The sequence below is a fragment of the Micromonospora sp. NPDC051543 genome (assembly GCF_044454415.1).
In the GTDB taxonomy this organism is placed as follows: domain Bacteria; phylum Actinomycetota; class Actinomycetes; order Mycobacteriales; family Micromonosporaceae; genus Micromonospora.
In genome coordinates this window covers 284,458-341,292 of sequence record NZ_JBITDT010000006.1, presented here as the reverse complement: position 1 = coordinate 341,292, position 56,835 = coordinate 284,458, and the positions used below count along the sequence as shown (strand labels likewise).

Here is a 56,835-nt window from a genome sequence, read left to right as displayed (position 1 = left end):
CCTGGTCGGGGAAGGGCACCTCCCGGCCGTCGCGCAGTTCGACCACGCCGGCCGGCGGGTCGTCACCCCACTGCGGGAAGTTGACGAAGATCCGCCCCTGGTGCGAGACGCTCACCCCGGTCGGCATCGGGCCGGTGAAGGTGTGCACCAGTTCCAACTCGCCAACCGGCTCGTCGCCGACCGGCCCGTTCATGACGAACGCTCCACGGTGCTCATCGTTCGGCTCCCTGTCGGTCGACCCGCTGCCGCTTCCGGCGTGGCTATTCCCGCCCCGGCGTCCGATATGCCTCTACCGTGTCGCGCGGCGGGGACGGCCTCGGGTCAGACCGGCTGGGCGGGGGAGATGGGCAGGCCGGGAACACCGACGTCGACCGCGAGCAGCGCGCCGTCCGCCGGGCCGGCCGCCGTGAGGCCGACCGAGGCGGTGCCGATGAAGAGACGCCGCAGGTCGGTGCCGCCCAGGCAGATGCCGGCCGGCTGGGTCGCCGGTAGCCGGACCTCCCGGTCCAGGCTGCCGTCCGGCCGGTAGCGGCGGACGGCGGAGCCGCCCCACAGCGCGACCCAGAGGTGGTCCGCCGCGTCGAGGGTCATCCCGTCTGGGCTGCCCTCGTCCGGGGACAGCCGCACGAACGGCGTCCGCCCGTGCAGGTCGCCGGTGGCCGGGTCGACGGTGAACCGGTCGATCTCGCCACGCGGCGTGTCCGCGAGGTACATGGTGGTGCCGGCGGCGTCGAACGCCGGCCCGTTCGGGATGGACATGCCGGTCACGGCGGACACCGGCGCGGCGCCCGGGGTCAGCCGGAACAGCGTGCCGCCGCCGGGCGTCTGCGCGTACGTCATGCTGCCGGCCCAGAAGCGGCCGTGCGGGTCGGCGACCGCATCGTTCATGCGGGTGGGCTCGGGCGCGTCGGCAACCAGTTCGGCGACCGGCCGGGGAGCGCCGGCAGCGGGCAGAACGGCGACGCCGGTGCCGGCGGCGGCGAGCCACTCGCCGGGCCGGTCGGCAACCGGGGCGACCGCGCCGAGCGGAACGTCGAGCCGGCGCAGCTCCTTCAGCGGGGCGGGCCGGTCACCGTCGGTCTCCAGCAGACGCCCGGCCAGCAGGTCGACCAGGACCAGCCGGTCGTCGACCCAGCGCAACCCCTCGCCCAGCTCCAACCGCTCCGCGTTCCAGACGGTCGGTTCGGTCAGCTCCATCTCGTTCCTCCTGCGGTCTCCCGGCGGTGGCAGGGGTCCGTGCCGTTGCGCGGACCGTACCGCGCCCGCCACTCGCCGCGGTGCCGCAGGTGACTGCCCGGTCGGGCAGTCACGGTCGGCGGATCAGGCCCGGCCCCGCGGTGATGTCGATCTCGCCGTCCTCGACGTCGTGTCCGGCGGCGCAGCGGAGCACCGCGCGGACCGGCTCGCCGCAGTCGTGGTGGGTGGCGCGGATGCCGGGGCCGGCCTCGTCGGCGCTCCAGGTGTCGCCCCAGTTCCGCAGCGCGGTGATGACGGGCAGCAGGTCGTGGCCCTTGCGGGTGAGTTGGTACTCGTGGCGGGTGCGCTGGCCCGGCTCCCGGTAGGGGATCCGTTCGAGGAGGCCGGCGGCGACCATCTCCTTGAGTCGGGCCGCCATGGCGGGCTCGCCGACTCCGACGCGGCGGACGAAGTCGTCGAACCGCCGGGTGCCGAGCAGAGCCTCACGCATGATCAGGATGGTCGAGCGGCTGCCCACGATGTCCATCGCTCGTGCGACGGAGCAGTTCTCCATCGACCAGGATTCGCGGTCGTCCCGTAGGTCCTCCATGTGGTCCAGCTTACCTGGCTTGCGTTGAAGCTAGCCAGGCAGATCATCGGGCGGTACCCTGGCTTAGCTATGCGTAAGTCAGCTAACCTCCGACCCGAGGACGTCCAGTGACCACCAGCAACACGGCCCCGAGCGGACCTGCCGTCAGCACCCGCGCGGCCGTACGCGGTTCCCGCCCGGTGACCCTGATCGCCATGTGCCTGGGCGCGATGATCACGTTCCTCCAGATCACCGCCACGGTCTCCGCCCTGACCACCATCCAGGCCGACCTCCGGGTCGACCCCACCACCGTGATCTGGATCCCCAGCGCCTACACCCTGGTCGTGGCGAGCCTGGTGCTGTCCGCCGCCACCCTGGGCAACCGCTACGGACGCCGGCGCATGTTCGGCGCCGGCATCCTCGCGATGATCGCCGGCGGCGTCGCCGTGGCCAGCGCGCCCACCGTGGCCTGGGTGATCGTCGGGCAGTTGGTCGCCGGCCTCGGCGGCGCCCTGATCCTGCCGAACAGCCTGGCGATCCTCGGCGCGACGTTCACCGACCCGCACCGCCGTACCGAGGTCATCACCGCCTGGTCGGCCGCCTCCGGCATCGGTCTGGCGATCGGCCCGCTCATCGCCGGTGCGCTGCTGCGTCAGCACTCCTGGCACAGCGTCTACGTGTCGACGATCGTCCTCGGCGTGATCACCCTTGTCGTCACCGCGATCGGGGTGGCCGAGTCGCGGCCCAGCGCGGGCCGACTCGACCTGCCCGGTCTGCTGCTGGGCACCGTCGCCATCGCCGCCGCCGTCTACGCCATGATCCAGGGCGGACGGGACGGCTACACCAGCGGAGTCGTGACGACCGCCTGGATCGTCTCGGCCGTCGCGCTCGTCGCGTTCGTGCTGATCGAGTTGCGCACCAGCGCGCCGATGCTCGACGTACGGCTGTTCCGTTCGGCGTCGTTCAGCGCCGTCATGGTCGTCGCCGCGGTGTCGCTGTTCGGCTTCACCGGTGTGGCGATCCTGCTCGTCCTCTTCCACGAACGTGCCCAGGCGCTCAGCCCGCTGGACACCGGCTGGCGGATGCTGGTGCTCTTCGGCGCGTACGTCCTCGTGGCCTTCGCCGCCGGTCGGACCATCCGGCGTACCGGATTCAAGGCGCCGCTCACCCTCGGCCTGGTGCTCGGCGCGGTGGCCGCCTTCGGACTGGCGGCCCAGGGTCCGACCACGACGTTCGACCACCGCTGGGCGCTGTTCGTGCTGTTCGGCGCGGCCAGCGGTCTGGTGGTGGCGCCGGCGACGGCGGCTGCGCTGGCCAGCGTGGCTCCCGCGCAGGCCGGTATGGCCTCCGGCGCGGTCAACGCCTCCCGCCAGGTCGGCTCGGTGCTCGGCTCGTCCCTGCTGGGCACGCTGCTCACCACCACCATGGCGGCCGACCTGCCGGACCGCCTCGCCGCCCACCAGGTGGGCGAACCCACCCGGAGCGCCGTGCAGGCGGCGGTCGCCGCCGGCGCGACCGGCGACCAGCCGCTGCCCGAACCGGTCCGCTCGGCGCTCGCGGAGGCCATGACCTCCGGAGTCCAGGCCGGTCTGCGGGTGAGCGGCATCGTCTTCCTCGTCACCGCCGTCCTCGCGCTCACCCTCATCCGCAACCGCCCCCACCAGCACTGACGCGAGCCGCGCCAGCGCCGGGCGGCCGCTGGCATCAACGCCGGCCGGCCGGTCCGGTGCCGGGCGCGGGCCGCGTGCGCACCGGCTTGACGGCCAGCGGCGGGCCGCCGCCCCACAGGCACGAGCCGGGGGTACGCGCCAGCGCCCGGTTCCGCGATCAGTCGCCGATCGTGTTCAGATCCTCGATCGCGTCGGCCGGCAGCGTCAGGTCGGCCGCGGCGAGGTTCTCCCGCAGGTGTGCCAGCGTCGACGTGCCGGGGATCAGCGCCATGGTGGGGGAGCGCTGCAGCAGCCAGGCCAGGGCGACCTGCTGCGCCGAGGCGCCCACCCGGTCGGCCACGGCGTTGAGTGTGTCGGACTGCAACGGCGTGAACCCGCCGAGGGGGAAGAAGGCGGCGAAGGCGATGTTCTCGGCCGCGCACCGGTCGACAAGCGGGTCGGCCTGCCGGTTCGCGAGGTTGTAGAGGTTCTGCACGGTGACCACCGGGGCGATGGCCTGGGCCTCGTCGAGTTGGGCGAGCGTGACGTTGCTGAGCCCCAGGTGTCGGATCAGCCCCTCCTGTCGCAGCTCGGCCAGGGCGCCGAACTGCTCGGATAGGGGATCGTCGCCGGTGCCCTCGGCCACGCCGACCCGCAGGTTGACCACGTCGAGGACGTCCAGGCCGAGGTGCCGGAGGTTGTCGTGGACCTGGGCCTTCAGCTCGTCCGGTCGGAGCGCGGGAAGCCAGGATGCGTCGTCGCCGCGCCGCGCGCCGACCTTGGTGACCAGGTGCAGATCGTCGGGGTACGGATGCAGCGCCTCGCGGATCAGCTCGTTGACCACCACCGGGCCGTAGAAGTCGCTGGTGTCGATGTGGCGTACGCCCCGGTCGACCGCCTCGCGGAGCACGGCGAGAGCCTGCGCGTGGTCGCGCGGGGGGCCGAAGACGTGCGGGCCGGCGAGCTGCATCGCGCCGTAACCCATCCGGCTCAGGGTGAGGCCGGCGGCGGGAGTCAGTGCGCCGCCAGGAAGGTTGTCGCTCATGTCGTCCCTCTATCCGTTGTCGTAGCGGTTATGCGCACGACGACTCTCCTTCGGTCTCCGCCCGACTGCCAGGGCCAGGGTGTGCCTGGGAGTGACGCAGCCCGGGAGACGGCTTGACGGGCGTTGTTTGTGAGTGCACACTTACAAACATGCGATCCACCGCTGAGGCCCGTCGGGCCGTCGTTCTGAACGCCGCCGTGTCGGCCTTCGCGCGTACCGGCTTTCACGCCACGCCGGTCACCGCGGTCGCGGCCGCCGCCGGCATCTCCGAGGCGTACGTCTTCCGGCTCTTCGCCGGAAAGCTCGGGTTGTTCGTGGCGGCGGCCGAGGCGTGCTTCGAGCGGATCGTCGCGGCGCTGGAGATGGGTGCGGAGCGCGCCGGGGATGCCGGCCCGGACGAGATCCTGGACGCGATGGGCCGCGCCTACGCCGAGTTGATCGCCGACCGCGACCTCCTGCTGCTCCAGGTGCAGGCGCAGGCCGTCACGGACGTCCCCGAGATCGCCGCGGCGGTGCGAGCCGGCTACAAGCGCGTCGCCACCTTCGTGCAGAACCGGTCCGGCGCGGGCGATGCCCAGGTGCAGCAGTTCTTCGCGTACGGCCAGCTCTGCCACCTGATCGTGACGGCCGGCCTGGAGCAGGTGCCCGAGCCGTGGGCCCGGGCGTTGACCGCCGGCATCCAGCACCCCTGATTCCACGTCCCACCACGGGCCGCTACGGCGGCCCACCTTTTCCGCCCAGCATATGAGTGAGTGCACACTCACAAACAAGAGGAGAGAAGCGATGAACAGCAGCGAGATGATCACCGAAGTGGTGCTGCCCGGCGTGGTGGAGCCGGACGGGCTCCAGCTCAACCGACGCTCCATGCCCGTACCCGCCGCCGGGCAGGCGCTCGTCGAGGTCGAGGCCACCGGCATCTCGTACGCCGAGCAGAGCATGCGCCGGGACCTCTACCCCGGTCAGCCGGCGTTTCCGTTCGTACCCGGCTACGACCTCGTCGGCACCGTCCGCGCGGTGGGACCGGGAGGGGACGCCTCGCTGGTCGGCACCCGGGTCGCGGTGGTCACCAAGACCGGTGCCTGGACCACGCACGCCGTGGTGGCCGTCGACGACCTCACGCCCGTACCGCCCGGCCTGGATCCGGCCGCGGTCGAGACCGTCGTCGTGAACGGGGTGACCGCCTGGCAGATGCTGGACCGTGCCCGGCTGCGGGCCGGGCAGACGATCCTCGTGCACGGCGCGAACGGCGGCGTGGGGACGGTCCTCGTCCAACTCGCACGCCACCTCGGGCTGCGGGTCATCGGCACCGCCGCCCCGCGACACCACGAGGCGCTACGGGCGCTCGGCGTCGAACCGCTCGACTACCGCGCCCCGGACCTGGCCGCACGTGTCCGCGAGTTGTCTCCCGACGGTGTCGATGCCGTCTTCGATCCGGTGGCCGGACCGGGCGTACGCACCTCGTACCGGCTGCTCGCCCCCGGTGGCACGCTCGTCGTCTATGGCAACGCGTCGGCCAACGGTGCCGCACGGTCGATCGTCTGGGTCTTCGTGAAGCTGCTGGCCCGCCTCTACACCTGGAACGCCCTGCCGAACGGCCACCGGGTCGGCTTCTACAACTTCTGGGCCGGCAGCCGCACGCGCGGCGCGGCGTTCCGGCGGCGGCTGCGTGCCGACCTCGGCAGCGTGCTCGACCTGCTTCGGCAGGGCGTGCTCGTGCCGCAGATCGCCGCCCGCTACCCCCTGACCGAGGTCTCTGCCGCGCTGGCCTTCGCCGAGGCCCGTACCCGGCCGGGCAAGGTGGTGCTGGAGCCCTAGCCGGCGTCCTCGGCGAGGTGTCCGCGCAGGGTGACCAGCGCCCGGGTGAGCAGCCGGGAGACGTGCATCTGGGAGACGCCGATCCGCTCGGCGATCTGGGCCTGGGTCAGGTTGCCGTGGAACCGCAGGCTCAGGATCCGACGCTCGCGTTCGGGCAGCGTGGCGAGCGCCGGGCCGAGGGCGACGCGGAGGTCGACGAGGTCCAGTTCGTGGTCGTCCACCCCGAGGGTGTCGCCGAGTTCCAGGGTTCCGTCGGCACCCACGGGCGAGGACAGGGACGTCGTCCGGTACGCCCGGGCCCCCTCCAGCCCTTCCAGCACGGCCTCCTCGGAGACGTCGAGGTAGGTGGCGATGTCGGCGACCGTCGGCGAGCGGCCCAGAGTGTGGGTCAACGTGCCGTTGGCGGCGCTGATCGACAGCCGGAGTTCCTGGAGGCGGCGAGGAACCCCTACGGCCCAGGTGCGGTCCCGGAAGTATCGCTTGATCTCGCCGGCGATGGTGGGGATGGCGTACCCACTGAAGTCGACGCCGCGGGCGGCGTCGAAGTGGTCGACGGCCTTGACGAGACCGACCATGGCGGTCTGCGTCAGGTCCTCGTCGGGCACGCCGCGCCCGGAGTAACGGCGGGCCAGGTGGCGGGCGAGCGGCATCCACGCCTCGATGGCACGGTCCCGCAGGGCCGGTCGGCGCGGATCGTCGGCCGGGGTGGTGACCAGTTCGACGATGAGTTGTTCCGTGCTGGCGTTGCTCCGACGGGTGGTGCCGGTGCCGGTCGTGTGCTCCACAGTGGTGACCATGGGACTGGTCCTCTCCACGGGTGCCCATCAACGAGGTCGACCGGAGAGAGATCCGAACCGGCTGCCGCCGGAGCGCATGGACGGACGGATGCGCTGTCGAGGAGGGTCCACAACCCGGGCCTCGCCACCGCGTCATGTCGTTCACATGTCGGCCCCGACGCTACCCGAAAGTGCGAGTTATTACTAGCCGAAAGTATGAAGGGCCGAAGGTCGGGCGAGGTCAGGCGCACATTGGCAGTTCGCTGCCGGGCTTCTAGGGTGGTCAGGACACGGGGAGGTGGAGCGTGGTCGACGCTGGCGACGCGGCGCGTTGGCTACAGCTCAACGCACCCCGAGGTGGGCCGGACGAGCTGTCGCTCCTCGTCACCCGGGCGGCGCCGGCGATCGGCGCCACCGAGATCGTGATCTACCTGGCGGACTACACGCAGTCCTGCCTCGTGCCCATGCTCGGTGCCGGTCTGACCCGGGACGAGTTGACGATCGAGACGACCCTGGCCGGACGGGCGTTCACGACCCTCGACGTGCAGCGAGCCGCCGAAGCCCCGGACCGGTTCTGGGTGCCTCTGCTGCTCGGCTGTGAGCGCCTCGGTGTCCTGGAGGTCGTCTCGCCGGCCGCCGGTGACCCGGAGTTGGACGGGCCCGCCTGGGAGTTGGCGGTCAACGTCGCCCAGGTCCTGGTGAACCGCCGGCGCTACGGCGACGTCGTCGAGCGGATGCGCCGCCGCCTGCCGATGCAGGTCGCCGCCGAGATCGTGTGGGGACTGCTGCCGCCGCTGACCTTCGCGACCGACGATCTGGTGGTCACCGCGATCCTCGAACCGTGCTACGACGTCGGCGGGGACATCTTCGACTACGCGCTGAACGGCGACGTGCTCAGCATCGGGCTCTTCGACACCTGTGGGCACGGCATCAGGGCGAGCAGCCTGGCGTCGTTGGTGGTCAGCGCGTACCGCAACGCTCGCCGAACCGGCCTCGACCTCGTCGACACGGCCATCAGCATCGACCGGTGGGTGCGCTCGGAGCACCCGAGCTACTTCGCGACCGCGCTGCTCGCCGAACTGGACCGGCGGACCGGCCGGCTCAGGCTCATCAACGCCGGGCACCCCGGCGCCATGCTGCTGCGCGACGGCAAGGCGATCCGGGAGCTGCCGGGGCCGACCGCGCTGCCGCTCGGTCTCGGTCACCTGTCGGAGAAGAGGCCCCGGGTGTACGAGGAGGAGCTGCACCCGGGTGATCGCCTCCTCGCCTACACCGACGGCATCACCGAAGCGCGCAGTGCCGACGGGGAGCGGTTCGGGCTGGACCGGCTCGTCGACTTCGTCAACCGTGCCCTCAACGACCGGCTGCCCAGCCCGGAGACGATGCGCCGCCTGGTGCGTGCCGTCCTCGCGTACCAGGACGAGCAGCTCGACGACGACGCCACGGCCCTGATCCTGGAGTGGCAGCCGCCGCACCTGCCGCTGGGGCACCTGCGCCACGTCACCGCGCCCCACCTCTGACCGCCGAGTGGGATTTTGCACTCCCAGTGCACTTGTCTGAGATTCGGAGGCTGTCTAGCGTCACACCATGGCTGATTCGTGGACCTTCGCCGTGGCCCGTGACGATCTCTCCCGGACCACGCTCGCCGACGGCGACGTGCCCGAGCTGCCCGATGGCGCGGCGCTGCTGCGCGTCGACCGGGTCGGCCTCACCGCCAACAACGTGACCTACGCGGTGCTGGGCGAGGCGATGCGCTACTGGGAGTTCTTCCCGCCCGGCCCGCGCGGGCTCGACGCACAGTGGGGGCTCGTGCCGCTGTGGGGATTCGCCGAGGTGGTCGCGTCGACGGTCGCCGACGTCGAGGTGGGCCAACGGGTCTACGGCTACCTACCGTCCGCCGCCCACCTGGTGGTCCGGCCGGACCGGGTGGACGCGTCCGGGTTCCGCGACGCGAGCCCGCACCGCGCCGATCTGCCCTCGCCGTACAACGCGTACCGGGCGACCAGCGGCGACCCGGCCTACCAGGCCGAGCAGGAGGATCTGCTGATCCTGTTCCGGCCGCTCTTCTTCACCTCCTTCATGCTGGCCGACCAGGTCGTCGACAACGACTTCTACGGCGCGCGGTCGCTGGTGCTGTCGTCGGCGTCGAGCAAGACGGCGTACGCCGCCGCGTGCGAACTGCACGACCGCGGCGCGCGCCTGATCGGGCTCACCTCGCCCGGCAACGTCGCGTTCACGCGGTCACTGGGCTGCTACGACGAGGTCGTCCCGTACGACGCGATCGACACCCTGGACGTGGTCGACACCGCGTACCTCGACCTGTCCGGCGCGCCCACGACCCGGGCCGCGCTCCGCGCACACCTCGGCGACCGGCTCGTCCGGGACATCGCCGTCGGGCTCACCACCCAGACGCCCAACGCCGACGCTGCCGGGGAGGTCTTCTTCGCGCCCGTGCAGATGCGCAAGCGCAGTAGGGACTGGGGGCGCGACGGGCTCGACGCGCGGTTCACCGACGCCTGGCAGCGGTTCGTCCCGAAGGTGAGCGGATGGCTCGACGTGCGGGTCGGCCACGGTCCGGAGGCGCTGCGGGACGCCTGGCTCGACGTCCTCGCCGGTCGTACGCCCCCACGGGTGGGCCACGTCGTCCAGTTCTGAGCGTCCGGCAGCCGTTACGGCACGATGGCGTCGACGTAGCCGCCGTCGACCCGGACCGCCGCGCCCGTCGTCGCGGAGGCGAGCGGAGAGGCGAGGTACGTGACCATGTTGGCGATCTCCTCCGGCTCGATGAGCCGCTGGAGCAGCGACTGCGGCCGGTGCAGCCGCATGAACTCCCGCTGGGCCTCCTCCCACGGGAGGCTGTCGCCCACGAGATCGGCGACGAGGTCCTCCACGCCGCCGGTATGGGTCGGCCCGGCGAGCACCGAGTTGACGGTCACGCCGGTGCCGGCCGCGGCCTTCGCGAACCCGCGCGAGACGCCGAGCAGGGCGGTCTTCGAGACGCCGTAGTGGATCATCTCGGCGGGGATGACGACGGCCGAGTCGCTGGCGATGTACTGCACCCGTCCCCAACCGCGGTCCATCATCGCCGGCAGGTAGGCGCGGGTCAGCCGGACACCGGCCAGCACGTTCACCTCGAAGTAGCGACGCCACTCGTCGTCCGAGATCTCCAACGGCTCGGTCGGGCCGAAGATGCCGAGGTTGTTGACCAGGATGTCGACGCTGGGCAGCAGGTCGAGGGTGCGAGCCGTACCCTCGTCGGTCGACACGTCCGCGTCCACCTCGACGACCTCCGCGCCGGGGACCTCGTCGCGCAGGGCCTTCACCGCCCGCTCCACGCTGGCGGCGGTACGGCCATTCACGGCCACCCGCGCCCCCGCCCGGGCGAGCCCGACCGTGATGGCCGCGCCGATGCCCTGGGTCGAGCCGGTGACCAGCGCGGTCCTACCGGCGAGATCGATCTGAACCGTCATGCCCCATCCCCGTCCTTGCGCACCGCACCCGCTTACCGCAGCCTCGACCGTAACGGTGTCGGCCGGACCCGGCAGGGTGAGTCGGACAGATCACGCCCGACGCCCGCGGCCGGTGTCCGGTCCGAGCAGAAAACCGTAATGTGACCTGCCACCGCTCGTCTCCGATCAGGAGGCGGTCAGCGCGCACAGGCGCTGTTCGGACCGAGCGCACAAGGAGTGGAACCCATGTCGTCAGCCGGTCGGGCAGTTGCCGATCCCGGGTTGGTCGTCGCGGCGCGACAGGGCGACCGGCGCGCCCTCGACGACCTCGTGGCGGCCTCGCTTCCGCTGGTCTACAACATCGTCGGGCGTGCGCTGCGCGGTCACGCCGACGTCGACGACATCGTCCAGGAGACCCTGGTACGGGTGATCCGGCACCTGCCCACCCTCAACGACCCGGCGGCGTACCGGTCCTGGCTGGTGGCGATCACCATCCGACAGGTACGCGACTGGGACCAGCGCCGACGGCTCGCCCTCAACCGGGACGCCGGGCTGGACGCGATCCACAACGTGCCCGACCCCGCCTCCGACTTCGCCGGGATGACGATCCTCCGGCTCGGCCTCACCGACCAGCGACGTGAGGTCGCCGAGGCCACCCGGTGGCTCGATCCCGACGACCAGGAACTGCTGTCGCTGTGGTGGTTGGAGGAGACCGGCGAGCTGACGCGTACCGAGATCGCCGAGGCGGCGAATCTGTCGCCGGGGCACGTCGCGGTCCGCATCCACCGGATGAAGGAGCAGATCCAGAGCGCCCGTGGGGTCGTCCGCGCGCTGCACGAACGACCCGGGTGTCCGGACCTGCACGCCGTGACGGCCGAGTGGGACGGCAACCCGAGCCCGCTGTGGCGCAAGCGGTTGGGCCGACACGTCCGTGACTGTGCGTTCTGCGGTCACCTGGGCGCCGCCTTCCTGCCGATCGACCGGCTGCTCGCGGGGATGTCGCTGCTGCCGTTGCCGGCCGGTCTCAGCGCCCACATCCCGCAGGCGACCGCGCCCATGACCGTCGCACCGACCGTCGGGTCGTCGGCGAAGGTCGCCGGCCTGGCGGCGCACGCGCCCAGTGGCCTGCTGCCGTCCCTCGCGGCTTCGGTGGCGGTGGCGGTCACCGCGGTCACCGCGTTGGTGGTGCTCCTGCCGGCTGATCCGGCCGCCGCGCCACCGGCCGCGCCCTCCTGGGCCGCAGCGCCGCCCGCCTCGCCCACTGTCGTCGCCTCGCCGAGCAAGGCGCCGTCACCGAGCGTTCGTCCGTCGCCCTCGAAGGCGCCGGTGGTGCCGGCGGTCAGCTCCGCGCGCAAGGGCGTCGGGGTGTGGAACTTCGCGGGCGCGAGTCAGGCGTTGGCCAACTCGAAGGCCGGTTGGTACTACACCTGGGGTACCCAGCATCCCGGCATCACCACTCCCAAGGGGGCGGCGTTCGTTCCCATGATCCGCAGCGCGGAGAACGTCAACGCCGGAGAGCTGGCCCGGGCCCGGGCCGCCGGACCGTACCTGCTCGGCTTCAACGAGCCGGACCTGCCCGAGCAGGCCAACATGACCGTCGACCAGGCGCTGGACCTGTGGCCGCAACTGATGGCGACCGGCAGCAAACTGAGCAGTCCGGCGGTCGCCTGGGGCGGCGCGGATCCGCAGGGTTGGCTGGGCAGGTTCATGGCCGGCGCCCAGGCCCGGGGTCACCGCGTCGACTTCATCGCCCTGCACTGGTACGGCGGTGACTTCACGACGGCCGCGGCCGTGGACCAGCTCCGGCAGTACCTGCAAGCCGTCTACCAGCGGTACAAGAAGCCGATCTGGCTGACCGAGTTCGCGCTGATCCGCTACGACGGCGGGGGGCAGGTGTTCCCCACTCAGGAGCAGCAGGCCGCCTTCCTCACCGCAGCCACCAGCATGCTCGGCCAACTCTCCTACGTGCAGCGGTACGCCTGGTTCGGCCTGCCCGCGACCGACAAGGACAAGTCCGGGTTGTTCAGCGACGGTTCCAAGGCGACGGCTGTCGGCCGCGCGTTCCAGGCCGCGCGCTGATGACCGGTTCCGCGCTCAAGACCCCCGCCTGGCGGATCGCCGGCGTCGCCGTGACCCTGGCCGCGACGACGCTGGCCGTCGGTCTGACCTGGAACGCGAGCCGCACCGACCAACCCGCCGCTCCCGCGTCGGCAGCTCCCGCACCGACCGCGTCGGTGCTGCTCAACGGCACCGACGACGCCTTCATCCAACTGCTGCTCCCGATGGACGAGGGTGTCCTCGCGCTGATCGACCACGTCGACACCCGTCCGTCGGCCACCGACCCCGCGCTGCGCGCCATCCTCGGTGACATCCGGACGGCGCACCGGGCCGAGGCGTCGGAGCTGCGGCGTCTGCTGGCCGCCGGCAACGTCCCCGAACAGAACATCCACGAGGGGCACCAGATGCCCGGCATGGTGACGGACGACCGTCTCGCCGAGCTGCGCGCCGCCCCCGACACCGAGGTGCCGTCCCGGGCGGTGGGTCTGCTCCGGGCGCATCTCGAGCAGACGGTGGTGCTGTGCCGGGGCGAGCAGAACGCCGGGGGCAGCCCGGAGGCGCGGGCGCTCGCCGGCCGGATCCAGGCGACGCGGGCCGCCGAGCTGAGCGCTCTGGCCGGTCGCCCCGGTTCGACCGGCGATGCGGACCACTGACCTGTACGACACCGTCGGCGGTCCGGCGCGAGTGTCGCGGGCTGCCCATCGTGCCGGGACGACCGGGTACGCGGACAGCGTCCGGAGAGGCCGTACCGGTGGGGCAGGGTCACCCCGCCGGGGTGCCGCGACCACACCGACGGCGGGCTGGCGCGGTGGGCACCGCCGGGCCACGGGTAACGCCACCCTGGTCCGGGCGAGTGCGTTGGTGGGCCTGGGGTGGCTGCTCGCGATCCTCGCCGCGCCGCACGTCACCCTCTCCCCGGGCGGGCGGATGCTCGCCCTCTTCTGCCACCTGACCTGCCTGGTGGTGGGCTTCGGCGCGGTGTTGACGGTGGACTGGTTCAGCCTGCGCTGGCTGCTGCGTCGCGAACCGCTCGAGGCCGTGCTGAACGCGGCACGGGCGGCTCACCCGCTCATCTGGCTGGGCCTCGTCGGCCTCGTGGTGAGCGGCGCGGCGTTGGGACCGGACACGTCCTCCGCGCTGGTGTGGGTCAAGCTGGTCGCGGTGCTCGTGGTCGGCGTCAACGGGCTCTTCCTCGGCCGGGTACGGGATCGACTCGTCGCCGTTCAGGACGGCCCGCGCTGGTCCGCTCTGCTGCCCGGCGTCGCCGCCGCACTCACCTCTCAGCTCGGCTGGTGGGCCGCGACACTGATCGGCTTCCTCAGCGCGAATCGCTGATCCGGTGGTCAGGCGGTCGGGTGGTCGGCCTCGAAGCGGGACCGGGTGAGGAACGCGAGCTGGGCGCGCTTGTCCGGCAGGTCGATCTCGGCGTCGAAGGTGAACCCCTCGATCTCCAGGCGGCGCAGCGCGAGGTGGTTCCGGATGTCCGGCTCGACGACGATCCGCCGCGCGGCCGGATCGCGGAACAGGAACCGCGCCAGGGCTGGACCGACCGCGTCGGTGAGGCCACGGGCGAGGTGCCGGGCCGGGCTGAGCAGCAGGTGCATCCCGACGTCGCCGGGCTGTACGACGTACCGCTCGCCGACCGGGTCCGCCTCGGGCTGGTAGGTCTGGAACAGGCCGACCGGCTCCCCGTCGACGCGGATCAGGTACGCGTGGTGCGTGGGCAGGCCGTCGACGAAGGTGTAGATCTCGCGAACCTGGTCGAGGGTGTGTGTCCCCATGCCCCAGAACGAGTTCCGGGGCAGCGTGACCCAGCGGTGCAGGAGCGCCGCGTCCCGGTCGGGTGCCACGGGTGTCAGCGTGAACTCGCCGAGGCCGGTGATCTTCTCCTGGTATGTCATGTCGTGCTCCTTTACTACTGCGGGCTGGGGTGGCGCGAGGGGGACACGCGTTCCGCCTGCGGCGAAGGTAGGTTAGCCTGCCCTAACGAAGGTTCGCCTTACCTGGAGGGGTGCGTGAAGCGGAACTGGGAAGCCCTGGTCCTCAAGGCCATGGGAGGCCGGGACTTTGAGTTGACGGTGCGGGCCACCGAGTCGGTGGACGGGCACTACCAGCGGCTGCTCCTGGACGACGGCGGCCTGCTGGCGGCGTGCGGCGTCCACCCCACGATGTGGGTCCGACTGTGGTTCGACAACGACGGGCGGGCGCACCAGCGGGCGTACACGCTTGTCGACCCCGACCCGGCCACCGGCCGGTTCAGTCTCGAATTCGCCATCCACGACGGCTGCGCCGCCCGCTGGGCGACCTCGGCGCGGGTGGGCGACACCATCGTCGCCACCGTGCAGGGCAGCGCCTTCGCGCTGCCCGACCCCGCGCCGGAGCACCTCTACCTCGTCGGCGACGCGGCCTCCCTGCCGGCGGTCAACAGCCTGCTCGACGCCGGCGCCGACATTCCGGCGACGATCTGGCTCGAGTACGCCCACGAGGGCGAGAAGGCCCTCGCGCCGCGCGCCCGGGCACACCACGACGTGACCTGGGTGCCCCGGGACCCCGACGGCCAACACCTCGTCGACACCGTCCGCTCCGATCTGCCGGCCAACGACGCGGCCCACTACTGGGTCGCCTGCGAGGCGGCCACCACCCGGGGCATAACCCGGCACATCCGCCGGACGTTGGGCGTGGACAAGGACCGGCTGACCTCGCTCGGCTACTGGAGAGCCCCGTGAGAGGCCGGCTCGGCACCCTCACCGCGCTGTACGTCACCCAGTACCTCGGCATCGGCTTCATCACCGTCGGACTGACCGCCATCCTGCGCGACGGCGGCACCTCGCTGGACACCCTCGCGCTGCTCCAGGTCGTCGGCGTGATCTGGCCCGTCAAGTTCCTCTGGGCGCCGATCCTCGACCGGTACGGCTCCCGTCGCCACGGCCACTACCGGTCCTGGTTGCTCGTCCTCCAGAGCGCCCTGGTGCTGGCCCTGTTGGCCCTGCTGCCATTTCCCCGTCCGGCCGACGCGCTCGGTCCGGTCATCGCCATCTGCGCCGCGTACGTCTTCTTCTCCGCCACCCAGGACATCGCCGTGGACGCCGTCGCCGTGCGGATGCTCCACGACGCGGACCGGGGGACCGGCAACGGCATCCAGGTGGCGGCGAGCTACCTCGGCAACCTGCTCGGCGGCGGCGCCTGCGTACTGGTCTACGACCGGTTCGGCTGGGTGCCGGCGGTCGGCCTGCTGGCCGCGATGACCGCGGTCGGGCTGCTGGTGGTGTGGCGGTTCTCCGAGCCGACCCGTACCGATCGGGTCGACCGCGTCGGTACCGCCTACCGGGCGCTGCTGTCGGTGTTCGGCCAGCCCGGCTGCCGGCGGTGGACCTTCGGCGTCGTGCCACTGGTCTACGTCGGCGCGGGCATGGCGTACGCGCTGGTCACGCCCGCCCTGGTGGACGCGGGATGGTCGTTGGGCCGGATCGGGGTGGTGACCGGTGTGGTGACCAGCGCGCCGGCCATCGTGGCCGGGCTGGTCGCCGGGTTCGGCGTCGGTCGGTTCGGTCGCGGCACCATGCTCGTGGTCGGCGGGGTGGCCCTCGTGGTGTCGACGACCATGCTGCTGCCGTTGCTCAACGGCCGTGCCCCACTGGGCGGGACCGTCACCGCGCTCTGCTGCTTCATGGTGGCCTACACGATCGCCAACGTCGTGCTCTACACGGTGAACATGGACTACTCGCGGCCGGGAACCGGTGGCACCGACTTCACCGTCCTGTCGTCGTTCGGCCTGGTGTGCTCGTTCGTGGCCTCCTCGGTGGGGCTGGCGGCCGCGGACCGGGTCGGCTATCCGCCGGTGGCGGTCGCCGCCGTCGTGCTGGTGGCCGCCGGGGTCGCCCTCGGTCTGGCGCACCAGCGTCGGTTCCCGCGCGCACCCCACGCCGCCGCCGAGCCGGCGACCGGGCGCGGTTCGACCGGCGTACGGGCGGCGGTGTGACGCTCACCCAGCCGGTCGCCGTACCCACGGCGTCGGTACGACCACCACACCGCTGGCTCGTCCTGGCCGTGCTCTGCGTCGCCCAACTCGTCGTGGTGCTGGACAACACGGTGCTGACCGTGGCGGTGCCCGTGCTCACCAGCGAGCTGGGCGCCAGCACCGCCGACGCGCAGTGGATGATCAACGCGTACGCCCTGGCCCTGTCGGGGCTGCTGCTCACGGCCGGCGCGGCCGCGGACCGGTACGGCCGACGCCGGATGCTGCTCGCCGGGCTCGTCCTGTTCGGACTCGGCTCGCTGGCGGCGGGCCTCGCGAGCAGCAGCGGTCAGTTGATCGCCGCACGGGCGGGGATGGGCGTCGGCGGGGCGCTGCTGGTCACGTCGACGCTCGCGGTGGCGATGCAGGTCTTCGACGGTCCCGAACGCTCCCGGGCCATCGGCATCTGGGCCGCCACCAGCGCGTTCGGCTTCGCGGTCGGCCCGCCGATCGGTGGCACCATCCTGGCCCACCTGCCGTGGGGCGCCATCTTCCTGCTGAACGTCCCCATCGTGCTGGTCTGCCTGCTGGTCGGGCGGGCACTCGTCCCCGAGTCCCGCGGCACGGCCGGAGGCCGTCTCGACGGGTGGGGTGCCGCGCTCTCCACCGCGGGGCTGACCGCGGTCGTCTTCGCGATCATCGCCGGGCCGGAACGGGGCTGGGCCTCGACCGAGGTGGTCGGCACGGCCGTTGTCGGCGTACTCCTGCTCGGCTGGTTCGTCCGCTGGGAGCGGCGGATCGCCCACCCCATGCTGGACATGCACTTCTTCCGCAACCGGCAGTTCGTCGGCGCGGTGTCCGGGGTCGTCCTGGTCACCTTCGGGGCGACCGGCGCGCTGTTCCTGCTGACCCAGCACCTCCAGTTCGTTCGTGGCTATCCGGCCTGGGAGGCGGGCCTTCGGATGGCTCCCTTCGCACTGTCCATCGTGCTGCTCAACGTCAGTGGGGTGGCGGCCGCCGTGATCCGCCGTCTCGGGCTGGCCGCCGCCATCGCCGTCGGCATGACCCTGCTCGCGGCCGGCCTCGCGGCGGTGACCCTGCTGTCCGACGCCGGGTACGGGGTGCTGCTCGCCGGCCTGCTCGTCATGGGCGTCGGCTGCGCACTGGCCAACCCGGCCATCGTGGAGGCGGTGATGAGCGCGATCCCGGCCGAGAAGGCCGGCGCCGGCGCCGGCGTGGACGGGACCATGACCGAGGTCGGCAGCAGCCTCGGCATCGCCGTACTCGGCGCGGTTCTGAACGCTCGGTTCGCGGCGCTGCTGCCCGCCGCGCTGGCCGGCGCGGACTCGTTCCCGGCGGCGCTCGCCGCCGCCCGGGAGGGACCGCAGCGGGCCGCCGTGACCAGCGCCTTCGCCTCCGCGCTGGAGACCGGGCAACTGGTCGGCGCCGCCGCGGTACTGGCCGGTGGTCTGCTCGCCGCCGCGCTGCTGCGCCGCGCGCACACCGCACGGACGTCGACGGCCGGCAGCTAGGCCGGCGGCTCGACCGCCTCGGCGAGCACCTCCAGCACGTGCCGGTACGGCTGCCCGGTGGCCCGACTCATGCCCATCTCGCAGGTGCGGTTGCAGGACGCGTACGCGTCGTGCTGGCGCTCGTTGACCTCGGCGGCCTGGGCGGCGGTCGCGCCGGCAGTGACCTCGGGGTGCAGCAGTCCCCGGTCACCCGCGAAGGCGCAACAGCCCCAACTGTCCGGCACGGTCACCGTGTCGGCGACCGCCCGGGCCACCGTGTGCAGGTCGTCGACGCCGTCGAGGTGCACGGTCGAGCAGGTGGGGTGCAGCGCGAGCGAACCGAGTCGCCGGGCCTCGGGCAGCGCCGGCAGCAGGTGCTGCGCGGTGAAGGTGACGCTGTCGACGAAGCGCAGCCCGGCGTACCGCGCCCGGTCCTTCACGGCGAGCGCGGCGGTCAACTGGGTGAGGCCGTGGGTGCAGGACGACGCGTCGCAGACGACGGGCAGCCGGCCCTGGTCGCTGGCGGCCCAGAGCACGGCCAGGGTGCGCTCGGCCATCTCGCGGTGCCCGGCCGGGTAGCCCTTGGACTGCCACGGCGTCCCGCAGCACAGACCCGCCGTGCCCGCCGGTACGACCACCGGCATCCCGGCCAGCTCGCACAGGCGCAGGAACGCCGCCGCCGAGCCGCCGGACGGACCGTCCTGGGCCGCGAAGACGCTGCCGATGCACGCCGCGAAGAACACCGCCTGGGCGTGCGGCGCGCTGCGCGGCGTCGGACGGGACGCTCCCGCCCGGGGGATGTCGTCGCTCCACTGTGGTACGAGTTCGGTGCCGCCGAGGGACCGGATCATCCCGGTGGCGGCGCGGACCACCGGTGTCGGGGTGACGTGCGCGGCGTTCAGCCCGACCCGGACGCCGGTCACGGCGGCCTTCCAGTGCCGCGCGACACCGGCTGCGGTGCGCTGGGCGCGGGGGCTGTGCCGCTCGGCGCGCAGCCGCTTCATGGCCGCCCCGGTGTCGATGCCGACCGGGCAGGCGGTGACGCAGAGGCTGTCGGCGGCGCAGGAGTCCACCGCCGCGTACGCGTAGTCGTCGATCAACTCCCGGCGGCGCTCCTCGTCACCGGCGGCGGTGGCGAGGGCGATCTGCCGTTGCAGCACGATGCGCTGCCGGGGCGTGGTGGTGACGTCGGCGGTGGGGCAGACCGGCTCGCAGTAGCCGCACTCCACGCAGGCGTCCAACTCCTCGTCGACCGTCGGGACGGCCTTGAGCTGCCGCAGGTGCACGCTCGGGTCGTCGTTGAGCAGCACACCCGGGTTGAGCAGGCCGGTCGGGTCGCACAGCCGCTTGAGTTCGCGCATGACGTCGTACAGCTCGTCGCCGTACTGCCGGCGGACGAAGGGCGCCATGGCCCGGCCGGTGCCGTGTTCGGCCTTGAGGGTGCCGCCCTCGGCAAGCACGAGATCGACCATGTCGTCGGTGAACCGCGCGTAGCGCTCGACCTCGGCCGGCGTGTCGAAGGACTGGGTGAGCATGAAGTGCAGGTTGCCGTCGCGGGCGTGTCCGAAGATCACCGCGTCGGCGTACCCGTGCCGCTCGAACAGGTCGATCAGGCCGTCGCAGGTGCCGGTGAGGCGGGGCATCGGCACCGCGATGTCCTCCAGCAGGGCCGTGGTACCGGGTGGGCGGGCCCCGGCGACCGCCGTGTAGAGGCCCTTGCGCAGGTGCCAGAGCTTGGCCCGCTCGCGCGGGTCACGGGTCAGCTCGGTGCCGGTGACGGCGGGCAGCCGGTCGAGCACTGCCCGGGCGTCGGCGAGCGTCGTGGCCAGGTGCTCCGCGCTGTCCTCGGCGAACTCCACCAGCAGCGCCGCGTGACCGGTGACGGCCAGCCCGCGCAGGGTCGCGCTCGCGCCGGGGTCGCGCTGGCTGACCCGCAGCGCAGCCGCGTCCAGCAGCTCGGCGGTACGCGCGCCGGCGGCGAGCAGGGCGGGCAGCGCGTCGGTGGCGTCGGTGAGACCGGGCAGGATGAGCAGCCCGGTGGCGGCATGCGGGTGGATCTCGACGGTGCGGAAGACCGCCTCGGCCACGAAGCCGAGCGTGCCCTCGCTGCCGATCATCAGGTGGGCGAGCATGTCGACCGGGCTGCTGTGGTCGAGCAGCGAGTTCAGCCCGTACCCCATGGTGTTCTTCATCGCGAACAGCCGCTCGACGGTGGCCCGCGAGCCGGGGTCGGACCGCACCCGGTCGCGCAGCCGCAGCAGCCCGGCGTGCAGCTCGGGTTCGGCGGCCCGCAGCCGCTCGTCGGCGTCGCGGGCGGCGGAGTCGACGACCGTGCCGGACGGCAGCACGAAACGCAGCGACTCCATCGTGCGGTACGCGTTGTCGGTGGTGCCGCAGGTCATCCCGCTGGAGTTGTTGGCCACCATGCCGCCCACCGTGCAGGCGGCCTCGCTGGCCGGGTCCGGGCCGAGCCGACGGCCGTAGCGGGCCAGCCGGGCGTTGGCCTGCCGGATCGTCAGCCCCGGTTGGAGCCGGATGCGCCGCCCGTCGTCGAGCACCTCGGCGTCGCGCCAGTCGGTGCGCACGTCGACCAGGACGCCTGCGCCGCCGGCCTGCCCGGCGAGGCTGGTGCCGCCGCCGCGCAGGGTCAGCGGCACCCCGGCCTCCCGCGCGCCGGCCATCAGCGCGCCCACCTCGGCCGCTGAGGCGGCGCGGACCACCGCCTGCGGCTCGAACAGGTATGGCGAGGCATCGTGCGCCGCCGCGAGCCGCCGGGGCAGCTCGGCGCTGGCCCGGCTCGGATCGTCGAGGCGGGAGCGCAGCAGGTCGGCGACCTCGCGGGCGCGGACGCCGGCGGCGGTCGGCGCGGGTACGACGGTGCTCATTGGACGGCTCCTCCCGGAAAGGGCGGTCAGTCGGACGCGACGATCAGCAGCCTGGTCGGGGCGGTGCCGCCGGGCGCGGGCAGCCGCAGCGGCTCGCGGCCGGGGGTGATGCTGCCGAGCACCGAGGCGTGCCGCGCGCCGGTGCCCGAGGGCAGGGTGCCCGGCAGCCCGTGCACGGTCAGGTAGCCCAGCAGCGCGAACGCCAGCGCCTCCTTGGCGTCCGACGGGACACCCACCTCGTCGCTGGACGTCAGGTCGACGCCGGGCAGCTCGTCGACGAGCATGCCCATCAGCGTCGGGTTGTGCGCCCCGCCGCCCGAGACCACGAGCCGGGTGACGCCGTGCGCCCGGCAGGCGTCGGCCACCGTGACCGCCGTCAGCCGGGTGAGCGTGGCCAGCACGTCCCGCGGATCCGGGGTGGGCACGTCGGCCAGGGCGGCGAGCAGGTACGGCAGGTGGAACAGCTCCTTGCCGGTGCTCTTCGGGCCGGGCAGCCGGTAGTACGACTCGTCGAGCAGCCGCCGCAGCAGTTCCGGGCTGACCTGCCCGGCGGCTGCCCCGCGTCCGTCCCGGTCGTACTCCTCGACGCCGCCGCTGAAGTGGCGTACGGCGGCGTCGAGGAGCGCGTTGGCCGGCCCGGTGTCGAACGCGAGAGGGTCGCCGTCCGGCGCGACGACCGTGATGTTGGCGATCCCGCCCAGGTTGAGGGCGGCCGGGATGCCCGGCAGACCGCGCAGCAGCAGCGTGTCGAAGAGGGCGACCAGCGGCGCGCCCTGGCCGCCGGCCGCGACGTCCCGGCTGCGCAGATCGGCCACGACCGGAAGTCCGGTGGCCTCGGCGATCCAGGCCGGCTGACCCAGTTGGAGGGTGCCCCGGACCACGCCGCCCTCGACCCAGTGGTGCATGGTCTGGCCGTGCGAGACGACCAGGTCGGCCCGCCCCTCGCACAGCTCGGCGAGGGCTCGCGTGCCGGCCTCGGCGAACGCCTGGCCGATGCCGGTGTCCAGCACGCAGATCGCCTCGGTGGTGGTCGGCGCGGGTGGCAGGGCGGCGGCGATCCGGGCACGCAGCTCGTCCGGGTACGGGTGGCTGAGCCGGCCCAGCGGGCGCATCCGCAGGGTGTCGCCGTTCAGCTCGAACTCGGCGGCGGCGGCTTCGATGCCGTCGTAGGAGGTGCCGGACATCAGGCCGATCACGCGCATGGCGGTCTCCTTCATGCCCGGCCCACGGGTGCCGCCGTCGTCTCGTCGTCATCGTCGACGCGGCTGTGGTCGTACGGCGTCGGGGCCGGGTGGAACCAGCTCGACACCACGCCGACGGCCAGGGTGATCAGGACGCCGATCGGCACCAGCCACTGGGCGGCGATGGCGGTCGCGGTGGTGGTGCCGGCCGTCGTCACATCGATCTTGACGTAGCGGACGATGTAGGTCATCACCGCGATCGTGACGAGGAAGGCGATCACCGCGTCGACCTGGTTGGCCCGCTTCACGAGGCGGCCGAGCAGGAACGCGCCGAGCAGCGCCCCGTAGGTGTAGCCGGCGATGGTCAGACCGGTCAGGTAGACGTTCCCGGTGCTGGAACTGAACGCGCAGGCGAAGATCGCCATGAACACCGCCCAGACCAGGGTCATCACCCGGGCGAGCCGGAGCATGGTGTCGTCCGACGGGACCTTCTTGAAGAAGCTGTGGATGAAGTCGGCGACGGTGGAGTTCGACATCGAGTTCAGCGCCGACGACAGCGACCCCATCGCCGCGCCGAGGATGCCGGCGACCAGCAGACCCGAGATGCCCACCGGCAGGGCGTGCAGGATGAAGTTCGGGTACAGGTTGTCGGTGCTGTTCAGGCCCAGCTCCTTGAAGGTCTGGCCCTTGTTGTACGACCACAGCAACGCGCCGACCAGCGAGAACGCCGCGAACTGGATGACCACGAAGATGCCCGAGGAGACCATCGCCAACTGGCCCTCGCGCAGCGTCCGGGTCGACAGGATGCGCTGGACGATGAGCTGGTCCGAGCCGTGGCTGGCCATCGCGAAGATGGCGCCACCGATGATCGCGGTCGGCAGGGCGAACGGGCTGGTGAGCACGTGCGCGAGGTCGAAGTTGGTGTCGAAGAGCTGGAACTTGCCGGCGTCCAACGCCTGCGAGTAGCCGTCGAACCCGATGGCGTGGCTGAGCACCGCGATGGCCAGGATCGCCCCGCCGAGGTACAGGCCCATCTGGATGGCGTCGGTCCAGATGACCGCCTTGATGCCACCGAGGTAGGTGTAGACCACCGTGATCAGCGTCAGCACGATGATGATCGCCTGGTAGCCGACGTTCAACCCGAACTCGTCGAGGAGCAGCTTGATCGGGATGGCCGAGGCGAACAGTCGTACGCCCTCGGCGAGCAGGCGGGTGAAGACGAAGGTGATCGACGCCAGGCCCTGGAGTTTCAGGCCGAACCGCTCACCGAGGTACTGGTAGGCGCTGACGAAGCCACCCCGCTTGTAGAGCGGAATGAGCACCGCGGCCACGATCACGCGGCCGATCACGTAACCGAGGGCCAGTTCGACGTTGCCGAAGCCCTGACTGCTGTACGCGCCGCCGGGCACGCTGATCACGGTCAGGACGCTGGTCTCGGTGGCGACCACGGAGAACGAGACGGTCCACCAGGGCAGTTTTCCCTCGCCCACGAAGTAGTCCTTGGACGACTTCTGTTTACCGGACAGGCGTAGTCCGACGGCGGCGATCACCACGAGGTACAGCACGATCACGACAAGGTCGAGTTGACGCACGGTTCACTCCCAACCAGCGGGGTTGTCAATAAGTGACGTTGGCCCACACTAACCCGAAACTTTTTGCCAGTGCCCGTCCGGTCTGGTTACGCTGTGGTCTCAGCCTGCCGATGCGGGGCGGACGCGAGGCCCAAACGGTGCGTTGCCGGCGGATTCTCAACGATCTGGCGCGCGTCGCCGAACTGGTCCAGGGAGCACTCGCCCGGTCGACGACTGAGTCACCAGCGAGAGGAACGAACACCCCGTGGACCTCAGCACCCTCGGCACCGAGACCCGCAACGACAAGACCACCGACCTCGACCGCATGTCGCCCACCGAGATGCTCCTCGCCATGAACGACGAGGACCACACGGTCGCGGACGCCGTCCGCCGGGCCGTGCCGGACATCGCGGCCGCCGTCGACGTCGTCGTGACATCGCTGCGCCGAGGCGGCCGGTTGATCTACCTGGGCGCCGGTACCAGCGGCCGGATCGGCATGCTCGACGCCGTCGAGTGCCCGCCGACCTTCGGTACGCCGCCCGAGCGGGTCGTCGGTCTGCTCGCCGGCGGGGCGGGCGCGTTCGGCGTCGCAGTCGAGGGCGCGGAGGACGACCCGGCCCGTGCCGTCGCCGATCTCGACGCGATCGGCGTCAGCGACCGCGACACCGTGGTGGGGCTCGCGGCCAGCGGTCGTACCCCGTATGTGGTGGGTGGGTTGGCGCACGCCCGCGCGCGCGGGGCGAGCACCGTCTCCGTCGCCTGCAACACCGACGCGGTGGTCAGCCGGCACGCGGACGTCGCCATCGAGGTGCCCACCGGCCCCGAGGTGCTCACCGGCTCGACCCGGCTCAAGGCCGGCACCGCCGAGAAGCTCGTCTGCAACATGCTCTCGACCGCGACCATGGCCCGGCTCGGCAAGGTCTACGGCAACCTGATGGTGGACATGAACGCCACCAACGCCAAGCTCGTCGACCGGGCGCGTCGCATCGTCGCCGAGGCCGCCGACACCGATCTCGACACGGCCGCGGGGGCGCTGGCCGCGGCGGACGGCCACGCCAAGACGGCCATCGTGCTGCTGCTCGCGCACTGCACCGCCGAGGAGGCCGCGGCACGGCTGCGCGAGGCCAACGACGACGTCCGGGCGGCCGTCGCGGCCTGACCGGCCGTCGCGCCGGGGCGGTCAGCGGTTGAGGTACGCGGCGAGGCCGCCGAGCTCCTCGCTGGCGATGAACACCGACCGCACGTTGAGGATGGCCTCCTCCACGTGCGTGTCGCAGCCCCAGGCCGAGTCGCCCCACGAATCGGCGATCTTGATCCGGGCGGGCGCGGAGCAGCCCTGGACCCCGCCGAGCTGGCAGTGCTCCGGATGCGGTCGGGCGGCCTGGGCGGCCGCGGCGTTACGCATCCGCTCGGTGAGCTCGGCGGCGGCCGCCGCGCGCTGCTCCGCCTCGGCGCGCAACTGCCGCTCCGCGCGTACCGCCCTGGCCAGCTCCTCGTGGGCTGCCCTGGCGCGCGCCTCGGCGGCCGTCTTCGCCTGCTCGACGTGGTGACGTTCGATGGCCAGGGCCGCGGTGTCGGCGAAGACCCGGGCCAGGGCCAGATCGGTGTCCTGCGGGACGCGCGGCGTGCGGTGGTACATGGCGAAGGTGCCCAACAGGCCGCCGTCGCGGGCCAGGATCGGCATCGACCAGCAGGCGGCGAGACCGGCCCGCCCGGCCAGATCCCGAAAGTCCGCCCAGAAGGGGTCGGTGTCGATGTCGGTGACGATGACCGGCTCCCGCCGGTACGCGGCGGTGCCGCACGAGCCGACACCCTCGCCGGTGGCGATCCCGTCGATGGCCTGGTTGTAGAACTCGGGCAGGCTCGGCGCGGCCCCGTGCCGCAGGTGCCGGCCGTCCGCGTCGGCGAGCAGCACGGAGACGAGTACCTGCTCGGGCGTCAGATCCTCGATACAGCGGGCCATCCCGTCCAGCACCTCGGTCAGCGGCGCCTGACGGGCGATCTGCTCCAGCAGCGCGCGGTGCTCGGCCATCAACCGCTGGGCGTGCTTGACCTGGGTGATCTCCACGCCGATCACCCGGATGCCGGTCACCGTGCCGTCGGTGTCGCGGCGCGGCTCGTAGGTGAAGTCGAAGAACGCCTCCCGCGCGTGCGGCCCGACACCCAGCACGATCCGGGCGTCCCGACCGGTGTACGGCTCGCCCGTGCGGTAGACCTCGTCCAGCAGGTCGAGGAAGCCCTGACCGGCCAACTCGGGCAGCAGCTCGGCGACCGTGATCCCGGTACGCGCGCGTTCCGAACCGATGGCGGCGAAGAACGCCGGGTTCGCCGCCTCCACCACGTGCGTGGGCCCCACAAGGGATGCGAACACCGCGATGGACTGCCCGAACAGCGTCCGCAGATCGTCCTGCGCCGCCTGCCCGGCGTCCGAGGACCGTACGGCGGTCGCCCGCTGGTTCGGTACCGCCGTCATGCTGTGGTCGCCCCTCTCCGGTACGGCTTCGGTCGCTGCACCGCTGGATCGCGGCTCGCTCGCCCCGGCCCAGGATACGAAAAGGGCCGCGAAGCCGCCGGGGAGGGCGCGGGTCAGGCGCTCTCGTCCACGAACTTGTAGTAGCTCATGCGGAACCGTTGCAGCAGCGCGCGCATGAACTCCGGGCCGGCCTCCGGCGACACCCGCTGCGCGCCGACCGGCACGCCGTTGTCGTAGAAGTCCTGTGCGAGCGCACCCCACTCCGGATCGAGGACGGTCAGCGACACCGGTTGGCCGGGCTGCCAGTTGAACTCGGCCACCCGACGATTGGTGTGCTGGGCGAACGTGTACAGCGCCACCCTGGTCGCCGCCTGCTCGGTCATGCCTGCCTCCTGGTTCACCACGGCTCACTCACCACGGGCTCGGCGGGCGGAAGGCGTTCCACGCCTCGCCCGTGATCGTGCCCCGGGCACGGATCTCGTTGAAGCGGTCCATCGCACCGGACAACGCCGGCTCACTCAGGCCGGTGCCGCGCAGCCGGTCGGCCAGCACCGCCGGGTCGGTGTCCTGGAGCCGGGCCATCGTCTCCGGGCTCAACGGCCGGTTCATCTGCTGTGTCACGAAGTCCGATCGCAACGGCTCGGCGTTCGACTCGGGGAACGAGTAACCGTGGTCGATCGCGACCAGGCGACCGTCGGGCCCGGTCAGGTAGTTACCCATGTGCCGGTCGGTGTTGCCGCTGATGTAGTCGAGGACCGCCATCCGTTCACTCTCGGCGGTCGAGTAGGCGTTGGTGGGGCGGCCCGGGCTCGCGTTCTCCACGAACTCCTGCATCGACCCGGCCCCGTGCGGCCCGTCCCAGCGCGCCGTCGTCGGCACCAGGCCGAAGCCCAGATCCTCGTCCAGGCGCGAGGCGGCGACCTCACGCGCGGCCAACTCGTTCTCCGGGATGGTGGAACGCACCTGGACGAACTCGTTCTCCGGCACGTTCGGCTTGTAGACGCCGTGCGTACCGTCGGTGAACGTGACGTCGTACGCGTCGTTGACGTGTCCGCCGGGGTCGAGTTCGGTCATGCTGTGCACCTCCCTGCCGAGCAGCCGCAACTCGGCCTCGCTCGCATGATCGGGCATCAGCGGATCGGCGTTGGAGCCGGAGTCGGGTGCGGCGCTCCCGTCGGGGTCCGTCGGCTCTTCACCACCGTGGGACGTACCACCGTCGTGCGACGTGCCGCCGTCGTGGCCCGGCCCGCTGCTGCCCGGCCCGCTGCTGCCCGGTCCGCCACCGCCTGGCCCGCCGCCGCCCGGCCCGCCGCCGCCCGGCCCTGGCCCGCTGTCGACGTCGGGTGGCCAGTCGTCCTGCCGGGCCCGCGGCGGCGGCTGGCCGCCGCCCGCCGGGTCGGTGTAGCCGCGCGCGCCCGGACCGGGGGCCGGCATGTCGGTGGAGCGCGATCCGCCCGGGGTACGCCGGAGGCCCCGCAACGCCGTGCGCAGAGCGTCGAGCAGTTCGCCCAGCTTGGAGAGGATCGGGCGCAGGCGACTGACGCTGCGGGCCAGCGCCGTGAGGAGCCCGGAAACCTTGGCGGCCCACTTGGCGACGAGCGAGGAGACCTGCGCGGCGACCAGGGGAGTGGCCGCGCCCAGGGTCAGGCCGGCCTCGGCGAGCCACACCCACAGCCGGACGGCGAGGACCGAGACGAAGTCGGCGATGAGGTCCCGGACCAGTTCCCGGACCAGCGCCACCAGCAGGCCCGCGCCCTCGACGACGGTGCCGATCAGATTGGTGGCGTCCGCCAGGCCGGCGAGGTGACGCAGGTGCTGGTCGCTGTAGCGGCGGTACGCCTCGGACGCGGGGCCCGTCCAGGTGGCGATCTCGGTACGGACCGCCTCGGACAGGGCGGTGGCCTGGTCGCCGACCTGCCGGGAGACGTTGTGCCACGTCTGCGCGTACGCGGTGATCTGGTCCGGGTCGCCGGCCAGCCAGTCGAGGGCGTCCGAGAGTGGCTTGACGTGCTCGATGAGCCAGGCCACGCCCCACGAGACGATCGACCCGATCGGGTCGACGCAGGTCGCCAGCACCTCCATGGACGTACCGAAGCCGCCGATGGTCAGGTCGACCCAGGAGCCGCTCTCGATGCCGTTGCGCAGGTCGACCAGGCTCTCGACGAGACCGAGGCCGCTGTACGAGGTGGTGGTGTCCTGCCGGGCGGCGATCAGCGGGTTCGCCACGTCGGTGCTCACCGGTGCATCTGCCCGAGAGAAGCGGAGATCGTCGCGTCGGTGTCGTGGTAGGCGTCCACCGTCTCGTCGAGCGCCCCGGCCGCGCTGTGCAACGCCTCCTGCGCCGCCGCGAGCGCCTCGGTGGCCGGGCCCTGGAGGAAGTCCAGCAGGAAGGGGAGCGCCTGACAGACGGGCAGGTGCCCGTACGCGTCGGCACCCATCCGCACGTACGCCGCCGCGTCGTGTGCGACGCCGATCCCCGTGGAGATCCGGTCGACGGATCGGGCGTGGGTGGTCACCGCCGCCGTGGTGACCTCGAAGCCGGCTGCCTCAGCGCCCACGGTCACCCCACGAGCCGTACCCCTGTTCGTCCTCCTCGGGCACCTCCGGGAAGCGCGACTCGTAGCTGCCCACGACGGCGCGGGCGGTCTCGGAGTCGGCGCCCACGGTCTCGGCGGCCGCCTCGGCCACCTGCGGCGCCAACCGGCCCTGGGCCCGGCGCATCACGGCCAGCACCTCGGCGGCGATCTCGTCCGCCCGCCAGCGCAGCACCCGGTCGTCGAGCCGCAGGTCGGTCATGGCGCCGGACGCCGCGACGGTGACCTGGACCGCGCCGTCCGCGCCCTCGGCGGTCGCCGACATCGTCGCCACGCGCTCGGACAACTCGTGCGCACGGGCGGCCCGCTCGGAGATGCCCGCCGCCCAGGAAGCGACGAATTCTTCGGTCGCCGCGCCGAAGTCCGCGTTCGGGAACTGCGCCATCAGACCTCCCCCGGGTAACCACCGCCGGCCGCACCCGGGAGGGCCCGAGGCGGCGCAGCCAGCACACGATACGCCCTCACCCTCCGACGTGGAGTCCGTGCCGGCCGCCCGAACTGCGACTCCCGGCCGCTCGGGTGAGCGGCCGGGAGCCATCGATCAGGGGTACGGGTCTGGCGTGGACCCGCTACCCGTTCACCCGCGGATCCACTGCTGGTTGCTGCCGCCGGTGCACGTCCAGATCTGCACGGCGGTGCCGTTGGCCGTGCCCGCGCCGTTGACGTCCAGGCAGAGTCCCGAGGCGACGCCGGTGATCGTGCCATCGCCGTTGACCCGCCACTGCTGGCCGCCGCCGCCGTTGCAGGTCATGATCCGCGCGCGGCTCCCGGTCGAGCTGCTGGCCACGTCGAGGCACTTGTTGCCGTAGACGGTGAGCTGGTTGCTGCTGGTGAGCGTCCACTGCTGGTTGGCTCCGCTGTTGCAGTCCCAGATCTGCACGACCGAGCCGTCGGCCTGGCTCTGGCCGTTGACGTCCAGGCACCGGTTCGAGCCCGCGCCCCGGATCGTCCCGGTCGGACCGGGTTCACCGGAGTTGCCGACCGCCGTGACGGAGAGGTTGTCGAACTGGGCGCTGACTCCCTGACCCGTGCCGTAACCGATCTGGCCGGCGACCCAGGTCGAATCGGAGGCCGTGCCGACGGTGGCGCCGTCGATGCTCGCCGTGAGGGTGCTGCCGTTGAGCGTCAACGCCAGGGTGTGCCAGCGCCCGGTGCCCAGCGCCGAGGTGTTCCCGCTGGCCAGCGTGCGCCAGTTGCCGCTGGTGTTGTTGCTCCGGATCGACCACGCGCCACCGTCGGTCACCCGGAAGTAGTAGCCGTTCAGGTTCTGCGGCCCCTGGTGGTTGTACGTGTTCGCCCGCCCGATGAGCTGCGCGTAGCCGGACTTCTCCAGCATGACGTCCGAGGAGAGCGTGTAGTTGCGCCAGCTCAGGTCACCCAACAGCGTGTACGGCTCGGCCTGGCCGGACGTCCAGAAGATCGGCGTCTGCTCCGACATCTGACGGACGCACCGGCCGGAGTGGCCGCCCCCGCAGGTGGCGATCTCGAACGAACCCTGCTGGTCCATCAGGTACTTGGCCTCACGTCCGACGTCGTAGCTGTCGAACGTGTCGCTGTACGGCAGCTTCAGGGTGCCCTGCGCCGGGCTGGTCGCCGTGCCCTTGCCCTGCCCGCTGGTGGTGGTGATGCTGTAGACGTAGCCGGGCTGGACGGTGAGCGAGAAGCGGCCACCGCTCGGGGTGAGGTCGCTGCCCCGGACGAAGTGGTCGGCGGTGTTGTTCGACCTGACGTTCGTCGACCAGACGCGGACGGTGCCGGTGGACAGTCCGCCGGTGACGGTGAAGTCGAGGGTCTGCGCCGATCCGGCGTCCATCGTCTCGATGATGGTGCTGTAGTCGCTGTTGTTGGTGGACTTGAGCGACACGTAGCTGCCGTTGTTGCGGTTACCGCCGAGGTAGCCGCTCGATCCGTCGAGGTAGCGCCAGCCCGGTGCGGTGAACTGCGTGGTCTGCGCCATTACCCACGCGCTCTTGCCAATTGAGTAGGCACCGGACCAGGGCTGCTGGGCCACCGCCACGCCCGTGGTCGCCCACGGGATGTTGGGGGTGATGGCGGCGATGGCGGGCCAGTTGATGTAGCCGGTCATCTTGCCGTCGATGTAGCCACGGTTGATGCCCCGGGCGAGCGCCTGCGCTCCGGCGTTGTAGTCGTCGGAGCCGTTCTCGCTGGCCCAGAGCGCCTTGCCCGTGGAGATCGCGTTGTTCGAACTGGGGCAACTGCTCTGGGCGCTGCGGTAGCCGCAGACGTAGTGGCTGCCGAAGACCTGTACGGCGTTGGCGAACGCCGGATCGCGCAGCGACTCGTCGGCGGCACCCCAGCCGAAGTCGTCCGAGGCCACGATCTTGACGTTGCTGTAGCCACGGGAGTTGAGGGTCGAGCGAAGGTTCTTGTACCAGGTGGCGTTGTAGCCCTTCTCGTTCCACCCACCGAGGTAGTTGATGGTCAACCCGTGGGTGCCCGCGCAGTCCAGCCAGGCGACCAGGTACTCGATCGAGTCGTTGGACCAGAAGTTGCCGTTGCCGATCCAGCCCGGCGCACCCCACGCCAGGCCCGCCAGGGCGATGTTGGGGTTGCGCGTCCGCGCCTGCTCCATGAGCCACCACTCGTACCCCCGGTTGCAGTTGATGCTGCCCCGGGTGTGCTCGTGGCTGGGCTCGGCGCCGGAGGTCGAGTTGGTGTCGCCACCGATCTCGGTCTTCAACAGCTGCATCGCCGCGCCGCGGCCCGGCTTGAACAGGTAGTCCAGGATGTCGCTGCGCTGCGGTTCCGGGTAGTCGATCAGCAGCCTGCTGTTGCCACCGCCGCCGCTGACCGCGCCGATCCCGTCGAGCGCCCTTCCGCCGGACCCGCCGTTGATCGTGATGGCGGTCGCCGCCTGAGCGGGGGAGGCGACGGCGGTCAGTACGGCTGCCGCCCCCATGAGCGCCCCCACCAGCGCGGCCGTTAACCGACGTGGACGTCGCGTGTGTCGCCATGACCGGCGTCGTGCCGCCTCGCCAGCACCGCGCTGACGACCCTCTCTACCGAACATCTGATTCGCCTCCCGGACCGTCCCGACACCCGAAGCCGTACGGCAGGTTGTCGAGCTGTCGCAAGGCACTGGGCCGATGATCGAAGATCGTTGATGAGCAGACGTCATATGTTATGCACCGCATAGATCGACGGTCAATGCCACTAGCTCGCCCAATTACCGCCATTTGCGTCGACGGACTTCGAGTGGCGGCAAAGAAAGATTCGATGAATGCCGTCTGTCGGTGGGGTGCCGGGGTGGCTCGGCGGCGAACCGTCCGGCTCCGCCGCCGAGCCGGACCGTGGTGCGCCAGCACCACGGTCCTACCGTCGCGAGACCGCTTGGCTCAGCTTCGGGTCCACCGCTGGTTGGCGGCGCCGTTGCAGTCCCGGATCTCGGCGCGCGTGCCGTTGGCGGTCCCGTTGTTGACCAGGGCGAGGCACCGACCGGACCCGACCCCGGTGATCGAGCCGTCGGAGTTGAACTGCCACCGCTGGTTTGACTGGCCGTTGCAGTCCCAGATGATCACCGAGCTGCCGTTCGCCGTGGCGGCGCCGTTGACGTCGAGACACTTGCCGCCGAACACCCGCAGTTCCTGCGACGCCGTCGAGGTCCAGCTCTGGTTGCTCTGGCCGTGGCAGTCCCAGATGATCGCCGCCGAGCCGTTCGCCTGCGAGGCGCCGTTGACGTCCAGGCAGCGGCCGGAGGCGGTGTTGCGCACCGCCGACGTGCTGCTCGGTGGCGGGGTGGTCGGGTTGCCGGTGGGCGACACGGTCGGGCTCGGCGTCGGGTCGGTGCTGCTGAACTGCGTGAAGAACCGCCACACCTCGCCCTTGGTCCAGGTCCGCGCGCCGCTGTCCCCGCCGCCGTCCACCGGGCCGGGGGTGTGCCCGCCGTCGAAGGCGGCCCAGACCACGGGATAGCCGGACCGGCAGCCGGAGTACGTGGTGGTGATGTGGGTCAGGCTGCCCGCCCTCGGCTCGGGAGGGCTCTGTGCCGTGCACCCGTTGTTCCGCACGAACGTGTCCCGCAGGGACCGCCCGGCGGAGACGTTGAGCACCGGGTCCCCGATGCCGTGGATGCCCATGTACGCGATCGGCTGAGTGCCGCCGCCGCAACCGCTGAGCTGGCCGCCGGAGTAGACCGCGACGGCGCGGAAGACGTTGGCGCGGGAGCAGGCCAGCGAGTAGCTCATGCCTCCGCCGTAGCTGAAGCCGAGCGCGAAGAGCTGCGACGTGTCGACGCAGAGGTCGGCCTCGATCAGGCTGATCATGTTGTCGACGAAGGTGACGTCCTGGCCGCCGGGGTTGGCCCAGCCGTTCCCGTTGCCCTGGGGGGCGACGAAGATGGTGCTGTTGTTGGCCTGCTGGCGCAGCCCGTAGTAGGACCAGGCCGCACCGTCCGACCCGCCGCCGTCGACGTCGTTCATGGTGCCGCCGTTCCAGTGGAATCCGAAGATCAGCCGGTACGGGTGGTTCCGGTCGTAGTTGTCAGGGATCCGCAGGATGAAACTACGGTTCTGACCGCTGCTCTGGATGGACCGTTGACCGCTGGTCAGCGTGGGCGCCTTGCCGCACCCGGCGGTTGCTGCGGCCGCTGCGACGTTCGCGGCCGACGCGGTGGTGCTCACGCCACCGGTCACTATCGCCGCACCCACGGTCGCGACGACGAGCGCCGCCGTCGCAAGAGAACCGAGGATGGGTCTACGTCCTGTCATGATGGGCTCCCGCCAATCGGCACGAAGTGATAGGTGAGGGGATCCACGGCGACCACGACACGCCACCGCTCACCGCTGCCGACGCCGCTCGGCGCGGACGAAACCCCGATGCGGTGTGCCCACGCACCGACCGGCTCGTCGCCACGGGTCTGCACCGCTGGTTCCGCCGCCCAAGCGGGACCAGAGGGTCGTCGAATCGTCGGTGGCCACGTCGTACGCCCGAACGCCACGCCCGGCCGTCGATCGGAGCACCCGGTCCACGGCCGAATCGATTCGGCCCCGACGCTAGATCTGGCAGTGAAATATGTCAATGCTGTGTCGAGTGGGTTGCGACCCGACGCGAGGGGCCGGCGCTACGGCGCTGTTCCTACCTCGCCGAGGTTCTTGGTGATGCGCAGCAGCACCTGGTCCGGTGGTCCGTCGACGAAGGTGGCCGCGTCGGAGAGCGCGGCGATCAGCGGTAGTCCACGGCCGCCGATGGTCAGCGGCGCGGGAAGGTCGGCGTCGAGCTTGGCAGCGGCCGGGGTGCTGCCCCGGTTGCCGACCTCGATGACACAGACGTCGTCGTCGATGCTGATCGTGAGGTCGACGGCGCTGCTGGGATCGGCGTGGATCACCGCGTTCGAGCACGCCTCGCTGATCACGACCGCCAGGTTGGCGCGAACCTCGTCGCCGATGTCGGTCAGGCTGAGCAGGGTGGCGAGGATGTGCCGGGCTCGGGCCACCGCCGACGGCTGGCGCGGGAGCGACACTGTCATGCCCACCCGCATCGCTCGACCCCCTCGCAGACCCGTGCGTCGCCAGCCCGGATCACCCTGTCATACCCACGGCCGGGTGCCCCGATACCCGTGCCGCCATGACGGATCGGGAACCTTCGGAAGGCGTTCGGTGTCGGCATCTGGCACGGTAGGGGGCGAGCAGGCACCGCACAGCGGGTCGGCGCAGCGCACGTGAGGGGGAGTGGTGGATTTCGCGTTGGCAACCCGGCGAGGGCGTGTCGGCACGGTGGTGGAGGTCGCCGGCGATCTGGACATGAGCACCACACCGCGTCTGCGGGACGGGCTGCTGGAGGTGGTCGAGAGCGGCGCCCGGGTGGTGGTGGTCGACCTCGCCGCCGTCGGGTTCATGGACTCCAGCGGCCTGGGCGCACTCGTGATCGCCTACAAGGCGATGCGGGCGCGGGACGGCTGGCTCGGTCTGGCCGGAGTCCAGCCGTCGGTACGCAAGGTGCTGTCGATCACGTCGGTGGATCGGGTCATCGAATCCTTCGACACCGTGCAGGACGCCGAGGAGGCGTCCCCGGCGGCGTCCTGACCGTCGTCTCAGTGGGTGCTGGCGCGGGCGATGTCAGCGCCGGCGGCGGTACGGCGTGGCCCGTGGCCGTCGTACCAGTCGATGATGAGCAGGGTCGCGTCGTCGGCCAGCACCGGGCCGGCGATCGCCAGCACCCTGTCCGAGAGCGCCCGGACCGCCTCGCGCGGGTGCAGGTGGGCGATCTCGAGCAGCGCCGCGACCAGGTCGAGGTCGGCGGCGTTGCGTTCGCGCATCCCGTCGGTGACGATCACCAGCCGGTCGCCGGGGAGCAGGGAGATCTCCCTGCTGCGGTAGCGCTCCTCGGGGAACATGCCCAGCGGGAAGTTGCTGGGCAGCTCCACCGGTACGACCCGGTCGCCCCGGACCAGCAGCGGCGGGACGTGCCCCGCGTTGAGCAGTTCGCAGCGACCGGTACGCAGGTCCATCCGGCCGAGCACGGCGGTCACGTACGCCCCGGGCACGTTGGCGTTGTCCGCGACAGCCCGGCTGGCCTGGTCGGCCTGCGCGACGAGGCTGTCGCCACGACGGCGGGTGTTCCGCAGGCTGCCCACCCCGAGGGTGGCGGTCAGCGCGCTGGCCACGCCGTGCCCCATCGCGTCGGTGACGCTGACGTGCAGCAGGTCCCGGGCGAGGCTGTAGTCGAAGGTGTCCCCACCGACACTGGCCGCCGGTTCCAGCCATCCGGACAGCGCGAAGGCGCCGGCCTCGCAGGTGAACGCGGCGGGCAGCAGCCGGCGCTGGATCTCCGCGGAGAGGGTGAACGGGCTGCTGCGCTGACCCCACTCGAACAGGTCGGTGTGCCGACGGTTGGCGATGACCACGAACGCCAGCGCGTGCGCGGTCCGGGCGATCTGCGTGATGACCGACTCGTCCGGTTTCTCGGGAAGGGCGATCTCCAGCAGGCCGATGGCCTCGCCGCGTTCGGTGACCGGCGCCAGCACGGTCCACCGGCCGTCACCCGGGAGCACCCGGGTGCTCTGCTGGCGAAGGACCTGCTCGTAGGGGCCGCCGTCGAACGGCAGGACCTCGGCGGCCTCCTCGTCCTGGCGACGGCCCGGACCGTCGGGGGTCGGTTGGTGGGTCAGCCGGACCAGCGCGCGACCGCTGAGGTCGGCGATCAGCAGCGAGACACTTGACGCGTGCAGCGCCGCGGCGATGGTGCCCGTGACCGCCTCGACCGCCTCCACCGGGGCGGCGTCCTCGGCCGCCTGCAACACCCCGGTCAGCACCGCCTGTCCGCTGTCGTCCACCCGTCGAGCATAAGCACTCGCGGCGGCGGTCAGCTCCCGGCCAGCGGACGTGACGGTGACATCGCTCGGTAGTCACACAACTACTTGTCCGGCCGATGCAACTTCCCGGTACGGCGTTTCCGTTCTATCTCCGGCACGAGGAGGCAGTCGACGTGAAAGCCGAAGACGAGCAGGCGTTCCGCGAGTTTGTGACGTCAGAGATGGCGTCACTGCGCAAGCTGGCGTACGTGACCTGCGGCGACTGGCACACGGCGGAGGACGCCGTCGCCAACGCGCTGATCAAGCTCTACCCGCGGTGGCGCAAGCTGGACCGACCCGATCTGTACGTCAAGACCATGGTCTATCGGGCCGCGATCGACGAGACCCGTCGGCCGTGGCGGCGCGAGCGGCCGACCGGTGATGCCATGCCGGACGTGGTGGTGCGGGATCCGTCCGCCGCGGCGGACGAGCGGATGCGCCTGCGGGTGGCGCTCGACGCGGTGCCGGCCCGGCAGCGGGCTGCGGTCGTGCTCCGGCACTACCTGGGTCTGAGCCTGGAGGACACGGCGGGCGTCCTCAACTGCACGGTCGGCGCGGCGAAGAGCCAGGCCTCGCGGGGCCTGGCGAAGCTGCGCGAGTCACTCGCCGGCGAACGCGTCAATCTCACCGGGAAGCCGATGGAGGAGTGGACCAATGCAGTTGCGTGACCTGGTGGACACGGTGACGGGCGACGAACCGCCGATGGCCCGTACCGTCGACGACATCATCGCGTCGGGGCGGCGGGCCGAGCGGCGTCGCCGCGCGGGGTTCGCGTCGGCCGGCGCGGCGGGCCTGGTCGCGGTCGCGGTCGCCGGCGTGCTCGTCCTGCCCGCCCTGGGCGCCGAACAGAAGACCACGCCGGCTCCGGCCGGCGCGACGACGTCCACGCCCGGCCAGGTCGCGTGGTCCGACGCCGAGCCGTTCACCTTCACCTTCACCGGGTACGACGCCGGCACGCTGCACGTGCAGGACCCGATCGTCGCGTCCACCGCGTACCAGATCGCCTCCGTCTACTCCGACCGTCACGACTCGAACGACAGGCCGGTGAGCGAGGAGGAGGCCGACGCCCCGGGCGTCGGCACCGAGATGGAGAGCAAGAAGGGGGCCGCCGACGACAAGCCGAACCTGTGGGCCTACCTGACCGTCTACCGACCGGGCGCCTTCGACGTCACCGGCATCAAGGGCGGCACGAGCGTCACCGTGGCGGGGCGCAAGGCCGTGCGGGCGACCCTGCCGGTCGGCCTCGACCTGCGCAACGAGCCGGACACGCGCAACAAGCTGTTCGCCTGGGAGTACACCGACAACGCCTGGGCCGCTGTCACCTCGGTCTCCACGGACGAGGCCACGCCGAGCTTCCAGGACCTGAGCGGCCTGGTCGAGGGCCTGAAGCCCAGCCGGCTGACGCCGGCCCTGGTGCCGTTCACGGTGGGCTACGTTCCGGCCGGCTACCAGCCGCTGCAGATCGGCACGCACGCGATGCCGGGCCTCAGCGGCATCGCGGCGGCCCGCGCCGGTGACTACGGGGGCGCGACGTACTCCAAGCCCGCCGCGCCGACCTCGGGTCTGACCGCGCCCTACGACTCGGCCGAGGACGGGATCGAGAACGGGTTCAACATCTTCGTCACCCCGAACACCAGCTCGAACCAGTCGCCCGAACCCGGCGCCACCAGGTGCTACGCCGCGTCCGAAGAAAGCGGCCGGAAGGCCGACGGCGGCTTCTGCAACATCTGGAGCGCCGACGGCACGGTCGTCCTCCAGGTCAGCTCCGGGGGTCTCGGTGACCAGCTGCCCCAGGCCGAGCTGGAGAAGATCGCCAAGGGGATCACGGTGGCCGATGTCCGCGACGAGTCGACCTGGACCCCCGCCGCGACGGCCCTTCGCCCGTAGCCGCTGCGCCCGGCGGTGACCGTACGCTCGGATCCGGTCACCGTCGGGGTCGGCTCGTATCAGGCACCGGGAGCGGAACCACCGCCTCGAACGCCCAGCCACCTTTCCAGCCGCCCGGCACGAGCACGAACGTCGCCACGTCTTCCTCCTCTGCCGCCCCCGAGGCTGGTCGTCGCCCGAGGCTGGTCGCCGCCTGGGTCACCGTCGCCGTCCTGCTGAGCCGGGAGGCGTGCGGCGGCATCGCGTCCGGCCAGCAACGCCCGCCGCCGGTCGTACACCGGAAGTTTCGCGCACCTTGGCAGCGGCGCGCGCCTCCGCTACCTTCATGGGAACGCTCCCATGAACTTAGATACATCAATGTGATCAGGAGGAAACACGACGTGGCTATCCTCTCCCTCCGGCGACGCAGATCCACGGCCCTCAGCGTGGCCGCGGTCGCGGGCGCTGCCGCCGCCGGCGTATGCCTCGCCGTCAGCAGCGCGTCTGCCGGCACGATCTCCGGGCCGCTCTACCGCGACCCGAGTTCGGCGGTCGTACGCTGGGTCGCCGCCAACCCCGGTGACTCGCGCGCCGCCGTCATCCGCGACAAGATCGCGAGCCAGCCGCAGGCCCGCTGGTTCGCCAACTTCAACATCTCGACGGCGCAGTCCGAGGCCGCCGCGTACGTGGGCGCCGCCAACGCCGCGCAGCAGATCCCGGTGATCGCGGTGTACCAGATCACCAACCGGGACTGTGGCGGGGCCAGCGCCGGTGGTGCGCCGGACCTCAACCAGTACCAGAGCTGGGTGTCCAACTTCTCCCGGGGACTGGGCAACCAGACGGTCATCATCATCCTGGAGACCGACTCGCTCGCCCTGCTGACCTGCCTGAACAGCAGCGAGATCAACGCCCGTAACCAGGCGATCTCGACGGCCACCCGCACCATCAAGTCGGCCAACCCCAACGCCAAGGTCTACCTCGACGCCGGCCACTCCACCTGGAACAGCGCGGGTGAGACGGCCAACCGGCTGCGGGCAGCCGGCGTGCAGTACGCCGACGGCTTCTTCAGCAACGTGTCGAACTACAACTCGACCTCCAGCGAGGCCAACTTCGGTCGCGCGGTGATCTCCTCCCTCAACGGGATGGGCATCTCGGGCAAGCGCCAGGTGATCGACACCAGCCGCAACGGGGGCGCCAGCGGAGACTGGTGCGGAGACGACAACACCGACCGGCGTATCGGGATGTACCCGACGACGAACACCGGCGACAGCAACATCGACGCGTACCTCTGGGTGAAGCCTCCGGGCGAGGCCGACGGCTGCCGCTACACCGCCGGTTCGTTCCAGCCCGACCTGGCCTACAGCCTGGCCAACGGCGTGCCCAACCCGCCCACGACGGCCCCGCCGACGACCCCGCCGCCGACGTCCGCCCCGCCGACCACGCCGCCTCCGACCACGCCTCCGCCGACGACCCCGCCGCCCACCACGCCCCCGCCCACCACGCCCCCGCCCACCACGCCTCCGCCGACCGGTAACGGCTGCTCCGCGTCGGTGGCTCTCAACCAGTGGTCCGGTGGCTTCACCGCGAGCGTGACGGTCACCGCCGGCTCCGCTGACATCAACGGCTGGACCGTGACCATCACGCTGCCCAGCGGCGCTGCGGTCACCGGTGTCTGGAACGCGCAGGCCAGCGGCACGAGCGGAACCGTCCGGTACACCAACGTGGGCTACAACGGACACGTGGGCGCCGGGCAGTCGACCAACTTCGGCTTCCAGGGCACCGGCACCGGCCCGGGCGCGACGGCCAGCTGCGCGGCCGCCTGACCCCAACCGAAGTCACGGCCCGGCGCGGAGGAGCACCTCCGCGCCGGGCCGGCACCATCGGGGGGTACGGGGCCAGACCGGCCAGCGGCGGAGGAACGACTCAGCGATCGGCACCGTACGGCTGCTCGCCGCCTGGGACTCAAGCGTGAGCCGCGGACTGTCCGATCGGTCGCGGGTCGGGATCGCGACGGGCCGTTCCGTGCGCTCGTCTTCGCCTACGGGACGTTTCGTGGCCGGCGAGCAACGCCAACGCCGTGGCCGTCAGCAGTCCACCGAACAACGGGACGACGCGTGCCCCGGCCGTCGCGAGCAGACCCGCTCCGATGAGCGACCCCGCCGCGAGGCCGACGTTGAACGCGACGCTGAGGCTGGCCGACGCCATGTCGGTGGTCGACGGGGCGACCTGCATGATGCGGTGCTGGATCCCCGCGATCAGTGAACTGAACGACATCCCCGCCACGGCGAGCAACGGGATCGCCGCCACCTTGCTCGCGCCGATCCCGTAGAGGCCGAGCATCGCGGCGGTGAGCAGCCCGAGCAGGCCCAGCACGACACCGAGCGGAAACCGGTCCAGGACCCGACCGACCGCCCAGGTGCCGACGACGCCGAACGAGCCTTGAACGAAGAGCAGCAAGCCGAGAGACGCGGTGGCGAATCCGCTCACGTCCAGGAGGAAGACGGTCATGTACGTGAAGGCGCCCATGGCGCCGGTGACCGCGAGAATGGTGGCGACGAGGAGCACGGCGAAGCGCTGTCGGTCCGGCATCGAGCCGATGTCTCCCGCACTCTGTCGTGGTGTGACAGTCGGCAGGAGCAGGGTGATCGCAAGGCAGATGGCGAAGCCGAGGACGGCCATCGCGGCGAAGGCGGCCCGCCACCCGAACTCCCCGCCCAGCCAGGTGCCCAGCGGTACGCCGAGGACCGGTCCGAGCGCGTTACCGATCGAGAGCCGAGCCACGACGCGGCCCCGAACGTTCGCCGGAAACATCGAGATCGCTACGGGAAACACCACTGCCCAGAAGACGCCGTTGGTGGTGGCGGACACCAGTCGTGCGGCGAGGAGCACCTTGTAGGAGTCGGCGAAGGCCGACACCGTCGTCGCGGCGGCGAAGACACCCAGGGTGCCGGCGAGGAGAGGGCGCCGTGGCACTCGCCGGGTGACCCGGGTCAGCGGGAGGGCCACGATCATGACCACGACGGCGTACCCGGTCACCAGCAGGCCGGCCTCGGACCTGGAGCGTCCCAGGTCTGCGCGATCAGCGTGAGCAACCCGATCGGCAGCACCTCGGTGGTGACGTAACAGAACGTGGCGGCGGACAAGGCGACGAGGGCATGGACCGCGCGTCGAGGGTGCGCCATCGGCTACCTCCCAATCCTCACAGGTCGTCATTGATTCCAGCTAACCATGATTAGACGGTAGCGTGAAGACATAGATGCTCTCTGTTGTCGCGGAGCATTGGATCGGGGCCGCCCGTATGGCAACCGTCTTCAGCTTTTTAGGTGGTAGCCTGATCGGCATGCCCCTCGATGTGTCCGAGCTGCCGTTGGTCGGCGGGCACCCGGCGCTCGACCTGGTCAACACCCTCGAACGAGGCGGCAACTCGCCGCCCCATGACTTCCTGTCCGACAGCTCCGCCCTGCTGAGCTGGTCGGTCCGGGTGGGGATGATCAGCGACGCGGAGGCCGACCAGGTCGACCGGGCGTGGCACGACGAGCCGGCGGCGGCGCACGCGGGGCTCACCGCCGTGCGGGACATCCGTGAGGGGCTCCACCTCGTGATGCTCGCGGTCATCACCGATGTGGACGGTGACACCGTCGCAGCCGGTGCCGCGCTGGTCGGACTGCACGAGCGTTGGTCGGGCGCGGCCGCTCGCGCGAGACTGGTGCTCGGCCCGTCGCAGGTGCGGCTGGCCTACGGCACGGTGCCCGCCATGTTGGTGCCCGACCGGACCGCCGAGGCCGCCTTCGACATGCTGACCGCCGATCTGATCCGGGTAAGCCGCTGCCCGGTGCGTGAAGGTGGCTGTGGCTGGCTGTTCCTCGACCAGAGCCGCAACGGTTCCCGTCGCTGGTGCCGCATGGCTGACTGCGGCAACGTGGTGAAGGCGCGACGGCTCACCGAGCGCCGCCGGGCAGCCCGATCACCCTCGTAGACATCGGTCGACGTTCGACGGGCCGTGCGCCGCACCTGCGCGGCCCGCTGGTCGGCCTCGCCCTGCGGTGCCTACCACTGCCAGGGAGTGGTTGGCGCAGGCAGGGCTGACAATACTTCGAGTCATGAACGCGAGAGGACAGCTCGGCGACTTCCTCCAGGCCCGGCGCTCTCAGCTGCGCCCGGAGGACACTGGCGTGCCGACATACGGTGAGCGGCGGCGCGTTCGCGGACTACGCCGGGAGGAACTGGCCCTGTTGGCGGGAGTGAGCGTTTCGTACTACTCCCGGTTGGAGCAGGGTCAGGCGGTGAACGCCTCTCCTGAGGTGCTCGACGCGCTCGCCCGGGCGTTGCGGCTCGACGACGCGGAACGCCGCCACCTCGGCGAGCTCGCGGCGGGAACCCGCCGCCGGCCCGCCGCGCGTCGCCCGGCTCCGGAGCGGGTGAGCCCAGCGGTCCGCCAGCTCGTCGCGGTGCTCGGGGACGTACCGGTGGTGGTGCTCGGCCGCCGGTCCGACGTGCTGGCCTGGAACACCGCAGGCCAAGCCCTCTTCGCCGGCCACCTGCCTCGGGAGATCCCTGAGCGGCCGGGCCGGTACGTGAACATGGCGCGGCTGGTGTTCCTGGACGCGCACACCCGCGATCTGTATGCGGACTGGCCCACCAAGGCCCGCGCGGTGGTGGCGACGCTCCGGATGGCTTCCGGGCAGCACCCGGACGATCCGCTGATGGCCGCGCTCGTCGGCGAGTTGACGGTACGGAGTCCCGAGTTCGCCGCCATGTGGGCCGACCACCGGGTGAAGGCCGGCGGCGACACCGTCTACCAGATGCGTCACCCGCTGGTTGGCGCGATGGACGTGACGCAGCAGACCCTGCGTACCGAGGACGGCCAGACCGTCGTGGTCGCCACCACCGAGCCCGGCTCCGCGTCCCACGCCGCGATGACGTTGCTCGTACACGGTGCCGTCACCACCCGTACCGGCGCTGTCCAGCCGGCTGCCCTGCGCGACTGACACCACCTGACCAACTCGACAAGAGGTGCTCCGACAGGAGCGCCGGACGCGTCGTGCCCGCATCACGCCCATCAAGAACAGCATGAGTAGGGGAGAGAAATGCGCCCAAGAATGATGACCATCGCCGTCGCTCTCGCGGCGGCCGTGACCGGCGTCGTGACTGTCGTCCCGTCGAGCGCGACGAAGGCTGCGACCGCACCGGCCCTGCCCGCGGGGCTGGCCCGACCATCCGCCCCGCCGGTGCCCTCGCGGATCGCGGTCCACTTCGACCTGGCCAAGGGGCAGATGCCGGAGAACATCGCCGTCGGCCCGGACGGCACGGCCTACGTCACCTTCGCGGCTGCTCGACAGGTCGCCGCGGTCACCCCGTCCGGCGGGACGCGAATCCTGGCGACCCTGCCCGCCCCGGCCGACGGCGGCGTCAACACACCCGTGCTCAAATTCGCACTCACGACGGGCATCGTCCGGATGACGGACGGCACCCTCTATTTCCTGTACGCGAGCGGCGATGCCGCCTCCACCGGCCTGTATCGACTACGCCCCGGCGGCGTTCCGCAGCGCATCGCCGCCCTGCCGGCCGGCGGGCTTCCCAACGGCCTGGCGTTCGACGCGGTGGCGAAGAGGTTCTACCTCACCGACTCGGTGCTCGGGACGATCTCGACGGTCGCGCTGGGAGGCGGCCGGGTCGAGGTGTGGTCGTCGGCTCCCGAGCTGGCTGCGGCCGGTTTCCTGGGTGCCAACGGCATCAAGGTACGCGCTGATGCCGTGTGGGCGACCAACCTCGACCAGGGCACGCTGCTGCGCATCCCGTCGCGGCACGGTCGGCCCGGAGGGGTCCAGGTGGTCGCGACCGGGCTGGTCGGTATCGACGACTTCGCGTTCGCCGGTGCCGGGGACCAACGCGTCATCGCCACGCTGAACGGACCGAACACCGTGGTGAGCATCGACGCGGCCGGTCGTGCGCGAACGCTGCTGACGGCCGGCGACGGGCTGCAGAACCCGACCTCGGTGGCCCTGCGTGGTCGCACTCTCTACGTGCTCAGTGCCGCGTACACCACGGGCGTCGACCCGAACCTGGCCCTGGCAACCCTGCCGCGCCGCTGATCTGTCCCGTCAATCAGGCCGCGCCCCGGTCGACCAGGCTGAACGTCGTGTCGATCGGGGCGTCACCAAGATGCTCGACGTAGATCGCTTTCTTCGTCGGGCTCCACTGCACCACCCCGTACTCGTCACTGATGATCGAGTAGGAGGTGCGTCCCTTGTCGTCCTTGCCCGCGCGGGACAGCGCGAACACGGTTGCGGCGGAGGCGTAACACTCGGCTCCCACCAGCGACGCGTACCCCTTTGAATCGATCTTGACCCCGAGGCACGGTCGGTGGCCGATGTCCGGATTCAATGACTTGATCATGAAGTCGACCCCGACCGGCTCGAGCACGAAGAGCGCGTCCTTGCCGGTGCCGTCGCCGGCCTCGAGCTCGCCGTGGAACGGCAGCTTCAGGTCACGGTCGACCTCCACCAGGTGCAGCAGGATTCGCCGCTGACCGGTCAGGATCGCTTGGGTCGGGTCCGTGCTCTTCGACGGTGACGCGGTAGGTGTACCCGACGTGGCCGTGGACGCGGTGGTCGCCGGTGCGCTCCGTGCCGGGCTGCCGGTCGACGTCGAGCCAACGTGATCCGGTTCGGACCCGCTGTCGAGCAGTCGCGGGCCGAACAGGGAAACGGACACCAACACCGCGATCACCGCCGCGGCTGCTCCCCCCACGGTGAGCCAGCGACGCCGGCCCCAGCCCGGGCGACCGGCGGTGACGAGACCCGATGGCACCGACCGCCCGTCCTGGTCAGCACCACCCGCGGCCGCCAGGGCACTCGCCGCCGGGGCCGATCCCGCGAAGTGGGCCGACTCTCCAGCAGCTCCCGCGTACCCCGCCGTCAACAACCCATCGAGCAGGTCACGGGCGGTGGGACGAGCAGCGGGATCCTTCTCCAACGCCCGCGAGACCAACTCCCGCAGCGGCCCTCCGAGTCCGGTCAGATCCGGCGGCTGAGTCAGGATCCGCATCGCGGTGGCGGTAGCGGAGTCGCCCCCGAACGGGTTGCGGCCGGTCGCGGCATGGGCGACCAGGGCACCCCACGCGAAGATGTCCGCAGCCGGGCCCACCGGATGACCAGACGCGGTGTCCAACCGCTCGGGAGCCATGTACGAGACGGTTCCAACCATCTGGTCGGTCCGGGTGTGCTGGCTCGTCGCCTCGAACGCCCGGGCGATACCGAAGTCGATGACCTTGATTCCGCCCGGCGCCACCAGCACGTTCGCCGGCTTCAGGTCCCGGTGGATGACCCCGGCGCTGTGGATGGCGGTGAGCGCGGTAGCCACCCCGACCGCGATGCTGTGTAGCTGCGCCGCCCCCAGCGGCCCCCGCTCCCGGAGCACCTGGGCCAGGCTGGGACCCTCGACGTACTCCACCACCAGGTATGGCGGGTCGTGGTCCGGGTCCGCGTCCAGGACCTCGGCGGTGCAGAACGGTGGGACCTGGCGCGCGCGGTTCACCTCGCTACGGAATCGGCCCCGGAACTCCTCGTCGTGCGAGAGTTCCGGACGGACGACCTTGACCGCCACCCGCCGTCCCTGTGGCGAGCGGGCCAGGAAGACAGTTCCCATGCCACCGTCGCCGAGCCGGTCCAACACGTCGTATCCGCCGAGGCGGGCCGGGTCACCGGGACGCAGCCCGACGTTCACGCCCGATGCCCGCAGACCGCGACCACCACGCGAACCGTTCCGCCTATCACCCGTTCCCCTTAGGTCAGTCGGACGCCGACCGCAGCCTATCGTCCGCCCACCCAACGTCGTCGATGCCGTCCACGTCCAGGCAGAACCGGGGTGTCTCGGGTGTGGCCAGCGACGCGAGCGGCTGAATCAGCCGATGCCGTCGACCGCGGCCCTGAGCGCATTGATCGACGGATCCCAGCTGAAGTTCAGGACGGGGATTCCGGAAGCGGCGGCATTGCTGTCGCCGCCGAGGACCACCGCCCGCGGCTTGTTGGTGCCCTGCGGAACCACCAGGTACCAGTTGCCCTTCACATTCGCGATGAACACTTCGTCTACCTCCTGGTCGGGCGGGTTCGGGGCGGTGACGTCCCCGACGTAGTTCTCGAAGTCCACCGTCGCGCTGAAGTTCGTCGGGCTTCCGGTGTTCAGCCAGAGGCTCGTGTGCACGTGCGGTCCGACGCCGGAGTCACTGCCGTTCGCCGACGAGCCGGTGTACGCGATGGTCTGGCCCCGTGACACACGCTGGCCGGTCGAGACGATGATCCTCGACAGGTGCAGGTGCCGGCTGTAGTTGCCGTCGTCGTGGGCCATCCCCACGACGCGTCCGGTCGCGGTCGAGGTGTCGGTCTTCACGAAGCGGATCGTGCCGTTCGCCGCAGCCATGACCGGAGTGCCGGTGCCGACCGCGTAGTCGGTGCCCGGCTCACCCGATGGAGGCGTCCGGTTCCGGTGGTCCTGCCAAGAGCTGGAGATCCGAACGTTCCCGCACGGCCTCTGATAACTGCCACCGGCCCGAGCGGAGCCGGGCAGCAGACCAAAGGCGGCCGACAGCCCGGACGCCGCCAACGCGGCGCTGGTGAGGAACCCGCGCCTCGAAAGTCCACGCAGGTACGCGAGGCTCTCAAGATCCTCGGGCCGTGGACCGCCGTGGCTCACGCCCAGGGGAAGGTCAGGTCGAGGCTCCTCGTTGAGGATCATCGATGCAACCTAAGGCCTGACTCGGTCGAAGGGCAAGAATCGCTGCGATCACCTTTTGGGCCGAGGTCACCCTGCTGTCGGGGCAGGAACCTGCCAAAGGGCACTGACCGGTATGGCGCGGAGTCTGTCGCCGAACGGCAGCGTAGACGATCCGGTATAGAGGACGACGCCGGCGGCGAACTCGTCGCCGAGGCGCTCGGTGAGCCGGCGTAGCCCGCGGAAGTCGTCGGGCCCGACGGTGGTGGCTGCCTTGACTTCGATCCCGACCACTTGACCAGCTCGATCCTCGAGCACCGCGTCGACTTCGTACCTGCTCTGGTCGCGGTAGTGGGACAGGTCGACGGGCTGCTCGGACCAGGTGAGCTGGCGGGAGAGTTCGGACAGGACGAATGACTCGAGGAGTGGGCCGAACGGTGCTCCCGGCCGGAGCAGTGCCCGGGCGTCGGTCGCGGTCTCGTTGGCGGCGATGCCCGAGTCGACGAAGATCAGTTTCGGTGCGGCGGTCGCGCGGGTGCCCAGGTTGCGGGACCAGCCGGGATCCGTTTGATCAGGAAGATCTCCTCCAGGGCCTAAAAGTAGCGGGCGATCGTCGGCCGCCTCAGTCCGAGGGCGGATTCGAGGGCGTTGGCGGTGATGATGGTCGCGGATCTGGCCGCGAGCAGGCGTACCAGTTTGCGGAGTTCGCCCTTGTGCTGGATGTCGGACAGTTGCCGGACATCGCGGTCGATGAGCGCTTGGACGTAGGCGTCGAGGAAGCGTTGGCGGCGGCGCGGGTCGGTGCGGGTGGTGGCCTCGGGTAGGCCGCCGCGCACGATTCTGGCCGCGTAGTCGGCGCGGGTCACGTCCGAGTCGTGTCGCAGGTCAGGGCCGAGCGCGAAGATGGCATCGACGAATCCGTCCGGTGCTTTGTCGAGCTCGCCTTGAGACAGCGGCCAGAGTTCGACGGTTTCCATCCGGCCGGGCAGGGCGTCTGGGGCGGCTACCATCCCGAAGAGGCGGGACGAACCGGTGAGCAGGTACCGGCCAGGGCGCGGGTCCTCGTCGACGGCTGCCTTGATGGCCAGTAGGAGCTCCGGGGCGCGCTGGATCTCGTCGATGACCAGGAGTTCGGAGGAGTCCACGAAGCCGACCGGGTCGGCGACCGCCGCCGCCCGGTCCTGTGCCCGGTCAAGGTCGCGGCGCTCGGCGAGACGATCACCGGCGACGGCCCGGTTTCGATCTGCGAGGGCCTTTGCATTTCGATTTGCGGCAGTACTGCGTTCGAAATGCGGCGGCTCGGTGTTCGATTTGCGGGACCTCTGAGGCGTTCTTGCGAGGGTCTACCGCTATGTCACGTTCTTGCGGGTGATGGCGAGTTCGGGGAACGTGTCCGCCCAGCGCGAGCGGAGTTCAGGCGGCAGTCAGAGAGTGGGCCTAAGCCGCCGGAGGAGGGCGGTCGCGTGGCGGCATCGCTGTGATCGCTTGCTGAAGATGTGCGGGTGCGGCACCTAGCCTGTTCAGAGTGCCGATGGCGCGATGAACTGTGCCGACGCCGGCAATGTCCAGCTCCCGGCACGGACAATGGCAGCTATCCAGCACCTGGAGGTCTCGCGCCACCAGAAGTTAACTGGCCGGTGGCACACTGAATGCGTGCTGATCGGTTTGGGCGCGCTCGCCTTGGCGATCGTCGGCGCGCTCGGCTGGTTCGTGGGCGAGATGGTGGGCGGGCACGGTGGGGTGGGCCTGGCCGTGGTGTATGGCCTCGGCGTGCTCCTGTGGGCGCTGCTCGACGAGCACACCGGCGAGACGACCTTCATGGCGATTCTCGCCTTCGTCCTGGGCCTGCCGATCGTGTACACCGTGGTCGTCGCGGTCAAGCTGCTCGTCCTGGCGTTCGGGCTCGCCGACCTGGGCAGCCGTGATGTCCTGCTGTCGAGCCTGCTCAGCGCGCTGACCGGCACGGGCATCAGCGTCGGGCTCTCGCTCGTCGGCGCGTTCAAGCGCGGCTTGGAGCCGTCGGTCAGCCCGGTCCGACCGAATCTGGAAGAGTCGTTCCTGTCCGGCCTGTCGTTTCGGATGCCGCTGGCGCTGCTCATCGCCGGCCTGATGGACCTGCCCGACACGCCCGCCGCTCGGGTCGTGACCGGCGCGGCATGGGGCGTTGCGGCCGCGGTCTGCACGCTGGTGTACATCGGGGTCGTCGAGAAGGAACCAATCCGTCGGGCGTGGTTCCACATCGTCGTGGTGCAGGTCGTCATCCTGGTCTGCGGCCTGTTCGCCGTCATCCAGAGCATCGGTGAGACCAACCTCGTCGACGAGGCCGTGCAACTCGCTGTCCCGGCCAGCCTGGCGTGTGGCTTGACATACCTGTTTAGCCTGCTGGGCGCCACCGCCCGCGGATACAGCTCCGGAACGCGGCGAGCATGAGGTGAGGCTGTCGCCGTAGGCATCAGGGGGGTGCGCGTTTCCACAGGCCGGACGCACCAACCCCGTAACCAAGCGTGCGCCCACGTACTCGGCGGCCCTTGCCTTCGGCGGGGGTGAGGCCGAGGGCTGACCCCGCGTCGGTCACCGCCGTTCGGCACCCCGGGCGACGGGTCCCGGTCGAGGGGCACACGTCATGATCGTCGATGACGTGCGCGGTGTGTGCTCTCCAGCGGATGCCAACCCTGTTGAACCGGTGCCAACGCGGGTCACCGCGGCCGACCGCCGGTCGCAAACCGGGGCTCGTGTGCTCGAGCTGTGGCTCTAAGCTGGGAGGACGGCGGCCCGGGAAACGCGGGCGACCGTGGCCCACTCCCTGCCACCCCAGGTGAACCCCAGGTCGCTAGACTGTCCCCTCGCGCCCCCGTAGCTCAGGGGATAGAGCATCGGTTTCCTAAACCGTGTGTCGCAGGTTCGAATCCTGCCGGGGGCACCAGGCGAACATAGATCACCTGATCTTGCGCACAGGATCGCGCTCCTCCCGTGGCCTCAAACGAGGTTCCTCGGCAAGAAGTACGGCGAGCCTCAGAGGGAGCAGTGCGGTACGGGGCAAACCGCGCCGGTGCCGCCGCTACGGGGGCGCGGCGGCACCGGCGCGGTGTCATCACGCGGGCGGGGTGGCGCTCGCGTTCGGACGAAGGACGGCGCAGGTTTGCAGTGCCTTCTGCGTGACCGCGTCGGTACCGGTCGGCTGGCCGTCAGTCAGCGTGACCCCGTTCTCTTTGAGGCAGTTCTCGTAGGCGGCGTTCCGCCCCCTCGCGCCGGGACGGTTGCCGTTGCCCGTGCCGGCGCTGGGACGCACTGAGGAGCATGCTTCCTGCGCCTTCTGCCAGGTCGCGTCGTCGACGCCTGCGGGCTTACCGAATCCCCCGCCACCGAAGGCGGCGCCTCCACGCGGCCCCGCACTGCCGGACGGTCGAGGGGTCGCGGCTCGGGACGGGCGTGGTCCTCGAGAGGCGCCGGCAGAGGGCCATGAACGCGGGCCACCGGAAGGCATCGTGATGGTCACACCGTTGTCCGCCATGCAGGCGGTATAAGCGGCGAAGGCGTTGGCCCCGCCGCTTTCCTTGTCTGATGGCTCGTCGGCCGAGCCGCCCCCGCAGGCTGCGGTCAACGTGATCGCAGCGGACGCCAGGAACAGGGCCGCCAAGCGGCGATGCGACCGGGAAACTATACGCACGGTGCCTCATCTCATCGGCCGAAGTACTCGCACCAGCCAATCGTCCGCACCTCGCTGCCGGCTCGGCTTAACCTCGGAATCGGCTCGGAGCTTCGCGTTCCAAGCGAACTCCGAGGCAGATCCGAGCCGCCCGCGAGGCCGAGCGGCGACAGTTTCGAAACATGGGTGAAGCACTGACCGGACGCCGCCGCTTGATCGGGGCCGCAGTGGCCGTGGTCGTGCTGGCACTGCTCGGCATTGGGGTGGCGCGGGCGCTGACCGCCGACTCGGCCGCGGGGCCGACCGGGCCGGCTACCGTGGCGGCTGACCGAGGTGAGGTAAGTACCGAGGTGGCGACGACCGGGGCGATTCAGCCGGCCCAGACACGCAGCCTCTCGTTCACCGTGGCAGGCACGGTCGACAGCGTCGCGGTGCGTGCCGGCACGACGGTGACCGCGGGGCAGAAGTTGGCGACGGTTGACGACACGGACGCGGACAAGGCTGTCACGAACGCACGGGCAGCTCTCGAGGACGCTCAGGACGCCTTGGACGAAGCCGAATCGCGCGCCGATGACCCGACGGACTGTGGGGTGGACGTGGTCGCCGCCTTCGCCGAGCCGGACGCTGCGTCCAGTGTTGCCCGCTCGTCCAGCGCCTCACCCAGCCCCACGCGGAGCGGATCACCCACGAGCAGTCCGAGCCCGACCGCGACCGTCGCGCCTGGCCGAACCACCTCGGTTCCTCGGAGCACCACCGGGGTTCCCCAAACGACTACTCCGGCTCCCCGATCCGGTGGCTCCTGCGCGGCGGGCCGCCCGCAGCAAGGACAGGACGGCGACGCCGTTCTCAGCGCACGGCAGCGGGTCACCCAAGCGACCACCGTGCTGCGGCAAGCCGAGGACGCGCTCTCCGGGACCACCATCACCGCCCCGATAGCCGGGCGGATCTTGACCGTCGCGGGCAAGGTAGGCAGCCAGGTCAGCGCTGGCTCGGCCTTCATCACCGTGGCGGACGTTTACGACATGCAGATCGATGCCGATTTCCCGGAGGCTGACGCGGATCGACTCGCCACCGGCCAGCATGCCGTAGTGACCCTCGCGGACCGACCCGGCCAACAGTTCGCAGCCACCGTCGTGCAGGTCGATCCCACCGGCACGAGCGACGGCACGATGGTCCGCTACGGAGCGCTGCTCGCCTTCGCTGAGGCGCCAACCCAACTGCTGGTGGGCCAGAGCGCGGCGGTCCGGGTGACCACCGGCGCGAAGGCCGACGTGCTGAGGGTGCCGAGCACCGCCGTGCACGATGTGGCGGGAACGACCGCGACGGTGCGGAAGGACGGCGTAGCGCTGAAAGTCGTCATCGGGCTGCGGGGGGATCAATACACCGAGGTGACTTCGGGGCTGGCCGAAGGGGACGTGGTCGCCCGTTCGTGGTGACAGCGGGCGCTTATCGAATTCATAGCGAGCTCACAGCTCGCCTGGATACACCATTCCGGTGCTGTCTCAAACCCGTACCTCCGTAGCCACCGCCCGCGTGCTCGTGGTCGACGACGAGCCGAATATCGCCGCGTTGCTCAGCGCGACACTGCGGCTGGTCGAGTTCGACGTGCGGGTGGCGAGCACTGGGCAACAAGCGTTGGCTGCCGTCGAGCAGTTCGATCCAGACCTGGTAGTGCTCGACGTGACGCTGCCGGATTTCGACGGGATCGAGATCGCCCGCCGGCTCAGGGCCGCCGGACGCGAAGTGCCCGTGCTGTTCCTGACGGCTCGTGACGCGGTGGAGGACCGGATCTCCGGGCTGGCCGCGGGCGCCGACGACTACGTGACCAAACCGTTCAGCCTCGAAGAGGTGGTGCTGCGAATCCGCGCGATCCTGCGGCGTACCCAGCCCGAGGCCGACGTGACCGGACGGGTGCTGCGGCACGCCGATCTCGAACTGGATGAGGACGCCCATGAGGTGCGCCGCGGCGGCCGGCACATCGAGCTGTCGCCGACCGAATTCAACCTGCTCAGATACCTGCTGATCAATGCGGGCAGAGTACTGAGCAAAGCGCAGATTCTGGACCGGGTCTGGAAGTACGACTTCGGCGGCGACGGACGCATCGTCGAGTCGTACGTCTACTACCTACGCCGCAAGATCGACAGCTCCGGCCCTCCGCTGATCCACACGGTCCGCGGAGTCGGGTACGCCCTGCGGCTGCCGCGCGGCGACGAGTGAAGTTCAAGCGCTGGAAGCATTGGACGCTTCGGTCACGCCTGGTTCTGGTGGTCGGCGCACTCGCCGCAGTGGGTCTGCTCATCGCAGACGTCGCCGGACTGGTACTCATCCGCGAATATCAGCTGGGGCGGATCGACGACCAGTTACGCGGCATGACGCGTCCGTTCGCCGCTGACTGGCGGCCGACCTCGGTCGCCGCACCACCGCGCACCCGGGTTGCCCGGCTCGGCCCAGACCGAATCATCTACGTGTACCGGGCCGACGGCACGCTGGACCCGCAGCGCAGCTCGACGGCCGACCCCGGACGGCCGCTGGCCCCGGCGTTGAACGCGGTCAACGGCGGACCGTTCACCCTGGCCGCCGCGGACGGCGACACCGACTGGAGGGTGATCGGCGTACGTGACGCGCAGACCGGCGGCGCTGCCCTGATCGGGCTGTCACTCGCCGAGGTGCACCAGACCACCGAGCAGCTGATGCTCATCGAGGGAGGCGTCTCCGTACTGGTACTGGCGCTGCTCGGACTGGGTGCGGCGTTCGTCGTGCGGCTCGGGCTGCGGCCGTTGACCGAGATGGAACGACTCGCCACGGCCATCTCCGCCGGCAACCTCTCGAGCCGCGTTCCAGACGATCCGCACACCGAGCCGGGTCGGCTGGGCCTGGCGCTCAACTCGATGCTCACCCGGATCGAGTCCGAAGTGGGTGCGCGCACCGCCTCCGAGCAGCGGCTACGGCAATTCGTCGCGGATGCGTCGCACGAACTGCGCACGCCGCTGACCTCCATCCAGGGATTCGCTGAGCTGTACCGCCGTGGGGGTGCTCCGCCCGGCCCGGCGCTGAACGAGACGATGAGCCGGATCGAGTCGGAGGCGGTCCGGATGGGCGTGCTGGTCGAGGACCTTCTCCTGCTTGCTCGGCTCGACCGGCAGCGGCCGCCCACGTTGCGACGGGTGGACCTGCTGGAGGTTGCGGCGGACACCATCCGGGACGCTCATGCGCGAACGCCGGAGCGCCCGGTACGGCTTGCCGGGCTCGACGACGACAGTGACACGTTCGAGCCGGCCACGGTGCTGGGCGACGAGCACGGTCTGCGGCAGGTCGCCACGAACTTGGTCGCCAACGCGCTACGGCACACCCCCGTCGGCGTCCGGGTGACCGTGCGGGTGGGCTGCACACCGGCCAGAAGGCCGTCCCGGGGCAGCGTGTTGTCCGGGTCGCCGGACCTGCGACACGGTCCGCTCGCGGTGCTGGAGGTCAGCGATGACGGCCCCGGGGTACCCGCCGAGCACGCCAGCAGGGTCTTCGAGCGGCTGTACCGTGCCGACGTCAGCCGTACGCGCGCTGAAGGCGGCTCGGGGCTCGGCCTGTCGATCGCGGCGACGATCGTGCACAGTCACGGCGGGTGGGTGGAACTCGATTCACCGGTCGACGGCGGGGCCGTGTTCCGCGTGCTGCTACCAGCCGTGGACGAGGCGGCGTGAGGTTCCAAGCCAGCTCCGAGGTTCCCTCGAAGCTGCTCCCAGCACCGGCGGCCAGAGTAGCCGCATGCCAGCGCGTCTCAACCTGCGACATCCCTCGGTGGTGGTCAACGCCATCCTCGGCGTCGCCCTCATTGGTGTGGGTTTCTGGGCGTACCAGAGCCTCGTAGGGCCGGACACCACCCCGACCGCGAACGGCGCGGTCCGCTCCGTGCCGGTGCAGGTCGGCACGGTGACGAAAACCGTGACGGCGGACGGCACCGTGGAGAGTGCGAGCACGGCGAGCGCCAGTTTCGTCACCGGCGGCACGGTCACCGCGATCAACGTGAAGGTCGGTCAGGCGGTGAAGAAGGGCCAGGTGCTCGCCAAGGTGGACCCGGCCGACGCGCAACGTGGCCTGGACGCCGCCGAGGCCGACTTGGACGCCGCCCAGGACTCGCTGGACCGGGCCCAGGAAGCCGGTTCGGACGCCTCTGCCGCGGAGAACGAGGTCGCGCAGGCACAGCTCGCGGTGACCGAGGCGCAGGCGGCGGTGGCCGGCACCGTGCTCAAGGCGCCGATGGCCGGAACAGTGGTGGCGGTAAACGGCACGCTGGGCAGTTCGTCGTCGGGCAGTTCGTCATCGGGCAGTTCGTCGGCCGGCGGCTCACCCGGCGGCACCGCGTCGCAGGGAAGGGGTACGTCGTCCGGCGGCGGCTCGTCAGCCTCCACCAGTTCGACGTCCACCGGCTTCATCGACCTGGCCGATCTGACGAAGTTGCAGGTGTCCGCCGCGTTCGCCGAGGCTGACGCCACCAGAATCAAGGAGAAGCAGGCGGCGAAGATCACCTGGAACGCGCTCAGCGGCACCACGGCGACCGGCACAGTCAGCGCTGTCGACCCGTCCGCCACCACCGCCAACAATGTGGTCACCTACGGCGTGACACTCACCCTCGGCAAGGTGCCGGCTGGCGCCAAGGTCGGGCAGACCGTCTCGGTCGCGGTCACCACCGGCAGCGTGCAGGACGCCGTCATGGTCAGCTCGGCCGCGGTGACCACGGCCGGCAACCGGCACACGGTCACGGTGCTGACCGACGGCCGGCAAGAGACCAGAGCGGTGGAGATCGGCCTGGAAGGCGACGCGGCAACCGAGATCACTTCCGGGGTTGAGGTCGGCGAGCAGGTGGCACTGAGAGCGGCCTCGACGACCACCGGCACCGGCGGCGCCGGCACCGGTCGCTTCCCCGGCGGCGGCGGTTTCGGTGGCGGGCCGGCGGGCGGCGGAGGCTTCCCCGGCGGCACCGGGGGTCGGCGATGACCCCGCCAGTCCTCGACGTGCGGGATCTGACCAAGGTGTACGGCGACGGCGAGGCCACCGTGCACGCGCTGGCCGGGGTGTCACTCAGCGTGCAACGCGGGGACTACGTGGCGATCATGGGGTCGTCCGGATCGGGCAAGTCGACCTTGATGAACATCCTCGGCGCACTCGACGTGCCCAGTTCCGGCACCTACCTGCTCGACGGGGTGGACGTCAGTCGGCTCGCCGACCGTCAGCTCGCGCTGGCCCGTAACCGGCTCATCGGCTTCATCTTCCAGGCGTTCAATCTCATTCCTCGCACGACGGCGCTCGCGAACGTCGAGCTTCCCTTGGCGTACGCCGGAGTGAAACCCAGGGAACGGCGCCGCCGCGCCCTCGCCGCCCTCGACCTGGTGGGGCTCGCCGACCGGGCGGGCCACGAGCCCAACCAACTCTCCGGCGGCCAGCAGCAGCGGGTCGCAGTGGCCCGGGCACTGGTCACCGAGCCGGCCCTGCTCCTTGCCGACGAACCGACCGGCAACCTCGACAGTCGCTCCACCGACGACGTGCTCGGTGTCCTCGACCAGCTCAGCACGGACGGCCGGACGATCGTGCTGATCACCCACGAGTCGGAGGTCGGCGACCGGGCGAAACGGCTGATCCGTCTGGTCGACGGCCGAATCGTCAGCGATGTGCGGCAGTCGGCGCTACACGAGCCGCCGGTCGGGGCCTTCCTGCGATGACCTTCTACGAAGTTGTCCGGTTCGCGCTGCGCGGCTTGTCCGCGAACAAGCTGCGGTCGTCGCTGACCATGCTCGGCATCCTGATCGGTGTGGCCGCGGTGATCCTGTTGGTCGCGGTCGGCAACGGCTCGGCCAAGGCGATCAGCGACCGGATCGAGGCGCTCGGCACCAACACCATCACGGTGATGAGCGCCGGTCGAGGCGGCTCGACGAACACCGCCCTGACCCTGCAGACCTCGGACGCGCTCGTCGATCCGGTGCAGGCGCCCGACGTGAGGTCGGTGTCGCCGGTCGTCAGCAGCTCGGCGACGCTCACCTTCGACGGTGCCGACCACGAGGTCGGGTCGTTCATCGGCACCACGCCGACCTGGTTCACCGCGTCGAACACGCTGGTGGGCCGGGGCTCGGCGTTCACCGCCGACGACGAGGTTCAGGGCCGGCGCGTGGTGGTGCTGGGCTCGACCGCGGCTGAGGAACTGTTCGGCGTCACCAACCCTATCGATCAACAGGTCACCGTCGGCGGGGCGCTGTTCACCGTGATCGGGGTGCTCAAGGAGAAGAGCTCGACGGGCTTGCAGGACGCCAACGACACAGCCGTGGCGCCGATAACCGCCGTCCGTCAGGTGCTCACCGGCTACGGCCCGATCAACTCGATCCTGGTCGAAGCCGTCTCGCCGGCAAAGGTGGACTCTGTCCAGTCGCAGGTATCGGCGATCCTGAACCAGCGGCTGGGTGCGGCCACCTCGTACCGCATCCAGAACGCGTCGCAGCTGCTGGAGACCCAGACGGAGACCGCTGACACGTTCACCACCCTGCTCGGCGCAGTAGCCGCGATCAGCTTGCTGGTCGGCGGCATCGGCATCACCA

The 56,835-nt window shown here is 71.0% G+C and carries 50 protein-coding genes, 1 tRNA gene and 1 pseudogene (2 of these 52 cut by a window edge); 27 read left to right on the top strand and 25 right to left on the bottom strand.

The window, feature by feature from the left end:
* The 3 genes from ACIA3K_RS13870 to ACIA3K_RS13860 form a co-directional block, all read right to left on the bottom strand.
* Positions 1-193, bottom strand: the 5' end (the start) of a protein-coding gene (locus ACIA3K_RS13870; protein WP_396801203.1) for an L-dopachrome tautomerase-related protein. The gene continues 911 nt to the left of window position 1, outside the view; 193 of the gene's 1,104 nt are visible here — the first part of the coding sequence; it begins with the start codon at positions 191-193; the stop codon falls past the left edge of the window.
* Positions 194-321: 128 nt separating this feature from the next.
* Entirely contained in the window at positions 322-1,197 is an 876-nt protein-coding gene (locus ACIA3K_RS13865) for an SMP-30/gluconolactonase/LRE family protein (protein ID WP_396801201.1), read from the bottom strand.
* A 109-nt stretch (positions 1,198-1,306) separates the two neighbouring features.
* The gene (locus tag ACIA3K_RS13860; protein WP_396801199.1) at positions 1,307-1,786 is read right to left on the bottom strand and encodes a winged helix-turn-helix transcriptional regulator; all 480 of its coding nucleotides are present in this window, start codon (positions 1,784-1,786) and stop codon (positions 1,307-1,309) included.
* Between the two features lie 107 nt (positions 1,787-1,893).
* Between ACIA3K_RS13860 and ACIA3K_RS13855 the strand changes: the two genes are divergently transcribed.
* Positions 1,894-3,435 carry an MFS transporter gene (locus ACIA3K_RS13855; RefSeq protein ID WP_396801198.1) on the top strand — a complete coding sequence of 514 codons (1,542 nt, stop codon included), beginning with the start codon at positions 1,894-1,896 and terminating at the stop codon, positions 3,433-3,435.
* 157 nt (positions 3,436-3,592) lie between these two features.
* On the opposite strand, the gene ACIA3K_RS13850 is transcribed toward ACIA3K_RS13855, so the two are convergent.
* Positions 3,593-4,459 carry an oxidoreductase gene (locus ACIA3K_RS13850; RefSeq protein WP_396801196.1) on the bottom strand — a complete coding sequence of 289 codons (867 nt, stop codon included), beginning with the start codon at positions 4,457-4,459 and terminating at the stop codon, positions 3,593-3,595.
* Between the two features lie 149 nt (positions 4,460-4,608).
* On the opposite strand from ACIA3K_RS13850, the gene ACIA3K_RS13845 reads away from it, so the two are divergent.
* Together ACIA3K_RS13845 and ACIA3K_RS13840 are read left to right on the top strand one after the other, a co-directional pair.
* Positions 4,609-5,151: a TetR/AcrR family transcriptional regulator gene (locus ACIA3K_RS13845; RefSeq protein ID WP_357124152.1), complete on the top strand. Its 543-nt coding sequence runs from the start codon at positions 4,609-4,611 to the stop codon at positions 5,149-5,151.
* Positions 5,152-5,242: 91 nt separating this feature from the next.
* Positions 5,243-6,274: a medium chain dehydrogenase/reductase family protein gene (locus tag ACIA3K_RS13840; RefSeq protein ID WP_396801195.1), complete on the top strand. Its 1,032-nt coding sequence runs from the start codon at positions 5,243-5,245 to the stop codon at positions 6,272-6,274.
* Here the strand turns inward: ACIA3K_RS13840 and ACIA3K_RS13835 are convergent.
* A complete protein-coding gene (locus tag ACIA3K_RS13835; protein WP_396801193.1) occupies positions 6,271-7,071 on the bottom strand; it encodes a SigB/SigF/SigG family RNA polymerase sigma factor in 801 nt (266 codons plus the stop codon). The two genes, ACIA3K_RS13840 and ACIA3K_RS13835, sit on opposite strands and share 4 nt — an antisense overlap.
* A 284-nt stretch (positions 7,072-7,355) precedes the next feature.
* Here ACIA3K_RS13835 and ACIA3K_RS13830 point away from each other — a divergent pair, with 284 nt between their 5' ends.
* Positions 7,356-8,570, top strand: coding sequence for a PP2C family protein-serine/threonine phosphatase (locus ACIA3K_RS13830; protein WP_396801192.1), 1,215 nt, complete (start codon positions 7,356-7,358; stop codon positions 8,568-8,570).
* Between the two features lie 67 nt (positions 8,571-8,637).
* A complete protein-coding gene (locus tag ACIA3K_RS13825) occupies positions 8,638-9,705 on the top strand; it encodes a DUF2855 family protein (protein ID WP_396801191.1) in 1,068 nt (355 codons plus the stop codon).
* Between the two features lie 14 nt (positions 9,706-9,719).
* Here ACIA3K_RS13825 and ACIA3K_RS13820 read toward each other — a convergent pair whose 3' ends face one another.
* Positions 9,720-10,520: an SDR family NAD(P)-dependent oxidoreductase gene (locus ACIA3K_RS13820; protein ID WP_396801189.1), complete on the bottom strand. Its 801-nt coding sequence runs from the start codon at positions 10,518-10,520 to the stop codon at positions 9,720-9,722.
* A 225-nt stretch (positions 10,521-10,745) separates the two neighbouring features.
* Between ACIA3K_RS13820 and ACIA3K_RS13815 the strand changes: the two genes are divergently transcribed.
* From ACIA3K_RS13815 to ACIA3K_RS13805, 3 genes are read left to right on the top strand one after another with little or no spacing between them, the layout of a single operon-like run.
* Complete coding sequence (locus tag ACIA3K_RS13815; protein ID WP_396801188.1) at positions 10,746-12,578, top strand: sigma-70 family RNA polymerase sigma factor; 1,833 nt, start codon at positions 10,746-10,748, stop codon at positions 12,576-12,578.
* The gene (locus tag ACIA3K_RS13810; protein WP_396801187.1) at positions 12,578-13,210 is read left to right on the top strand and encodes a DUF305 domain-containing protein; all 633 of its coding nucleotides are present in this window, start codon (positions 12,578-12,580) and stop codon (positions 13,208-13,210) included. The genes ACIA3K_RS13815 and ACIA3K_RS13810 overlap by 1 nt, the downstream gene beginning before the upstream one ends.
* Positions 13,197-13,892, top strand: coding sequence for a hypothetical protein (locus ACIA3K_RS13805; RefSeq protein WP_396801186.1), 696 nt, complete (start codon positions 13,197-13,199; stop codon positions 13,890-13,892). The genes ACIA3K_RS13810 and ACIA3K_RS13805 overlap by 14 nt, the downstream gene beginning before the upstream one ends.
* Before the next feature lie 8 nt (positions 13,893-13,900).
* Here ACIA3K_RS13805 and ACIA3K_RS13800 read toward each other — a convergent pair whose 3' ends face one another.
* Complete coding sequence (locus tag ACIA3K_RS13800; protein ID WP_396801185.1) at positions 13,901-14,458, bottom strand: GNAT family N-acetyltransferase; 558 nt, start codon at positions 14,456-14,458, stop codon at positions 13,901-13,903.
* A gap of 114 nt (positions 14,459-14,572) precedes the next feature.
* Here ACIA3K_RS13800 and ACIA3K_RS13795 point away from each other — a divergent pair, with 114 nt between their 5' ends.
* The 3 genes from ACIA3K_RS13795 to ACIA3K_RS13785 are packed head-to-tail and all read left to right on the top strand — an operon-like array spanning position 14,573 to position 18,044.
* Positions 14,573-15,283: a siderophore-interacting protein gene (locus tag ACIA3K_RS13795; protein ID WP_396801184.1), complete on the top strand. Its 711-nt coding sequence runs from the start codon at positions 14,573-14,575 to the stop codon at positions 15,281-15,283.
* Entirely contained in the window at positions 15,280-16,536 is a 1,257-nt protein-coding gene (locus ACIA3K_RS13790) for an MFS transporter (RefSeq protein ID WP_396801183.1), read from the top strand. Before ACIA3K_RS13795 ends, ACIA3K_RS13790 begins: the two co-directional genes overlap by 4 nt.
* Positions 16,533-18,044, top strand: a complete 1,512-nt coding sequence (locus ACIA3K_RS13785) for an MFS transporter (RefSeq protein ID WP_396801182.1) — start codon at positions 16,533-16,535, stop codon at positions 18,042-18,044. The genes ACIA3K_RS13790 and ACIA3K_RS13785 overlap by 4 nt, the downstream gene beginning before the upstream one ends.
* On the opposite strand, the gene ACIA3K_RS13780 is transcribed toward ACIA3K_RS13785, so the two are convergent.
* From ACIA3K_RS13780 to ACIA3K_RS13770, 3 genes are read right to left on the bottom strand one after another with little or no spacing between them, the layout of a single operon-like run.
* Positions 18,041-20,908, bottom strand: coding sequence for an FAD-binding and (Fe-S)-binding domain-containing protein (locus ACIA3K_RS13780; protein ID WP_396801181.1), 2,868 nt, complete (start codon positions 20,906-20,908; stop codon positions 18,041-18,043). The two genes, ACIA3K_RS13785 and ACIA3K_RS13780, sit on opposite strands and share 4 nt — an antisense overlap.
* 26 nt (positions 20,909-20,934) lie before the next feature.
* On the bottom strand, positions 20,935-22,110 hold the full coding sequence (locus tag ACIA3K_RS13775) for an anhydro-N-acetylmuramic acid kinase (protein ID WP_396801180.1): 1,176 nt from the start codon (positions 22,108-22,110) through the stop codon (positions 20,935-20,937).
* An 11-nt stretch (positions 22,111-22,121) separates the two neighbouring features.
* Complete coding sequence (locus ACIA3K_RS13770; protein WP_396801179.1) at positions 22,122-23,681, bottom strand: sodium:solute symporter; 1,560 nt, start codon at positions 23,679-23,681, stop codon at positions 22,122-22,124.
* Between the two features lie 244 nt (positions 23,682-23,925).
* Here ACIA3K_RS13770 and murQ point away from each other — a divergent pair, with 244 nt between their 5' ends.
* Positions 23,926-24,819, top strand: a complete 894-nt coding sequence (murQ, locus tag ACIA3K_RS13765) for an N-acetylmuramic acid 6-phosphate etherase (RefSeq protein ID WP_396801177.1) — start codon at positions 23,926-23,928, stop codon at positions 24,817-24,819.
* Positions 24,820-24,840: 21 nt separating this feature from the next.
* Here the strand turns inward: murQ and ACIA3K_RS13760 are convergent, their stop codons facing one another.
* From ACIA3K_RS13760 to ACIA3K_RS13725, 8 genes are all read right to left on the bottom strand, one after another.
* Positions 24,841-26,133: a GAF domain-containing protein gene (locus tag ACIA3K_RS13760; protein ID WP_396801176.1), complete on the bottom strand. Its 1,293-nt coding sequence runs from the start codon at positions 26,131-26,133 to the stop codon at positions 24,841-24,843.
* Between the two features lie 113 nt (positions 26,134-26,246).
* Positions 26,247-26,516 (bottom strand): hypothetical protein, encoded by a 270-nt coding sequence (locus tag ACIA3K_RS13755; RefSeq protein ID WP_396801175.1) that lies wholly within the window; start codon positions 26,514-26,516, stop codon positions 26,247-26,249.
* A 28-nt stretch (positions 26,517-26,544) separates the two neighbouring features.
* Entirely contained in the window at positions 26,545-28,371 is a 1,827-nt protein-coding gene (locus tag ACIA3K_RS13750; protein ID WP_396801174.1) for a hypothetical protein, read from the bottom strand.
* Complete coding sequence (locus ACIA3K_RS13745; protein ID WP_396801172.1) at positions 28,368-28,691, bottom strand: hypothetical protein; 324 nt, start codon at positions 28,689-28,691, stop codon at positions 28,368-28,370. The genes ACIA3K_RS13750 and ACIA3K_RS13745 overlap by 4 nt, the downstream gene beginning before the upstream one ends.
* Entirely contained in the window at positions 28,681-29,112 is a 432-nt protein-coding gene (locus ACIA3K_RS13740; RefSeq protein ID WP_396801171.1) for a YbaB/EbfC family nucleoid-associated protein, read from the bottom strand. The genes ACIA3K_RS13745 and ACIA3K_RS13740 overlap by 11 nt, the downstream gene beginning before the upstream one ends.
* Positions 29,113-29,304: 192 nt before the next feature.
* Complete coding sequence (locus tag ACIA3K_RS13735) at positions 29,305-31,647, bottom strand: ricin-type beta-trefoil lectin domain protein (protein WP_396801169.1); 2,343 nt, start codon at positions 31,645-31,647, stop codon at positions 29,305-29,307.
* 436 nt (positions 31,648-32,083) lie between these two features.
* On the bottom strand, positions 32,084-33,454 hold the full coding sequence (locus ACIA3K_RS13730) for a ricin-type beta-trefoil lectin domain protein (protein ID WP_396801167.1): 1,371 nt from the start codon (positions 33,452-33,454) through the stop codon (positions 32,084-32,086).
* Between the two features lie 353 nt (positions 33,455-33,807).
* A complete protein-coding gene (locus tag ACIA3K_RS13725) occupies positions 33,808-34,212 on the bottom strand; it encodes an ATP-binding protein (RefSeq protein WP_396801166.1) in 405 nt (134 codons plus the stop codon).
* 205 nt (positions 34,213-34,417) lie between these two features.
* On the opposite strand from ACIA3K_RS13725, the gene ACIA3K_RS13720 reads away from it, so the two are divergent.
* Complete coding sequence (locus tag ACIA3K_RS13720; RefSeq protein ID WP_396801165.1) at positions 34,418-34,768, top strand: STAS domain-containing protein; 351 nt, start codon at positions 34,418-34,420, stop codon at positions 34,766-34,768.
* An 8-nt stretch (positions 34,769-34,776) separates the two neighbouring features.
* Here ACIA3K_RS13720 and ACIA3K_RS13715 read toward each other — a convergent pair whose 3' ends face one another.
* Entirely contained in the window at positions 34,777-36,018 is a 1,242-nt protein-coding gene (locus ACIA3K_RS13715) for a PP2C family protein-serine/threonine phosphatase (protein ID WP_396801164.1), read from the bottom strand.
* Positions 36,019-36,170: 152 nt separating this feature from the next.
* Between ACIA3K_RS13715 and ACIA3K_RS13710 the strand changes: the two genes are divergently transcribed.
* From ACIA3K_RS13710 to ACIA3K_RS13700, 3 genes are all read left to right on the top strand, one after another.
* Positions 36,171-36,704 carry a SigE family RNA polymerase sigma factor gene (locus tag ACIA3K_RS13710; protein WP_396801162.1) on the top strand — a complete coding sequence of 178 codons (534 nt, stop codon included), beginning with the start codon at positions 36,171-36,173 and terminating at the stop codon, positions 36,702-36,704.
* Positions 36,691-37,923, top strand: coding sequence for a hypothetical protein (locus ACIA3K_RS13705; protein ID WP_396801161.1), 1,233 nt, complete (start codon positions 36,691-36,693; stop codon positions 37,921-37,923). The genes ACIA3K_RS13710 and ACIA3K_RS13705 overlap by 14 nt, the downstream gene beginning before the upstream one ends.
* A gap of 380 nt (positions 37,924-38,303) precedes the next feature.
* A complete protein-coding gene (locus tag ACIA3K_RS13700) occupies positions 38,304-39,725 on the top strand; it encodes a glycoside hydrolase family 6 protein (RefSeq protein ID WP_396801159.1) in 1,422 nt (473 codons plus the stop codon).
* A gap of 139 nt (positions 39,726-39,864) precedes the next feature.
* Here the strand turns inward: ACIA3K_RS13700 and ACIA3K_RS13695 are convergent, their stop codons facing one another.
* Both ACIA3K_RS13695 and ACIA3K_RS13690 read right to left on the bottom strand, forming a co-directional pair.
* Complete coding sequence (locus tag ACIA3K_RS13695; RefSeq protein WP_396801157.1) at positions 39,865-40,938, bottom strand: MFS transporter; 1,074 nt, start codon at positions 40,936-40,938, stop codon at positions 39,865-39,867.
* A complete protein-coding gene (locus ACIA3K_RS13690; RefSeq protein ID WP_396801155.1) occupies positions 40,935-41,084 on the bottom strand; it encodes a hypothetical protein in 150 nt (49 codons plus the stop codon). The genes ACIA3K_RS13695 and ACIA3K_RS13690 overlap by 4 nt, the downstream gene beginning before the upstream one ends.
* 158 nt (positions 41,085-41,242) lie before the next feature.
* Between ACIA3K_RS13690 and ACIA3K_RS13685 the strand changes: the two genes are divergently transcribed.
* The 3 genes from ACIA3K_RS13685 (at position 41,243) to ACIA3K_RS13675 (ending at position 43,994) form a co-directional block, all read left to right on the top strand.
* Positions 41,243-41,878, top strand: coding sequence for a CGNR zinc finger domain-containing protein (locus tag ACIA3K_RS13685; RefSeq protein ID WP_396801153.1), 636 nt, complete (start codon positions 41,243-41,245; stop codon positions 41,876-41,878).
* 124 nt (positions 41,879-42,002) lie between these two features.
* Positions 42,003-42,890 carry a helix-turn-helix transcriptional regulator gene (locus ACIA3K_RS13680; RefSeq protein WP_396801151.1) on the top strand — a complete coding sequence of 296 codons (888 nt, stop codon included), beginning with the start codon at positions 42,003-42,005 and terminating at the stop codon, positions 42,888-42,890.
* A 99-nt stretch (positions 42,891-42,989) separates the two neighbouring features.
* Positions 42,990-43,994: an SMP-30/gluconolactonase/LRE family protein gene (locus ACIA3K_RS13675; protein ID WP_396801150.1), complete on the top strand. Its 1,005-nt coding sequence runs from the start codon at positions 42,990-42,992 to the stop codon at positions 43,992-43,994.
* Between the two features lie 13 nt (positions 43,995-44,007).
* Here the strand turns inward: ACIA3K_RS13675 and ACIA3K_RS13670 are convergent, their stop codons facing one another.
* The 3 genes and pseudogenes from ACIA3K_RS13670 to ACIA3K_RS13660 all read right to left on the bottom strand — a co-directional run.
* Positions 44,008-45,627: a serine/threonine-protein kinase gene (locus tag ACIA3K_RS13670; protein ID WP_396801149.1), complete on the bottom strand. Its 1,620-nt coding sequence runs from the start codon at positions 45,625-45,627 to the stop codon at positions 44,008-44,010.
* Positions 45,628-45,804: 177 nt separating this feature from the next.
* Positions 45,805-46,635: a M23 family metallopeptidase gene (locus ACIA3K_RS13665; RefSeq protein WP_396801148.1), complete on the bottom strand. Its 831-nt coding sequence runs from the start codon at positions 46,633-46,635 to the stop codon at positions 45,805-45,807.
* Between the two features lie 66 nt (positions 46,636-46,701).
* Positions 46,702-47,846 (bottom strand): annotated as a pseudogene (locus ACIA3K_RS13660) (ATP-binding protein); the annotation flags it as partial.
* A gap of 418 nt (positions 47,847-48,264) precedes the next feature.
* Here ACIA3K_RS13660 and ACIA3K_RS13655 point away from each other — a divergent pair.
* Positions 48,265-49,041, top strand: coding sequence for a hypothetical protein (locus ACIA3K_RS13655; protein WP_396801147.1), 777 nt, complete (start codon positions 48,265-48,267; stop codon positions 49,039-49,041).
* Positions 49,042-49,458: 417 nt separating this feature from the next.
* Positions 49,459-49,534 (top strand) — tRNA-Arg (locus tag ACIA3K_RS13650).
* Between the two features lie 168 nt (positions 49,535-49,702).
* Here the strand turns inward: ACIA3K_RS13650 and ACIA3K_RS13645 are convergent.
* Positions 49,703-50,248 carry a hypothetical protein gene (locus tag ACIA3K_RS13645; RefSeq protein ID WP_396801146.1) on the bottom strand — a complete coding sequence of 182 codons (546 nt, stop codon included), beginning with the start codon at positions 50,246-50,248 and terminating at the stop codon, positions 49,703-49,705.
* Between the two features lie 191 nt (positions 50,249-50,439).
* Between ACIA3K_RS13645 and ACIA3K_RS13640 the strand changes: the two genes are divergently transcribed.
* The 6 genes from ACIA3K_RS13640 to ACIA3K_RS13615 form a co-directional block, all read left to right on the top strand.
* Positions 50,440-51,693 (top strand): efflux RND transporter periplasmic adaptor subunit, encoded by a 1,254-nt coding sequence (locus ACIA3K_RS13640; RefSeq protein ID WP_396801144.1) that lies wholly within the window; start codon positions 50,440-50,442, stop codon positions 51,691-51,693.
* A 58-nt stretch (positions 51,694-51,751) separates the two neighbouring features.
* Positions 51,752-52,474 carry a response regulator transcription factor gene (locus ACIA3K_RS13635; RefSeq protein ID WP_396801143.1) on the top strand — a complete coding sequence of 241 codons (723 nt, stop codon included), beginning with the start codon at positions 51,752-51,754 and terminating at the stop codon, positions 52,472-52,474.
* Between the two features lie 47 nt (positions 52,475-52,521).
* The gene (locus tag ACIA3K_RS13630) at positions 52,522-53,952 is read left to right on the top strand and encodes a sensor histidine kinase (RefSeq protein ID WP_396801141.1); all 1,431 of its coding nucleotides are present in this window, start codon (positions 52,522-52,524) and stop codon (positions 53,950-53,952) included.
* 64 nt (positions 53,953-54,016) lie between these two features.
* A complete protein-coding gene (locus ACIA3K_RS13625; RefSeq protein ID WP_396801140.1) occupies positions 54,017-55,246 on the top strand; it encodes an efflux RND transporter periplasmic adaptor subunit in 1,230 nt (409 codons plus the stop codon).
* Positions 55,243-55,968: an ABC transporter ATP-binding protein gene (locus ACIA3K_RS13620; protein ID WP_396801139.1), complete on the top strand. Its 726-nt coding sequence runs from the start codon at positions 55,243-55,245 to the stop codon at positions 55,966-55,968. Before ACIA3K_RS13625 ends, ACIA3K_RS13620 begins: the two co-directional genes overlap by 4 nt.
* Positions 55,965-56,835 carry the 5' portion of an ABC transporter permease gene (locus ACIA3K_RS13615; protein ID WP_396801137.1) on the top strand. The gene runs 314 nt beyond the window's last position, so the window shows 871 of its 1,185 coding nt (coding positions 1-871); the start codon lies at positions 55,965-55,967; its stop codon lies beyond the right edge, outside the window. Before ACIA3K_RS13620 ends, ACIA3K_RS13615 begins: the two co-directional genes overlap by 4 nt.

Coding starts and splice junctions, on each gene's coding strand:
- ACIA3K_RS13865 (WP_396801201.1), bottom strand. CDS start 1,197: ATGGAGCTGACCGAACCGACCGTCTGGAACGCGGAGCGGTTGGAGCTG.
- ACIA3K_RS13860 (WP_396801199.1), bottom strand. CDS start 1,786: ATGGAGGACCTACGGGACGACCGCGAATCCTGGTCGATGGAGAACTGC.
- ACIA3K_RS13850 (WP_396801196.1), bottom strand. CDS start 4,459: ATGAGCGACAACCTTCCTGGCGGCGCACTGACTCCCGCCGCCGGCCTC.
- ACIA3K_RS13845 (WP_357124152.1), top strand. CDS start 4,609: ATGCGATCCACCGCTGAGGCCCGTCGGGCCGTCGTTCTGAACGCCGCC.
- ACIA3K_RS13840 (WP_396801195.1), top strand. CDS start 5,243: ATGAACAGCAGCGAGATGATCACCGAAGTGGTGCTGCCCGGCGTGGTG.
- ACIA3K_RS13835 (WP_396801193.1), bottom strand. CDS start 7,071: ATGGTCACCACTGTGGAGCACACGACCGGCACCGGCACCACCCGTCGG.
- ACIA3K_RS13825 (WP_396801191.1), top strand. CDS start 8,638: ATGGCTGATTCGTGGACCTTCGCCGTGGCCCGTGACGATCTCTCCCGG.
- ACIA3K_RS13820 (WP_396801189.1), bottom strand. CDS start 10,520: ATGACGGTTCAGATCGATCTCGCCGGTAGGACCGCGCTGGTCACCGGC.
- ACIA3K_RS13815 (WP_396801188.1), top strand. CDS start 10,746: ATGTCGTCAGCCGGTCGGGCAGTTGCCGATCCCGGGTTGGTCGTCGCG.
- ACIA3K_RS13810 (WP_396801187.1), top strand. CDS start 12,578: ATGACCGGTTCCGCGCTCAAGACCCCCGCCTGGCGGATCGCCGGCGTC.
- ACIA3K_RS13805 (WP_396801186.1), top strand. CDS start 13,197: ATGCGGACCACTGACCTGTACGACACCGTCGGCGGTCCGGCGCGAGTG.
- ACIA3K_RS13800 (WP_396801185.1), bottom strand. CDS start 14,458: ATGACATACCAGGAGAAGATCACCGGCCTCGGCGAGTTCACGCTGACA.
- ACIA3K_RS13780 (WP_396801181.1), bottom strand. CDS start 20,908: ATGAGCACCGTCGTACCCGCGCCGACCGCCGCCGGCGTCCGCGCCCGC.
- ACIA3K_RS13775 (WP_396801180.1), bottom strand. CDS start 22,110: ATGCGCGTGATCGGCCTGATGTCCGGCACCTCCTACGACGGCATCGAA.
- ACIA3K_RS13760 (WP_396801176.1), bottom strand. CDS start 26,133: ATGACGGCGGTACCGAACCAGCGGGCGACCGCCGTACGGTCCTCGGAC.
- ACIA3K_RS13755 (WP_396801175.1), bottom strand. CDS start 26,516: ATGACCGAGCAGGCGGCGACCAGGGTGGCGCTGTACACGTTCGCCCAG.
- ACIA3K_RS13740 (WP_396801171.1), bottom strand. CDS start 29,112: ATGGCGCAGTTCCCGAACGCGGACTTCGGCGCGGCGACCGAAGAATTC.
- ACIA3K_RS13735 (WP_396801169.1), bottom strand. CDS start 31,647: ATGGGGGCGGCAGCCGTACTGACCGCCGTCGCCTCCCCCGCTCAGGCG.
- ACIA3K_RS13730 (WP_396801167.1), bottom strand. CDS start 33,454: ATGACAGGACGTAGACCCATCCTCGGTTCTCTTGCGACGGCGGCGCTC.
- ACIA3K_RS13725 (WP_396801166.1), bottom strand. CDS start 34,212: ATGACAGTGTCGCTCCCGCGCCAGCCGTCGGCGGTGGCCCGAGCCCGG.
- ACIA3K_RS13705 (WP_396801161.1), top strand. CDS start 36,691: ATGCAGTTGCGTGACCTGGTGGACACGGTGACGGGCGACGAACCGCCG.
- ACIA3K_RS13690 (WP_396801155.1), bottom strand. CDS start 41,084: ATGGCGCACCCTCGACGCGCGGTCCATGCCCTCGTCGCCTTGTCCGCC.
- ACIA3K_RS13685 (WP_396801153.1), top strand. CDS start 41,243: ATGCCCCTCGATGTGTCCGAGCTGCCGTTGGTCGGCGGGCACCCGGCG.
- ACIA3K_RS13680 (WP_396801151.1), top strand. CDS start 42,003: ATGAACGCGAGAGGACAGCTCGGCGACTTCCTCCAGGCCCGGCGCTCT.
- ACIA3K_RS13675 (WP_396801150.1), top strand. CDS start 42,990: ATGCGCCCAAGAATGATGACCATCGCCGTCGCTCTCGCGGCGGCCGTG.
- ACIA3K_RS13665 (WP_396801148.1), bottom strand. CDS start 46,635: ATGATCCTCAACGAGGAGCCTCGACCTGACCTTCCCCTGGGCGTGAGC.
- ACIA3K_RS13640 (WP_396801144.1), top strand. CDS start 50,440: ATGGGTGAAGCACTGACCGGACGCCGCCGCTTGATCGGGGCCGCAGTG.
- ACIA3K_RS13625 (WP_396801140.1), top strand. CDS start 54,017: ATGCCAGCGCGTCTCAACCTGCGACATCCCTCGGTGGTGGTCAACGCC.
- ACIA3K_RS13620 (WP_396801139.1), top strand. CDS start 55,243: ATGACCCCGCCAGTCCTCGACGTGCGGGATCTGACCAAGGTGTACGGC.